This is a genomic window from Nonomuraea sp. KM90, from assembly GCF_052246675.1.
In the GTDB taxonomy this organism is placed as follows: domain Bacteria; phylum Actinomycetota; class Actinomycetes; order Streptosporangiales; family Streptosporangiaceae; genus Nonomuraea.
Genome location: NZ_JBQQCB010000101.1, coordinates 1 through 40,419, shown reverse-complemented (window position 1 = coordinate 40,419; position 40,419 = coordinate 1). Strand labels below are relative to the sequence as shown.

The following is a 40,419-nucleotide window of genomic DNA, read 5'->3' as shown; positions in this document are numbered from 1 at the left end:
CCCACGTGTCGCGCTTATTAGCCGAACCGGGAGCCACCCACCAATGATCGAGCCGATTGTTGAACCCCAGCCCGAAGAACGTCAGCTCACCGTTGTACACCACCGCGCTCGAGGACTCCCTCACCGCTGGCGGGGCGTCGTCGCGGATGTTGTTGTAACGGATCGGTGTGTAGCCGCTGGCGTACGCTGCCGACCAGACTCGTTCAGCGGTCGGGGAGCCGTCGGGCCCGGCCTGTTCGCGGACGACGGGCCTGGTACGGGCGGCGTCATCCCATCTGACGAAGAGCGCCATGTGGGAGTCGGCGTCGTTCAGCGCGTCTCCGGGTTGGAGGTCCGCCCTGGCGATCGTGTGCGAGACGAGGTGGATGTCGAAGGTCGTGTACGAGCGGCTCAGACCCCAAGCCATGGAGACGAAGCCGGAGCAGTCGGTCCGGTAGCTGCCGTACTGGTTGCTGTGGCAGGCTGCCTGGCTGTACGGCACACGAGCGTCGATCCAGCTCTTGGCGCGTACCAGCGCCTGGCTCCGGGTCATCGGCTGATTGGTGTATACGCCGCAGTTGTAAAGAACGCCTACGTCGCCTTTGTCCTGGCCTGAACCCGACGGAGTCGGAGTGGGCGATGTGATCGCGTCTTCGGGCGGTGCACCGATCGTGTGGATCGAGCCACGGGCAGCGTTTGTGGGCGCGGCAATCGCCATCGATGGAAGGGCCACGAGCGCGGCGAAGGCGGTCGAGAGCAGGACGGCGATGGCTAAGGCCGGCCTGCGTCGCTTGATGGGTGATGGCTTGGCGTGCGTGAGCAGCGCCTGTGATTCGGTCATGCCAATAAGGCTCAACGGGTGCGCTTCAACATCACTTCAGCCCGGCTTCAACCTCCGGGACCTGCGATGGGTCCATAGCACGCCGCCACCGCGCCAGACGCGAACGCCCAGTAGCGATCACCGTAGGACCAGTGCCACCATTCCGTGGGGTAATTGACGAGGTTCACCGCGGTGAGCGCTTCGCTCAGGATGCGCCTGTTCCGCGCGGCCTCGGGCAAGAGGGAAGGGGCGGCGGTGTAGCATGCGCCATTGCTGTCTTCGGGGCTGGCGTTGACCTCGCTCCCCATCGGCAGTTCGATGCCGGTGTCAGTGACGAGGGTCAGATCAACTGCCGCGCCGGCTACGTGTGGAGCGGCCTCGGGCGGGGCGATGTATCGGCTCGCCTGCCGCCAGAGATGGTCCTGCGTCCAGTCGGGGTGAATGGCAGCCAATTCTGCCCGGTATTCGTCGAAGTAGCGGTGCTGCAGGGTCTTGGGACGGTGTCCCTCCACGATAAGCAGCCGCAGTCCTCTGGGTAGCAGGCTCTGCGCCGTCACCACCCGATCAGCGACGCTGCGCCGCAGGTGAGCGTAGGCGCCCTGAGTGTCCGCGAGCCGCTCGTCCAGGCGCAGAACGTTCAGCAGACGCAGGTCGACCAACGGCTCCCCGCACTCCACCACTGGCACATCGACGACCTGGGGATCCGACATCAAAACAATCTCCGACATGCTGCCAGCCCTCACACATCCCATCACGATGGGATCCCCGCCGAGAGGTCACTACCTGTGCCATCCGTGAGTGCTGTACGGATCGGCGATGCCTGCTCGGCCAGCGTCCCTGGCCGGGAATTATTCGAGTAATAGCTTCAGGATGGCTTCAATCTGACTGTAGCGGCGTTCTCGACAGTTCTTGGTATTCGCGGCAGCCGTACGTGCGGAATGACTCGACCGCCTCCGCCAGCATGGCCTGCGCGCGGATCATGTCGCCCAATGCCCTGTGCACGGACGCCATGTCCCTCATTACCCGTGCCCTCCACAGGGGGAGGTTCAGTGCCTCGCACTGGCGCAGGGAGTCTTCGAGCCAGTTCCGCGCGTCATGAAGCCGCCCCTCCGCGAGGTCGAGTTCGCCGATCGTCCGCAGGGTGAGGGCGGTGCCGAACCGGTCGTCCAAGGTCCGGCATGTGGTCAGTGCCTCTTCCAACGCCCGCCGTGCCTCGGCGTGGCGGCTCATGCGGATCCAGGTCTTGGCGCAGGCCCGCAGAGCGTACGCCACCATCAGCCGATCGCCGAGCTTGCGGAAGATCGCCAAAGCCTGGCCACCCGCGTCGTCGGCGTCATCGAGCTCGCCCTGGGCACGGTGGTAGAGGGCCATCGTCCTCAAGGTCATCCCTTCGCCCCTGCGGCTGGCGACCTTCCGATACAGCCACAGGGCTTCTCCCAGTTCCCGCCAGGCGGCGCGGTAGTCGCCCTGCTCCAGATGAACTGAACCGGCCGCTCGCTTGACGTGCCCCAGCGCCTCATCATCGGCCAGGTCTCGCCACACTTCCTCGGCCGAGCCCAGGAAGTGCAACGCCTCGGGCATGTAGCCCTGCTCGCGGCAGGCCATACCCAGCCCGGCGAGGGCAGCGGCCTCCCCATGGCGATGCCCCGCGATCCGGAAAATCGACAATGCCTGGCTGAAGTACTCCTTCGCCTCGGCGAACCTGTCCTGCTCATAGCGGAGTTGCCCTAGTTCAGTAAGAAGCGCGGCCTCGCCTTGAGCATTGCCCAGTCGCCGGGCAGCGGCCAGCGCGGCGTTGTGGGTACGGCTCCACGCATCGAAGAGGTTGTTGGAGACGAAGATCGAATCGTACAACGCCAAAGCGAGTTGGACCGCCATCTCGTCCAAGCCCATGACCGAGGCCAGCTCCACGCCCTGCACAAGCGCGTTCTGGTCGATCTCGAACCACGCAGGTGGGTCGGCCAGCATGGGCCTTGCCACGAACGGATCCATGGCGCAGGCCAGCGAGTAGTCGATGCGCAAGGGGACGGCCCCAGACGGGGCGCCCGAAGTGATCTCCCGCAAGAGCCACAGCCACCTGCTGAGTACCCTGATGACCGCCGCCTGCCGGATCGGCGCGGCCTCCTCCGACTCGGCCTGCTCCCGGGCAAAGAGGCGGACCAGGTCATGTAGGCGATAGCGAACGTGGCCGACCCCGTCGATCCCTTCCGCTTCCGCCAAGTGGGCGTCCACAAGACGTTCAAGCACCTGTTCGCCCGCTTCGGGAGTCATTTCGAGCAGCACCGCAGCCACCCATGCTGGGAAATTCGGCAATCCCAGCACACCGAGCAGGCGCAGCGCCCTCTTGTCCTGATCGTCCAGCAGCCGATAGCCGAGCCAGATGCTCGCCCGCACCTCCTGGTCGCCAATCGCCAATTCGTCGAGCCTGCGGCGCTCATCGCCAAGTCGGTCGGCCAGCAACGTCACCGACCACGCTTGCCTCGTCGCAAGCCGGGCTCCGGCAATGCGGATCGCGAGCGGCAAATGGCCGCACTGGTGCACGATGCTCGCCGCCGCGGCCGGCTCGGCCTTGATCCGCTCTGGCCCCGCGACCCGTCCCAGCAGTTCCAGGGACTCGACGGGCGTGAGAACATTGAGCTCGATCAGCGCCATTCCGGCCAAGCCGGCGAGCCGGTTACGTGAGGTGATGAGCACCCCGCATCCGGAGCTGCCCGGCAGCATGGGACGGACCTGGTGTTCGGCTCGCGCGTCATCCAGCACGATGAGCATCCGTTGCCCGGCGAGTATGCTGCGGTAGTCGGCGACCCGCCCTTCGAGCGTGTCCGGGGGTGCGGCTCCCAGCTGGCGCAAGATTCGCCCGAGCACCTCCATGGGGGAGACCGGCGTTTCGGAGGTCCCGCGCAGCTCAACGTAGAGCTGCCCGTCAGGGTAGTGGCTCGTGATCTGTTGGGCGACATGTGCGGCCAGCGCCGACTTCCCGCTCCCTCCCGGACCTGAGATGACGCAGATAGGCAAAGGCGAGCCGGACAACAGGGCTCCGGTTACCGAGGCGATCTCATCGACCCGGCCGGTGAAGTCAGGCACCCCCGCAGGTATCTGCGCGGGAACGATGTGGTGACCGGCTGGCGCTGCCAGCCCGGCGGGCGCTGTGTCCGCGGTCCAGCCGAGAGCCCCCTTATCCCCTCGAAGGATCATTTCGTGGACAGTCTGTAGCTCCGTGCCGGGTTCGATGCCGAGTTCGGTCACCAGCACCTCTCGGGCCTCACGGTAGACGGCTAGCGCATCCGCCTGGCGGCCGAGCCGATAGAGGGCGACCATGAGGTCGCGCCGGAGCCGTTCACGAGTGGGATGGCGGACTACGAGAGCGGTGAGTTCGCCGACGAGCTGCTCGTGCCAGCCCAGCGCAAGCTCCGCGGTAATCCGTTGTTCCGTGACCGTCACCCGAAGCCCATCCAGCCGAGCTGCCTCCGATCGCAGGTAAGAGTCTTGGACACCGCTGAGTGCGGGACCGCGCCATAGTGCCAGGGCCGCGCGAAACGCCTCCGCCGCTGCCTCATGCAGTTCTGAGGCGGCGGCCAGACGCCCTTTCGCGGCCAACTGCTCGAACTCGATACGGTCCAGCGCGCCAGCCGGAGCACGAATCAGATAGCCGGCCGGATGGGAGACAATGAGATCTTCACCGCCCACCTCATGGAGTGCGCGGCGCAGTCCCGAGATGTAGGTGTGGATGATGGACCTGGCTGTTTCCGGCGGATTCTCTCCCCACACGGCGTCAACCAGTTGCTCGGTCGTCACAGCGTGGTTGGCGTCGGTGAGCAATGCGGCGAGAAGCGTGAGGGGTTTTCCCGTGGCGAGTGGCACGCGCTTACCGTGTGCCCAAACCTCGACTGGGCCCAGGACCCGAAATTCCATAAGCATCCCCGCCACGCAGAGTCGCTTGATGATATGAACCGTTATGACTTCGATCAAGAACGACGGTCTTCAAGGGAGCTGTGCTCTGCGGCGGTCCGGCTGAATGAGCACACTCGTATGGTTCAGCACCATCGAGGGTTCACATAGGCCGAAAGGAGCCAATCTCCGATTGATCGCTGCCAAATCTCGGGACAGGGTCACGGGCTTGCCGAGGATCGTGCTTGCAGTCCAAGATCATTGCCAGACTGACGTCACGCTCAGTAGCGTATTGGCTGACATTCGCCGCTCTCGGGCTTCCGGCCGCTGAGAGTAGCTTGATCATATACTAGACTGCTGCTTCTGCCTGCACGGAAGCGCTGTATTACCGTATAGCTGGTGTCACGCGCCTGAAATTCGCGGCAATATTCAGCGAGGAATCCGAGGCCTCTTCGATGGGCGTCCCCTCGTAGCCACCGATGGCCCTTCCTTCCGCGACGCCCGTGGCGGGCGTGGGATGACGATCAAGGCCGCGCCTTCATCGTGGACCTCTACGTTCCCGGGTTCAACCCTTGGCTGACCCGAAAATTCGACATTCACGTGGGCAGGCGGCAGCGAACCTCGAGCGGTGATAGGTGAGAGCGGCTGGCGGTGGGTTGTGGTCAAGCTGTCTCGGATTCGATGAGGACGGCCTTGCCGTTGCGGATGACGATCTTCTGGCCGGTCAGGGCCTGGAGCTGGCTGGCTAGGCTGCGGGCGCGGCGGTCTTTGTTGATGCGGGTGTCGTAGTAGTCGGCGCCCAGGTCGCAGAAGTGGGCCTGGGGGTCGGACAGCAGCTGGTAGACGATGGTGAGCACGGAGTTCCCGGCGGCGACCAGGGCCTTGGATTTGCCGCGGCGGCGGGCGATGCGGCGGTAGCGCTCGCCGAGGAAGGTGTCGGTCTTGCTGACGGAGAAGACGATGCGGCCGAGTGTGCCGGCTAACCAGCGGTTGCCCTTGCCGCGGCCCTTGCCCTTCTTGCGGCCTGCCGACTCGTGCGTCTGGGGGCAGAACTTGGCCCAGGACACCAGGTGCGCGGCGGTGGGGAAGCGGCTCATCTCGACACCGATCTCGGCGATCAGTTCCTGGGCGGCCACCGGGCCCACTCCAGTGATCTCATCGAGTTGGGCCGCCTGATCTGAGAAGGGGCTTATGACCTGCTCGATCTCGGCATCCAGCAGGCTGGCCTGTTCGGTCAGCCGATCGATGTTGGCCAGCATGATGCGCAGCAGCACCGCGTGGTGATCGGTGAAGAACCCGCGCAGCGCCTCCTCCAGCAGGTGGATCTTGCCGGGCATGCTGCCCCGCGCCATGCCGGCCAGCACTTTGGGATCACGCTGCCCGTCGATCAACGCCTGCAGCATCTGCCGGCCGGACACCCCGAAGATGTCGCTGATCACCGATGACAGCTTGACCTGGGCGTCCTCCAGCAGCTTCTCGGCCCGCTGCATCTCCCGGGTGCGGTCTTCGATCAGCGAGCGCCGGTAGCGGGTCAGATCCCGCAGCTTGCGGATCGGCGCGGGCTGCACCAGCGAGGGCCGGCACATGCCCCGCTCGGCCACCTTGGCCAGCCATACCGCATCGGCCCGGTCGGTCTTGGCCCGGCCCGGTACGTTTTTCACCTGGCGGGCGTTGACCAGCCAGCAGTCGAATCCCTCGGCCTCCAGCAGCCAGAACACCCCCTTCCAGTAATCAGAGAGTACTTTCCATCACCACCCGGGACACGCTCTGACAGCGCAGCCAGTCGGCCAGCTCGAGCAACGCCGCCGTGGTGGTGGCGTACGCGCGGACTTCCTGCAACCGCCGGCCGGGCCGGTCCTCGTGCGGCACCCGCACGCACGCCTCCAGCCCTGCCTTGCCCAGGTCCAGGGCCGCGACCCGCTCCACGTACAGGTCCTGCTCATCGACCTCTTGCACGATGTTGCCTCCCCTCCCATCGATGGGTATGGTGCCTGCGGGTCACCCGCAGGAGCCAGCGGGGACGAAAAGAGGCGGACCCTCGTGCTCATGGCGACACTGCGCGGCCCCTGAAGCGGCTCCCAGCGATCAAACTAATTAACGGCCTCACCCGCGCCATAGACGAACCGACGTCGGCGGGCAACCCGCACCCATTTTCCTGCCTGAGCGGCGTCCCGAGCAGGGACGAGGGAACTAATTAGCGGCCTCTGGCGGCCATCTTCGCACCTGAGGACAGGGGACCTCCGGATCCGGCTTGCCTGCTCCCACGAAGGGCCCGCGCCCGCAATAACCCGACCAGCAAATATGGCCCGAACGCTGGGCAACACCCCACGACCGCGAAACGGCGTTCCGGTGGGCACGCCGTCGCACGTCCCAAACCCGGTTGATTTCACCTCGGGCCGTTGGGACGAAGCGGTGTTCAAGGGCGGACGATCTGGGCCATACGGGCAACCGCCTCTTCGATCACGGCGGGCGAGCAGGCGTAGTTGAGGCGTGCGTGCCCCTGGCCGGGCCCGCCGAAGTTCGGGCCGGAGCTGAGCGCGACCCTGGCCCGGTCGAGGAAGGTCGCGGCGGGGTCGGGGCCGAAGCCCAGAGGCGAGCAGTCGAGCCATGCCAGGTATGTGGCCTGCGGTTCGGGAAACGTGACCGATGACAGCTGCTTGGCGAGAAGGTCCCTGAGCAGCGCGGCATTGGTCGCCAGTTGGTCAGTGAGGCGATCCAGCCAGTCGTCGCCGTCGGTGAAGGCGGCGATGGAGGCGATGACGCCCAGGTGGCCGACTCCCCAGGGGAGTTCGTGCGGAAGCTGGTCGTACATTGCCTGGTGGCGTTCGGTGACGATTAGCGCGGACTTGAGGCCGGCCAGGTTGAACGCCTTGGAGGCGCTGGTGAGCGTGATGCCGGTCTCGGTGGCTGCCTCGCTGACGGTGAGGTAGGGGTGGAACGTGTGTCCGGGGTGGGTCAGCGGGCCGTGGACCTCATCGGAGATGACGGTGGCGCCGTGCCGCTGGGCGATCTCGGCAAGCGCGCGAAGTTCGTCCGGGTCGTGAACTCGTCCGAGGGGATTGTGCGGGTGACACAAGAGCACGACACCCACTCCACCTTCGAGCGCGCGGTCGATCCCGTCCAAATCGAGCCGGCCGCCGCGCTGTCGTTCGAGAAGCGGGACAGGCACCGGTTCGGCGCCTGCCTCTCGTATCCAGGCGTAGAACGGCGGATAGACCGGCGGCATGACCACGACGCCGTCACCAGGGCGTACCAGACGTCGCAGCACTTCGGTCGTGCCCACCGCGAGATCCGCGCAAGTGCGGACGCTGCGCGCCTCGACGCGCCAGCGCCAGCGACGCCACGCGAAGTCACGAAAGGCGTCGACCAATTCGGTGCTGTCGCCGACGTACCCGGTGTCCGACCGTTCCACGGCCGCGTGCAACGCCGCCGCCACACTGGGCGCCAGGCGGACATCCATTTCGGCGACCGGCAGTGGCAGGACGTCGGGCGCGTGGAGCGTCCACTTTGCGCTCCGGCGGCGCCGAAGCTCCTCAAGCGGGATATCGAAGATCGAGTCCATTTGGCAGATTATGACATATATGCCCTTACTCGGTAAACATCGGACATACCCTGTAGGGGTCTTGTCGGGCGATGGCACCGGAAGCGCCGCCTCGACTACGCCAATGACCGCTCCCTCCGCGCCTACCCCACTCGCCCGGCGACATCGCCGTAAGTGCATCGAGGACGACCCAAAGATCATCCCGATTTGGTCCTCATAACGGCGTTCATACCGTGACCCCTAAACGCAACGGCGTTTAGGGGTCACGAGCCTGTGTCCGAACCTCTGATCTTGGATATGTCCGGATCGATCCCCAAGGGACCATGGGGAAGATCGCGCTCGGAGCGTCGGGGGTGACAGCTGTCAACGGCCAAGTGCGTGTCGCCGCTGGTGGCCAGGTTGAGGTCTCCATCCCGGTGAAGTTGACTACTTCTTGGTGAGGCGTCTGCCTGTCCGGTTTCGTGCCTGTTTCATGCGGAAGGACTCGCCTTCGGTGACCACGACGACGCTGTGGTGCAGGAGGCGATCGAGCAGGCTGACGGCGGTGGTGTGTTCGGGTAGGAAGCGGCCCCATTGGTCGAAGGGCCAGTGGGATCCGATGCCGAGGGCGCGGCGTTCGTAGGCGGCTGCCACGAACCGGAACAGCAGCTGGGCGCCGGTGTCGTCGAGCGGGGCGAACCCTACTTCGTCGATGATGACGAGGTCAGCGCGCAGCAGGTTCTCGATGACGCGGCCGACGGAGTTGTCGGCCATGCCCCGGTAGAGCGTCTCGACCAGCTCTGCCGCGGTGAAGTAGCGCACCTTGTGCCCGGCTTGGACGGCGGCGACGCCGAAGGCGATCAGGCTGTGGCTCTTGCCTGTGCCGGCCGGGCCGACGGCGCAGTAGTTCTCGCTCGCGCGGATCCACTCCAGCGAGGCGAGGTAATCGAAGGTCGCGCGGGGGATGGAGGAGGCACCGACGTCGAACTCCTCGATGGTCTTGATCACTGGGAAGGCGGCGGCCTTCATCCGGGTGCGGACGTTGGACTCATCCCGCGCGGCCAGTTCGGCGTCGATGAGGGTGCGCAGGAACTCCTCGGGGTTCCAGCGCTGGGTGCGGGCGGTGAGCAGCAGTTCGGGCGCCAGACGGCGCATGGTGGCCAGCTTCAGGCGGCGCAGGCCGCTATCGAGGTCGGCGGGCAGTGCGGGGGCGGTGGGCGCGGTCACGACACCTCTCCGATCTTGTCGAGGGTGTAGGCGTCCAGTGGTCGGACCGGCACGTGGGGCAGGTTGAGCACCAGCGCGTCTCCGGCGGGCGTGGGCTGCGGGGTTCCGGCGCCGGCGGCCAGGATCGAGCGCACGTCCTCGGCTCGCCAGCGGCGGAAGCGCCCTGCTCGCTCCAGCGCCGCCACCAGGGCGGCATCGCCGTGCGCCGCTTGCAGCGCGGCCAGCTCGACCAGGTCGGCGGCCAGGCGGGTGTTGCCCGAGGCGGCCGAGCCGGTCAGCCAGACCTCGGCGACCGGGCCGAGCGCCAGGAAGGCCTTCTCGGCCTCGGTGCGCGGTCGGGCGGCCCGCCGCGGCGCGGGCCTCGGGCCGCCGTAGTGCTCATCGCAGATCGAGGCTTCGCCGGGCGCGACCGGCGCGTGGTCGGCGACGATCTCGCCTGTGGCCAGGTCGGTCACCAGCAGCCGCCCCTCGGCCTCGATCACGGCGACGCGGGCGCCGATCAGCCGGGTGGGCACCGAGTAGCGAGCCGAACCGAACCGCACGCACGACAGCTTGTCCACCTTGCGGGTGATAGGCGGCTTGCCGATCGCGGGCCGCAGCGACGGCAGCGCGTTCATCACCTCCCGCTCGGCGGCCAGCCGTTCGGCCGGGACGGCGCAGATCTCCGAGTGCACGACCGTGTTGACCTCGGCGCACCAGGCCCGGGCGGCCACGTTGGCCACCCCGAGGTCGTCGAACGGCGCCTGCGGGACGACCAGATCCCGCTTGGCGTAGCCGACCAGGTTCTCCACGATCCCCTTCGATTCGGGGTCGCCCGCCTCGCACCAGTCGGGCCGGAAGCCGAGTGCGTCGCGAAGCGCACGTAGTCCGCGGTCGGGATGACCTTGTTGGCCACCACGCCGCCCTTCAGGCAGCCCATCCGGTCGGCCAGCACCACCTTAGGCACCCCGCCGAGCTCTTCGAAGCACTCGGCCAGGAAGACCAGGGTGGTCTCGGCGCGCTCGTTGTCGGCGAAGCGGACGAACCGGAAACGCGACCAGGCCAGCACCGCGCAGAACACGTGCAGCCCGTCACCGGCATCACCCCAGTCGATGACCAGCATCTCGCCCGGCGTCCAGATGGCCGGGCGCCGCCCACGCGGGTTCTGCCGCCGCCAGGCCTGCTTCGCCTGCGCGACCAGCCGCCGGAAGTTCCGCGCCGACCCGCCGTACCCGGCAGCCTGCGCCAAGGGCAGCAGCCGCTTGGCCGAGATCTTCCCGTGCGTCGCGCGGATCTTGTCCCGGACCAACTCGGCGACCACGTCGTAATTGTGTTCGCGCTGCTTACGGGGCGGCGCCTTGTCCCCGGCCAGCGCCTTCTCGATGATGCGTTTGACGGTCTTGTGCGTGGTGCCGCACATCTCCGCGGCCCCGCGATAGGTGCCTACCTCCCGGTAGGCGGCGATGATGTCCATGACTTCCCCCGAAGATTTCATGGCCCGGCAGACTCCCTGAGCGGTGATCATGTGACTGGCTGACACCGTCACGATCACCGCTCAGGGGCATGCCCCTCCCCACGACACACCGGCAAGCACACGCGGAAGTGGGGACTTAAAACTGGCCACCAGCGGTGACCTCAACCCGGCCACCTGCGGCTACTTTTGCACGGCCACGGACAACAGCGCAGCTGCTGTGTTCCGCCGCTCGCGACTGGGGCTGAGCCACGCGGGCTCTTCGAACTTGACCGGGGTTTGAGGTCCCGTCGGGCCCTGGGGTCTTGAGAGCGCTCGTGGCTCACGATGATCCTTCTTGTTGCGACGCAAGAAGATCACCACAGAGAAGACTCGAGCAGGGTCAACGATACGGCGCTGCTGCTCGGCCTGGATGGGGTGGCCGTGACGAAGGTCGTCGCCGCAGATGACGGGCCGGTGGTGCACCCGGGCACCGCGGATGAGCGGGTCAGGGTCTGCCCGCAGTGCGGGGTCGCCGCGGTCCGGATGAAGGAATGGGTGACCACCCGGCCGCGGGACCTGCCGGTGGCGGGTCGGCGGTGTGCGCTGCGCTGGCGTAAGCGCCGCTGGTGCTGTGACCAGGAGTCCTGTCCGCGTCAGACGTTCACCGAGCAGGTGCCGCAGATCGTCCGGCGGGCCAGCCCGAAGGCGCAGGGGAAAACACCGCCGGAGAGCCCTGGAGCGCCCGGCCTGTCACGACTCCGGGGTACGAGCCCAGCGGGGGCTCACCGCGGCCACCACCGAGCCGGCCAGCAGTAGCGCGAGACCGGTGACGAGGAGACGACGATGGCCGAACTGGTCACTGAGTCGCCCCGTCACCGGCGTCGCCACCGCGCAGGCGAGCATGAAGGCGGTCAAGAACCAGGTGGCACCCATTGCGGACACGTCGAGTTCACGGGCGAACACCGTCAGCGCGGCGAGCACGATCGTCGGCGCGATCGCCACGCCGCAGGCCGCGAGCAGCAACACCGGCGGTCCGACGCGCGCCGCCCTGCCGAAGCTTGCGTACGACGAACATGACCGCAGCGGTCAGGCCGACCACCACCCACATCAGCTCTCCTCCTCGGCATCCGACGCCAGCACGGCCAACTGCTGACGGGCCCACGCGAGCGCGGCGGCCGGGTCGTGTGTGGCGGTTGTCGGGCAACCCCACAGCTTCGCGCCGGCCCTGATCGCCTTGGCGTTGGCCTGCTGCGCCTCGACCGAGACGACGAAGGCGAGACCGGCACACCGGTCGCGCAGGCCCGGGCGCAGGGTCTTGATCAGCCGCACCCGCTCGCCAACGCCGGCCAGCTTGCGCGGCCTGCCCTCGGGCATCATGAGCACAGCCGCGAAGGGTTCGCGACGCTCCAGGGCGGCTGTCAGGACGTCGCCCACCCGGCGGGTGCCGCCTGCGGGGGCGACGGCTGATACGTCAAGGATGACCAACGGCCATTGTGTGAGCGCGGTGTCGGTGATTTGACTCACTTCTGCCCTCCTCGAAGAGTAAGTAAGGCAAGCCTAACTTATTTATGACCATTGGTCACTAAGTAGGGACGGGCGGATCATAGACTGGGGTCGTGGAGGCGAAGACACCCAAGCTCGGCCGCCCCTCGCGACTCAGCCGTGAGCAGATCGTGGATGCGGCGCTCGGCTGCGACCTGCGAACTGTGACCATGCGCGACATCGCAGAGCGACTCGGTGTCTCCCACTCGGCCCTCTACCGCTGGGTGGGCAATCGCGACGAGCTCCTCGACCTCGTCAGCGAGGTCGTCATCGAGTGCATCCTCCCGACGGCCGACCCCACCGCCGACACCTGGCGGGAGTGGCTGTCGGACCTCGCTTGGAGGATGCACGATCAGTTTCTTGCCGCACCCGGCTACGCAGCCCACGTGGCGATGCCACATCGCCACAACCGGCACGCCTTCGGTCAACTGCGCGACCGCGTCGTCTCGACGTTCAAGCTCGCTGGCGTCTCCGACGACATGGCCAAGCAGAGTTGGCACATCTTCGGGTTGGGTATCGTGCAGTGGCTCGGGGCCCAGCAAATGGGGCACGACATCGGCCCGGACGCACCCCGCTTCGACCTCTTCCTTGACGTACTGCTACGCGGGCTGCCGGCACAGGAGCCCAGTCCGTAGTCGTCCGACCAAGACCACGTGGAAGTCCTACCCGACAGCCAATCCCTTGGAAGTCATCTAGTCGAATTGGGGTCACTTGACGATCAAGGTCGCACCAGTGCGGGTCGTCGTAGTGGAAACCCATTCGAGCAACGGTTACGTGGCTGGCGGGCTGATCTGGCCGGGCAAGGTGTCCGTCCCACCGTCAATGGCGTGCCTGGGAGAGGGCACCACAGGGGGCGTCGTCGTGCCCCTGTAGGTGGTCGACAGATAGCCCAAGCGATTCAGCAAGCACGCAGCCAACCCTTGCTGGGACCCCGGAGCCGCAGCCTGACCGGCGTCCTGCCATGGCAAAAAGCTTTACGGGAGCCTTTGCCCCATGGCGGACGGGAGGTCTTTCGACGCCGGTCCAACGGTCCGACCGCAGGGCGCCCTGTGGTCGGGGGCCCACACCTCGTCCGACAACCCCCGTCGTTGCTGACCGTCAGGCGCAAGCCGTGGCGCCCTGCCGTGAGGGCGAGGAGACCGTACGGCCCGCATCTCCCTCCCCGCCTGATCGAGCACGTCGCGGATCACGCCCTGGACGATCCCTCCCGACACCGCCGGAGATCTCCTTATCCGGCAGCGCCCGTACCGCCTGGGCGGACACGGTTCGTATGGCCTGCCGAAGTTCCTCCCCCGACATGTTTTCTTCCTTACTTTCAGGTGGCTTCCTTGCCACCGTGGGCGGTGTCGGGTCACCGTGGACCATTGAAATTCAACAAAAATATTACGTATGCGATAAACAGCACCACAGCGACCCATAACGCGCTGAGGGTAATTAGCAGGATTCGACGCAAAGGATATCCAGGGCGTAGGAAGTTGGTCGACTGGTTCTCGTTCTCGGCCCAGGTTGACAGGCTCAACGTCCGCCGCCTTCAGAGCAACGAACCGGAGAAGCTCCACGTGGCGACTCTCTGGACGGCTGAGTTACCGCGGCCATGGGTAGCCTTATTCAGTGCAGGCGGCCACACGGTCAGGGAATTTCGAACCACCAGCGCCCGCTGTCGTCCACGTAGCATGGACCCGTGCCTCGTGCCACCGCAGCTACCGCCTCCCTCCAGTAATTGCAGGTGGCCCGGTCGGGGTAGGGGCCATATCGTGCCTCCGCGGTGCTTGCGGCAGCCATGGTTCTTGTAGTGCCGGCGGCGCTAGCGGGCGCCACAGGACGTAGCTCCGCGGAAGCGGCGACCCCACCAATAGTGGGCGTCTCGGAAGTGCGACGTAGCATGTGATTCGATTCTCTTACTCGTGCGATGCCGGGACTCGGCCGACACATCCGCAGGATCTTTAAGATCAGTGATCGGTCTCAGATTGCCACTATCCAAAATTTCGAGAGTGACGTTTAGCAGGAATGGCAGGGAAGTGGGGATCTTTGGCGCTTAAGCAGTCGTTTCTAGCAAATGAGGGTTGCAGTGACGACCTGCGGAGCCATCCTCTACTGATCGCCCCGTCGCCGTCGTCTCGCCCGTTAGTCAGGGGCGGACCAGAAGAGGGCAGGGGTGAAGGTGGAGGTCCCCCACCGGAAAGAACGACCTACACACCCTTGCCCTCTGGCCGCCAGCGGCACCGGTGAGCCTGATCGTCCCGTCACCGTCGCCCAGGACAAGCCCGAACAGACCATTGTTGTTGGCGATCATCTGGTAAAGCCGAGGCCTTCGCCGGAGGCTTGCTTGGAGGACACTCCGTGGGTCCGGAACCGAGTGGCCTGGCGGAATGCCGTAGGCACGGGGGGCGAACGTGAGCGAGCTCGGTCGGCCACGGTGCGGCTGATTCTGTGCGGCAGTGCGGGCATCGGGACGGCGCTGATAGCTCACCGTCGCCAGTGAGTCGGTCGCCTACTCGGTGCGCTTGGGCTCGGCCATCGCCCAGCCGACGGTCCGCCGGGAGGACACATCCAGCAGCACGGTCTGGTAGACAAAGCCCGGCCACGTCGGCACGTACGTGATGGGGCGACCTAGATGCGGTTCGGCTCATCGGCGGTGGACTGGCGTTTGACCAGGTCGGACGCGGAGACGGCAGGTTGGTGGCTGATGGTGGTGCGGCAGCCCATAGGCCTGCTCACCCCAGGCCAGCCCGGCCGCACGGATCAGCCGGGTCACCCACTTGCGGCTTACCCGCTCCCCGGAGAACTCGCGCAGATCGGCGTGGATGCGCTGCGCCCCGTAGATCTCATCGGAGCCCGACGATGCCGGCGAATCTTCTGGGTCGGCTCGGCGTCGCGCCGGACCCGCGTCGACCAGCCCTGTCGCTACCGGGCGTCCCAGGTTTGGTAGTCCTGGCGGGGGGTCGGTGTCGGGCCGGGATCGGTGCCGGGCCGGGACTCGGCGGCGTCGACCATCACGGTGCGCAAGGGTTGATAGAGCGTGAGCACCGACCACATCTGCTGCTCCAGACCGGCAGGGTCGCCTGAGCGCAGGATGCGTCCTTGCATGGTGGGGCGGAGCGCGTAGGTGCCGGTGAAGGTGGTGCCATCAGTGCAGGTCACCGTCACGCGGGCCTCGATGATGCGGATCCGCAGGGTGCCGCTCACCGACAGATAGGAGCCGTCGGTGAGCGTGGCCAGGACGGGGGTGCGCCGATTGCTGCGCAGCCGGCCGAGTACCTGGGCGCCGGTGGCGCTGACCTGGGTGAGGAAGGCGTTGCTGTCGAAGCCCTTGTCCCATAACACGAGCATGTCGGGAGTCAGCAGGTGCAGCAGGCGCCGGGCATAGCCGCTCCCGCCTTCGCCGGTGGGGGCGAAGACCGTGCCGATCAGGGCCCGGGTTCCGGTCTTCCACCAGCGTCATCAGCTCCCCCAAATGCCCGGGAGCGAACAGTCGCCCGGCTGCCCAGCGGGGCGAAGAGCCCGTCTCGACAGCGCGGGAAACAGCAGAGCTGGCATACTCGGCAAGCAGCGGAGATCCAGTTCCTCGACGGCTGGCGGTGGAAGATCATCGTTCTACTGGATCTCCGGCCTCATGTCCTGAGAACTCGCATGCTTGACAGCACCACGACGACCTTAACTACCTGGCCTGGGGCAACCCGGCAAGCCGGTGTCAATGGGCCGTTGAAGCATGCTTGACCGACGCGGGCAATGTCCCCCCGCAAGCCCTTGCCGGCCCATCGGGGCATTCGCTGGCGCGTCTAATTTGTTCGTCAGCATCGACGGTGCTGAAGTGCGGGTCAGACCAGGGTGCTCCAGTATTGCCAGAACCTTGCGCCGATCATCGTCGCGACGACGACGTACCAGATCGTCAAGGCTACCGTGTGAAATCCGGTGAGCGCCTGGCCCGCGCGGTGAACGGGTGCTGGCATGGGCAGATTGTGCATGGTTATGTTGTGCAGGGTGACGTACCAGAAGATCGGGATCGTGACCATCCAGACGACCATGCAGTACGGGCACAGAGCACCGATGGTGTAAAGGCTCTGAAAGATCAGCCAATGCACGAAGACGACACCGCCGGTGGCACCTGCCTGCAGACCGAGCCAAAGCCACTTGCCGAATCGAGCCCCGCCCAGCAGAGCAGCGCCCGTAGTGGCGACTATGGCGAACCCGGCGATGCCCAGAAGTGGATTCGGGAAACCGAAGACTTCCGCCTGCGGGGTTCGCATGATGGATCCGCAGGCAAGGATCGGGTCGATGCTGCAACTGGGCTCGTAGGCCGGGTCCTTAAGTAGCGCGATCTTCTCGATGGCCAGCACGAAGGCGGCGATGAAGCCAACGCCGCCTCCCACCAACAGGAGCCACGGTAGCAAACGGGGGAATGGCAGGGCGGGGCCGAGGGCTTCTGTGGTCAGGGCCGGATTCGCGAGCTCATTCGGCGAGTGCCGCATCGATAGCCACCTTGAACTCCTCAAGAGACTGAGGCTGGATTTTCTTGCCGTTGAGGAAGAACGTTGGGGTTCCCTGCACACCAACCGCTTCGCCGTCGGCGGCGTCCTTTTCGACTCGGCTGAGCGTGTCGGGATCGTCGTAGGCCGTGGCCCAACGGTTCATGTCCAGGCCGAGACTCGCGGCGTATCTGCGGAAGATGTCGTCGGCCGGTCCTTGCTTTCGCGCCCACTCGTCCTGCCGCTGGTACATCAGCTGATACATCGCCTCAAACCTGTCCTGCCGGGCGGCAGCCTCCACGGCGCGGGCAGCGCGGGCGGCGTTGTAGTGGCTGGCGAGAGGGAAGTAGCGCACCACGAAGGTGATCTTCCCTGCGTAGAGCGTGCGCAGTTCTTCCATTATGGGGACATACGACTTACAGGCTCCGCACTCGAAATCCAGGAACTCCACCAACGTGACCTTGCCGTCCCGGGCGGTCTGCAATCGGTGACTGTCGGCTCGGACGAACCTTGACTCTCCGGGTGTGAGGGCGGGTGTCACGGTGTTGGGGCGTACCGCGTTGACGGTGAACAGGACGGTCAGTACCACGAGAAAGACGCCAAGCGCGGCAAGAGAGATCGTGATGTTCTTCTTACGGGTGGCTTGCCTGCGGTCATCGGCCCTCATGGCTTCGATGCGCGCGCGCCGGGATGTGGTCCGGGGTGGCTGTGGTGACATGTGCTCCTGTTCTCATCTGTCCTTGGCGCGTGGACCGCGCTGTCTGGACCTTGGGGAGGGCCGCCGTAGCAACGACGTTGGCGGGCCCTCGAAGCGTGCGGTGCCTTAACGGCGGGGGCCAGCCAGGGTTTACGCCACCCGCGGATGGCGTAGCCGTCCATGGGGGGCTGTCTAGCCGAGCGCTGATCCTGAACCCGGGCACGGCTTGCGCACGGACGATGTGGCAAGGTAGGCCGACGGGGAGCACTTGCCGAGTACCGGCGATCGCTTTTCGTGACCTTTAAGACACCGAATGTCGAACGTCCTATCGCTGGCCACCGGGGGTCTACCGCTGGTTACCAAATGACACTGACAGTTTGGTTGATCAAACTGGGCGAAGGCGCATGCCCGGCTGAGGCCTTTCTACTCGTTTAGCTTTGCCACCGCCCCGACGATGTCAGAGTTGTCGGACTGAAGATGGCCTGCCCACCCTGCGTTCTCAAGCGGATAGTGGTTCATGAGGATCAGCGTCTCGTCGGTGTTGGCCAGGCCGCGGTATGCCTCAGCAATCGCATGGTGGATCTTGTCGGCCATCTCCCTCTTCGTATCGAGGCTGGACAACTCGGGTGCCTCGAGGAAGCACACCGGGCGGATCGGCTCTGCATTCAGGCGGCCGTCCTGAGCGACCTGGTCCGGCGAGTATTCGCGGAGCCAGATCCGGATGTCGGGAATGTGGTAGGCCGCATCGATGGCCTCGGTGATCTCCTTCATCATTTTCAGCTTGGACACATACCGGATGCCGGTGGGAGCCTCGATGAAAAATTGGGGCATGAGTATCCCCTACTTTCGCCAAATTGTCATATATACCGACCATCGGATCGTGTCAACACCACATCTAGAAGAACAAGTAGGAATTCTGCCAATTCTCACCGGGTTTCCGCGACCACCCGGAAGGGCGGTCGCCACCCGTACGTCACCCGCCCCCGTACATCACGTCCACGTCCCAGCGGGCGAAGCCCAGGGACTCGTACAGACCGATCGCCGCCGTGTTGGCCTCGTCCACGTACAGCATCGCCTGGGCGAGGCCGCGCGAGCGCAGATGGTGCAGGCCGGCCAGGGTGAGCGCCTTGCCCAGGCCGGTGCCCTGCTGCGAGGGGTCGATGCCGACGACGTAGACCTCGCCGAGCGGTTCGTGCCCGTGGTCGGAGGAGCCGTGGATCTTCGTCCAGTGGAAGCCGACGAGCCGGTCGTCGCGGAAGGCCAGGAAGAAGCCCTCGGGGTCGAACCAGGGCTCCTGCTCGCGCCGGAGCAGGTCGTCCACCGTCCAGGCGCCCTGCTCGGGGTGGTGGGCGAAGGCGGCGGCGTTGACCTTGAGCCAGCCCTCCTCGTCCCGCCCGGGCACGAACGTACGCAGGCTCACGCCCTCCGGCAACGTGTAGGGCGCCAGGGGCGCGAACAGGGAGCGGCGCATCTGCCAGAGGGAGCGCACCCGCTCGAAGCCGAAGGACGCGGCCAGGGCCCCGGCGCCCGCGTGGTCGCCGTGCGCCCACAGCCGGGGCCTACCGGCCGTCTGGTCCATGACCGCGCGCAGCAGGCTCGCGCCGTGGCCGCGGCGGCGGTGGGCCGGATGGATGACCAGTTCGACGCTCGGGCCCTCGACCTCGTCCGTCGGATCGACGTGCGCGTAGCCCGCCAGGGTCGTTCCCGCGTACCGCAACAAAGAGCGGACTTGCGGGTCCCCGCCGTACCGCAGGTGCAGCATCACGTGCTCGTTGAGCGGACGGACGCCGTCGGCCTCCGTCGCCGCCGCCACCAGGCCGAGCACCTCGTCGACCGCTCGGTCGTCCAGCCGTTCCCTGATCTCCACGCGCGAGTTCACCGGACCTCCTCGGTCGGCCCCGTGCACGAAATCCCGCGTCTGCTCACTCATACTCCTGCCTCGCACCGGCACTCACTACCGAGCACTCATGAAATACGGTCCCCGCCGTACCGCTGCACCCCACCGCACGTGCCCTGCTTCACAAACCCCGTTTCGTCCACGACCAGCACGTCATCGGGATCGAGCCGGTCGGCGGCGAAGAGAGGGACGTCATCCCCGCACCGCATCAGCGCCCCGCCGGGCCGAGCACAGCAACCGCTGCAGAGCCTGCGGGCCAGCGGCGTGCTCGGCCGGATTGCGGCAGCCTTTGCGTCGATATCGGCCAGCGCGCGGACAGAGGCGGCAGCGGGGACAATGGGGCGAATCGGGTGGCGATCATGCCGTCATCTCGTTGAACATGGCCACCAAGCCATCAGGGGCCACGCCGGGGCTCACGAGCCATCACACGACCTATGGTTGTCCTCAGAACCCCGAATGATCACGCGGCCGTCGTCGCCATGTGGACCGACCCCTCAAATTGTGAAGTGACGCTGAAGTACCAGCCGCCGTTTTGGACAGCCGATGTCTCCCTCAACTTCACGGAGTCGTCCCTGCCCCTGCGTGGGGGAGACTGCGGCCTCAACTTCGATCGGCACGTCAGCTTGATCCATAGCCATAGTGATCGAGTCGCACAGCTCGCCCTTCCACCGCCCCTACAGCGGGCCAGCGAGGGCCTATCACCCGACCGGGGACTTGGCCCGCCCCCGCCTCGGCCAGGTTCCTGATCGCGTTCGCCGCCGGGGGGGTCGGCGCCTGCCGTCGCATGACTGCTCGATCTTCAGCGGAAGGGCAGCGGGGGGACCCGTTTCCTGCACCAGCGGCTTGTCGGTCCCCACGACTGTGGTCCCCGAGCTTTGCCCGGATCCCACTGTTTCCTACACATGACGAATACCACTATTGGATCCTGTCAACACTCGATCCAAGGGATCAAGCGGGCATCCTGCCAATTGTCGCCGGATTAGGGACATGACGGGGCTTGATGGCACGCTACGGCGTCAGGATTGGTATGGCCGATCTGATGTCTACTCGGTCAGAGGTGAGACGTTACGTGTGAAGACGATTGCAGGCTGGGTCTCCAGACCGACATCGACTGAAGCAGCTCGGCCACTACAGAGATTGAAATGTCAGGGTTCATAGCGGTGGGTGGAGGCGCTGGCGCGCCTAGTCTGGACGGGGCAGGGCTTCTCATGGGGACGGGGCCGCTCTGGGGGGCAGCGACTCAAGCGACTGAAACTGGGCGTTTGTGCCGGGCTGGGGCCCGCATCTTCGCTTGGGTCGCTGTTGCTGAAGCTTCAGCGGGCGCCGGCACGGCGACTGAAGCGACTCAAGCGACTGGCACTGTTGGTTGCCTGTCCGGAGGGGGCCCGGCCGCAGGAGTCGGGGGCGCCCGGGACCATGAACGCGCGCGCCCGGCTGACCTGGCCTTTTACGCACACGGATCCCAGGAGTGCCGACCGGCAGACTGGCTACATGGGGCGGGCCGTCCCCCCGGCCGCATTGGCGGTTTTTCGCGCGCGCATAGCGGCGCGTCGGTCGCTTTAGTCGCTGCGGTTCTGGTGCTGAACGGGGCCGGGCTGGTGCGTAGGCCCGCTGTCCGACAGCGGTGCGCGCGGCGCCTGTACGGAATCAGCACGAGCTGGGCGTTGACGGCATGGTCAGTCGCTGATGGCGTGCACTGGCCGAACACGCTGGTCAGCCGCATGAAACGTCCCGGAGAAGCGACCGAAGCGACCCGAGGGGGAACATATGGCTCTTCATAAGAAGACGTTGACTCTGGTCGCCATAAGCACGAGCGACAGTCGCTTCAGTCGCTGTGAGGTCTCCAGTCAGATCCAGCAGTGCTTGACCAGTCCTCGGCAGAGGTCCTCAGAACACGTGGTTCACTCCACGCCACGCGGCCACGATGGTCTGTGTCCGCCTTTTAGTCCGCTAATCTGTGGTGCCATGCTCGAGGCTCGGTCGCTTCAGTCGCTCGGTTTTCGTGCGGCCATTCGACTATTGAGCCAGTCGTCCTCTCAGCTACTGGCAGGCCCCCTGTACCCGCGACGAGAAGGGGCGCAGTGACTTTCCCCATCCCTCTCGCCGAGGCGGGCCCTTCCCAGGGGCACCCGCCTCGGTCGCTCGCCATCGCACGCTGGTGCGCGGGCAATGCCTGGCCCGTTCACCCGTTGGCCCCCGGACGCAAAACGCCTGCCCGTAACTGTGCGGCCTGCCAGAAACCGGCCCATCAGGCCAACGGCTGTCCCTGTCTCACTCAGGGACGTTGGTGCCATGGTTTTCACGCGGCCACTCTCGACGATGAGCTCATCACCCGCTGGTGGAAGGCTCACCCCGCTTTGGGTGTCGGGGTCGCCTGCGGCGCGGGACGTCTAGTAGTGATCGACATTGACGCCCACCCAGTGCCGTTGCCGCCTCGCAACCGCCTGCTGCCGGGCATCCCCATCCATGATCAAGTCGATTTGACTGGCCTTGCCACCGGCTTTGACTCCCTAGCGTTGCTCGCCGCACTACGGGGCGCCGACAGCCCGGCCGAGGACGTCGCTACTCTGCGCGTGCATACCCCCTCCGGCGGCCTGCACGTGTGGTACCAAGCCGATCCGGCCCACACCTTCCTGTGCTCGACCGGCTCAAGCGCCGGCCGAGCACTGGCGTGGCAGGTCGACATACGCGCCCACGGTGGCTACATCATCGCCCCAGGCACCCGGACCCAGGACGGCGTCTACAGGGTCGTCGGCGACTGCCGCGTGCCTGCACCGTTGCCGTCGTGGCTGGCCCAGGAGTTGGCCCGCACCGGGCACACGCCGAGCCCCCACTCGATCCCTGCCCCCGGCGCGCGTCCCCTGGTGCCGCCACGAGGCCACCAGGCCGTCGTGCAGGCAGGCGGCGATCCCCCGGCGATGCGCATCCTGAGGCCTCTTCTTGCCAACGTGGAAGCGTGCGCCGCTACGCCTGAGGGCGCGGCGTTCAGCGCTAAGCTCAACCGCGCCGCCTATACCGCAGGAGGTCTGGTGGCTGGTGGATACCTCGCTCGCGGCGAAGCCGAGCAACACCTCACCAGCGCGGCCGACTACGCCCGCCCCGGCCAAGAAGTCCGTTCCGCTCGGACCATCGCCAGCGGTCTGGCTCGAGGCGCCACCCGGCCTCTCCACCCACAAGGATGCTCATGACCCCCTCTTCGCGTCCTGGGGGCTTCGATGCGAAGGCCGCTGCCCAGCAGATGCTGGACCTGGCCGAGATTCCCGTCCCTGAGCCCGCTCGGGTTCCGGTGCGGGGACCGGAACCCGTTCCCGACTACGTCAGCAGCGACGGCCTGCTACCCGAGTCGCTGACCGACCGCGGGAATGCCAAATTGTTCGTGCATTTGTACGGCCGCGACTTCAAACACATTCCCGGACTCGGCTGGTACCGCTGGGCAGAGTACCGCTGGGTGCTTGACGAGAGCGACGCCGTGCTGTGGGCCGCCGGGGAAATGGCCGAACGGCTCGCCCACTTCGACCCCCGCAACCGCCATGCGGCTGCTGATCTGCGCCGGCACAAAAAGCGTGCCCTGTCCACCGCAGGGATGCATGCCATGCTGCTGCAGGCCAAGGCAGCGCCGGGGATGGCGCTCAGCGCCACCGTGCTTGACGCCGACCCCTACGTACTCTGCACGCCTGCGGGCGTTGTGGACCTGCGCACCGGACTGCTCTCACCGCCTAACCCGGAAAAGCACCTCAACTCACGATCCGCCACGCTCGCCCCCGTAGCGAGTCCAATCCCCCGGTGGGAACGATTCCTCGCAGACACCTTCGGACAGGACGCCGAGGGAAGGCAGACCGTGGACTTCCTGCACCTGCTGCTGGGATATTCCATCTCCGGCGACGTCGGTGCCCAGGTGCTGCCTTTCCTGTTCGGAGCCGGAAAGAACGGTAAGTCCGTTCTGCTCGAGGTGATGCTGCAACTGCTCGGCGACTACGCCGACGCGGCCCCGCCAGGCTTCCTCATGGCCAAGTCGTTCGATGGTCACCCCACTGACCTTGCTGAACTGCACGGCCGGCGCATCATCGTATGTTCGGAGCTCAAGCCCGGCGACAGATTCGACGAGGCGCGCGTCAAGCTTCTAACGGGTGGTGACAAGATCAAGGCCCGGAGGATGAGACAGGACTTCTTCAGCTTCGATCCCACCCACCACCTGTGGTTGCTCGGCAACCACAGGCCTGAGGTCAGCACGGGCGGCTTCGCCTTTTGGCGACGGCTTCGCCTGATCCCGTTCGAGCGTGTCGTCGCCGAAGAGCATAAGATTGACAATCTGGCGCGCATTCTCGTGGACGAGGAGGGACCGGGGATTCTTGCATGGCTGGTTGACGGCGCTCGCCGTTATCTGTCGGGCGAAAAGGACTTGTCAGGCCCGAATCGGGTACGTCTAGCAACCGACGCCTACGAAGCAACGGAGGATGTGGTGGGGCGATTCATCGCTGACGCGTGCGTACTCGACCCCAGTAGGCGCGCGGAGCAGACCAGCTTGTACAACGCGTACACTCGCTGGTGCGGAGCTGAAGGTGCCACGCCGGTCTCGGCGCGCAGCTTCGCTGCCCGCATCCGAGACACCCTCAAGATGGCCTCACCCAGGGATATGGTTCTGTCCAACTCGCGCAAGTTTTATCCAGGGATCGGCTTGAGCTCCGATTTTGACGGTGAGGATCCGCAACGATGACGCTGATCAAGGAGGCCGCGCTCATTCACGAGGTCGACCTTGTCTGGCTGGAAGACATTGACGGCCTCGACTACGTACGCCAGAGTCTGGATCGGCTGCCGAACCGTCGCGGCAGGCCCGCCTATCATCGTGACGGCCGTATGGTGGGCTATGCGATCCTCGGCCGTACTGCGAAAGCCGCTGCGGCCTCGGGCACGTTTCACCGTCGCGTCTTCTGGCTAGCCCCCCACGATCGCGACACGCTGCCCGACGGCGAGTACAGCACGGGCGCGCCCCTCGAGTCGGTTGACCCTCGAACGCTCGGTCCGGGAAGGCCCGGACACAAGACTGAGCGCTCCGAAGGCGGTCCCCCCTCCCCTGCCATGCTGGCCCTCGGCATCACGTTGCCTAAGGCCTGAACTGCTTGTTTCTGCGACGATCGTTGAAGTCGCAAGGGCTACAGAGTGCGGCCTTGCCCCCGTGGGGTCCTGCTCATGTTGTTTCGTCGAGACATGACATCTCGTTGAATGCCCCAGGCCGTGTAGACCTCGATCAGGGTGAGGGGCGTAGAAATGGCCGGCCGAGGGTGGCCGTCCAGATCGTCCACCTTCCCCACCCTGGCTCCTGGAGCGAGCCGCATTACAAGCACTGAACCCAGGCGACGACAGTGGAGTAGCCGCCGGATTCGGTGCGAACCCGGACGGTGGCCAACTCAACGTGCTGCCCCTGAGTGCCAGGCTTGATGCAAGGCGGGGTGCCGCCACTGTGCCGCTGTCCTTCACGGTCAATCCACTCCACGTCGCTGACCACGTACCCGTGGCCCTCGTCTCGGGGGAGTCCAGTAGCTCCATCAGGATGAAAGGCGATCTGCGACGCGTCGGCGGTTACACCTACGACTGTGCCGCGTTCGAGCGTGGGCGTCTTGCTGCCATAAGGAAGGAAGTAGACGAGCACGGCGCCGATGAAACCGGCGAGAACGATCATGCCGGCCAGAAGCGGAATTCGAAGACATACCTGTCTGGACAGCAGCGAAACGGCGGACCGAGCGGTGGACATCCTTGGACATTAGCGAAGGCGCTACGCAAGCCCAAGTGAGCCAGCTCATGCCGACTCCTAGGCGCAGGTGTCCACTGAACCCGAGACCGGTCACCGCCGTCTCCTTAACCCTGGGGAGCGGCGCCGACCAGCACGAGGCCGTCATCGCCGAGGACCTGCTGGCCGACGGACCCGGCCCGCCACCATCTCAGCGCCGCCGGGCACAGGCTGATCATCATGCCCGCGACCCTGTGCCGGGCCATCGCCGGCGGCTTCAGCACCGATGGGGCTGCTGGCACCGTCACCTGCCCCGCCGGGCACACCGTCACTCTTGGCTAGGAATGTCCTGAAGATCTTGGTGGGTGGGTCGGCATGAGCTGGCTCACCCTCTTGTTTATAGGGCGATTGGACGAGTGTCCAGATGCCGTTGGTGTGGGTGAGACCGAGGTTGACCAGGCGGCGGAGGTTGAGGGCGGCGGCGCGGTAGTGTAGCCAGCGGTCGTTGGCGGCGGTGCCGCGGTAGCGCAGGCGGCGGTTGCCGCGGGCGACCCGCCAGGCCACGGCGCGCTCCACCATGGGCCGCCAGCGCCGGTAGTCATCCTGCCAGTCGGGGTCGGTGGCGGCTTGGTGGCGGGCGGCGGCCTGTAGATCGTGGTGCGGGCGGATGGTCACCACGCGGCCGGTCTTGGCGGTGGTGCACCGATCATGCAGCGGGCAAGCGACGCACAGCCCGGTAAAGGTGGCGCGGCGCTGCTGGTAGCGGCCCCCGGTGTCGGCGTACGGGCTCATGTGCAGAGTCAGGTACAGGTAAACGGGTTCTGTCGCTGATCTTGTGACGGGGCTCGCTATGCCCAGTGCAGGATGCGCTGGCGGAGAAGATCGAAGTTCGCTCGTCCGTAGCCCTGGCGCTTGATCAGCTTGACTCGGCAGTTGTGTCCTTCGGCCTGGCCGGAGCTCCAGTGCACGGACAGGCCGGCCGTCACGGCGTCTTGGTCGTAGCGGAGCCCGTCGGCGAACTGCCGGAGCGCGGGCAGGTCGTCTTGCTGGACATCGTGTATCCATGCGGGCAGCCGGTCGCCGCGCAGGTGGCGGTTCATGGTGGCGAAGGCTCGGACGTGGCTGACGGCGGCGTCGAGTTCGGGGCCGGCTGCGCGGATCTGCTTGAGGTCGAGCAGGTCGTCGGGATGTAGGTTGTCGGGGTTGGTCATGATCCATTTGGTGGCCTTGCGGGGCCGGGGAACAGCCCGGGCCGCAGGCGCGGGCACCGCCCCTTGTTTGAGCAGGCGAACGTAAAGGCCGACGGTGCTGGAGCTGCCGCGATAGCCCTGGGCATGGATCTCCCGGAATAGTTGCAGGGCGTTGCCGCAGCCGTCGGTGACCCGCTGGAACAGGTAGGGCTTGTAGTCATCGAGCAGCGACACCCGGTGGACGGCCTTGGCCAGGAGTTCGTCCAGGCTGGAGGCTCGGGCGTAGCGGCGGACCGAGTAGTAGTCCAGGTTCAGGTCGCGGCTGATCCGCTTCAGCGAGCGGCCCTGGGCCACCAGGTCCTGGACCGCGCGATACCGTTCGGTGGTGCGGGCCACCAGCTTGCGGTCACGGCCGCGAACATCGAGGTGCTGGTCCGGCATCGTTGCTGCCGGGGTCTGGGGTTCTTGCTCGTCGCGGGGAAGGTCGGCGTATGCGGACTTGATGCAGCCGTAGTGGGTGCTGACGGTCTTCTCCACCGCTTCGGCGAGGTTGTGGAGCAGATGCCAGCGATCTGCGACTTGCCGAGCTTGCGGTGCTCCGATGCTGGCGGCCTCGGCGTAGGCACGAGCCCGGTCCCGGCACAGAAACTCGATTTCCGGGTGCCGAGACAACCATTCGGCCAGAGGGCCCGCTTCCCGGCCACGCAGCACGTCGATCGGTCGCCTGGTCTCCAAATCCACGATGATCGTCCCGTAGTGATCGCGTTTGCGGAGGGCGAAGTCGTCGACCGCGACCACCCGGACCAAGCCGACCGGTAGTTCGGGCAGTGCACGGACCATCCTCAGCAGTGTGTCCTTGGCCACGGGAAGACCGAGCTTGCCTGCCAGCCGGGCCCCAGGCCGAGCGGCCAGTGACACCGAGATCGACGCGAGCATCCCTCGCAACAGCGGCGTGTACCGGGCGTGCGGGCTGGTCAGCCCGGCGACCTGCTCGGCGAACGTCACCGTGCCGCACTCGGCATTCACACATTTGAACCGGCGCACCACCAGCGCGAGCACCGCTCGCACCCCGCCGACCGAGGCATCGGCGAGACGCCTCACGTACCGACCATGCACCCTGCCGGACACCGCGCCGCAGCGCGGACATGCCCCCTCGGAGACGCGGACCCGGGCATGGAAGGTAACCAGGCCTACCGCCCGATCCACGAGCTCGACCACAACGCCTGCCAGGTGGGGCAGAAGACCTTCAACACATCCTTGGGAACACTCCGAACATGATCAACTACCGGACCGTTCCACGTCTCCGATGTCACAAGATCAGCGACAGAACCCAAATACTCGTACGCACCTCTGCACACTGATGAGTACGCCGACACCCGGTCGCGGCGAGCGGGACAGTATGCTCGGCCGGACAGGTGACCGTGCCTGTGCCGGTGTCGATGGCGAAGTCATCCAGGGTGAACCCGCCGATCATGGCGGGCTGGAGCGCGGGCGGCTTGACGAGCAGCCGGTGCCCGGCATCGGTGAGGGCGGCCGCAGCTCGGCGGCGGCGTAGGCGGCATCGGCCAGGATCTGCAGCCGGAGTTCCGCAGTTCCTGGTGGTGCTGGTGACACGGTTATGGGTAACAGGCCAGGTAAGCGGCGTTCGCGGTGGTGGCACAAGGAAGTCCGATCCGTGTCACTAGGAACACCGCTCGACACCTTGATCCTTAACGTCGTCCGAGGCCAGGGTGGTGCGTGTCACCAGTGGCGACACGAACTGCGGAACCCGGGTGCAGCGGTCCGCGTTCGGCGGTGAGCAGGCCGGGCGCGACGGTGGTCTCGTGGTGGGCGGCTCCGGCCCCCGGGGCGCAGGGCGACGGCGGTGAACAGACCGGTCTCCGGCTCGACGGCCAGGTGGGCCTTGTAGCCGTCGTCACGCTGTTGCCGGCTTTTGTGGATGTGGCGGGCCTCGGGATCGACGGTGGAGATGATCCGATCGGGGGCGGTGCGGCGGGGGATCCGCCACCGCCCGTCAGTTCTCACTCAGGGACGTTGGCGGGCTCGATGTCCTGGCCGGCGATGAGAGCCAGCAGGCCGATCGCGTGCTCGGCCTGCTCGTACGGCTCCTGGCCGCTCAGCTGGCCGAGCAGGGTGAGCACGTCGATGACCAGGCCGCTGACCAGCGCGGCCTTGGCCTCTTCGTCATCCCAGGCGATCTTCGGTTTGCCCGGGTCGGTGTAGTCATGAGCGTGACAGTGCGCCGCTACCGGCGCGCTCGCGCCGGGCACTTGACGGGCCACCCGGCGGATCGCGGCGATCAGCTGAGTGATGGTGTCCTGGGTGGCCACCGCATCCAGCAGCACCGCCGAATCCAGCGCCCGCCGCGTCCGGCCGACCAGCACCCCGGTCTGCTCCACCACAGTGCGCACGGTCTCAAAGATCCGGTCCGGATCCGGCGAACGGGCCAGCCGACGCCGGAAATACGTCAACAGCGACGGATCGAACCCCTGGTCATACAGGCCGCCAACGGGGAGATTCGGGACGAGGCTGCGGGCGTGCTGAGTCTGCGCCCCCCAGGTCGAGGCCACGACCGATTCGGTGTTCAAGATCGGCTCTATCACCAAGATCTGGACAGCCACGCTGATCCAGCACCTGGTCGACGATGGTGTGCTGGATCTCGACCGTCCTGTCCGCGACTACCTGCCCGGCTTTCGGCTGCGCGATCCAGCCGCCACCGACTTCCTGACCGCCCGCCGCCTGCTCACCCACACCGGCGCATCTTACCGAAGTACGCATTGGCGTTGGCTGGTTCCATGTCCCACAACGGCCGCCCGAACCAGGCTCGCGCCTGCTCCGGGTGCATCACATCCGAGCTGATCGTCCCGTCTGACAATCCCGCCGCGGCGCGAGCGAGCACGAATCCGGCCAGGGCGTCAGTCTCCAGCGCATCCAGATCGTCCGGGGTCGCCGGGGCCCGCGCCACACGAAGATCCCGCGCCGCTGCCAGAGCCAACTCCGGCCCCCTCATCTTCGCTATCCCCGCAAGACGAACAATGAGGACGATAGACCTTCAGAATCTCTGAAGTCTCATCAATGCCGGAAGAACCAGGAATCCCAGAAAGCAAGCCCAGCTCCTGCGGCTATGGACCGGCTCCACCGGTAAGGAACTCTGGGGTTGTTTGTCACACCGTGGGACGGCTCAGCGGGCGGTGGGTGACGGTCGCCATCGTGTCCGTGCCGGGTGGCGAGCTTTGAGAGTACGGCGCGCGGGAGCATGTCGCGCGCACCTCCACCCACCGCTATGAACCCTGACTACCAGCCGACACCGTCCAGGTGCTGCACCCGAGCGTCCATGGAGAACTCGGAAACGCCACCGTCATAGAAATCAATGGGCAGCGCGGGAAGGTCGAGCCCGTCCCACCGGGCGATGAACGCGATCATGCGCTCGAGCAGGGGTTCCGGCGCCTCCGCGCAGTGCTCGCGGAGGTATTCGGCGGACGTGGACGGGCCGCTTGCCGTGCAGTGCTGCCGGAGAAACTGCTGCGCCTCGGGGGGATAAACCGCTCGAATCATCAAGAATCATCCCGCCATTATGGCTCTCCACTCGGTCGTCCTTCCGCTCCCGAAGGTGTCTCCCGCTGTGACCTGCATCGCACCTTGGCCGGGAATCTGCAACATTATTTGGCCGGATGTCACTCGTAGTGACGGGCCCCTGAGCCAGATCACGTTAGGTGGAACCTGACTGCAGTTGTGCCGTTCCGGCGGCTGGCGTACGTATGGCGCCGCACCTTCTGCTGCGGCGCCATACTCACTCATGCGGGGTATTTCTCGGTCAGCCTTTCGGGCATCCGGCCATCTTCTTCTTCATGTGCGCGGTCAGCTCGGGAGTGAACTTCACCCGGTCCGGCTGCGCCCAGACGAGCACCTGCCCCGGAGCTGTCGGCACCGCGTCACTGACGAACCAGTTGCCCGGCACCTGCTGGGCGCGGTCAGACCTCTTGCCGACCCTGAACTCCTCGATCGAGCCGTCCCGCTCGGCCAGCACGGCCCGTACCTCGTTCACGGTCATGCCGCGGAACGGTACGCAATGCAGCAGCTCACCAGTGGCGTCGGCGTCACCGGCCGATTCGTACCGCTCTCCGGGCCGGGCCGGGCGGGCGAACCATATATGCGCGCTGCCCTTGAAATCCCCGGGAATGCGGAACGAGACCGCGCATCGGCCGCCGGGGGACTCGCACTCCACCGACTCCTCCTCGATGTGGGCTCTCTCCGAGTTCTCCCCGCCCGTGACATGGCCGACCGTGCTCGGTGAGCCTGGGGCGATCGACAGGCGGATGTCGAGCCCGCGGGCCTTGAACTCGGATGCGAAGCGCTTTGGGTCGGCGTAGAGGTCCTTGACGGTGACGATCCAGTCGTCGCCCGAACGCTGGAACGCCAGCGCGGCGGCTGGTGCGATGCCGCTCGGTGCGTCGGTGGGGATGAACGCCACCCCCATCACGGCCGCGGCCGCCAGCATCGCGGCGACGGGGATCACCACCGGCCAGCGCACCCTGCGACGTGCCTTGACCGGCATCGCGACGATCTTGTGGAACAACTCCTGAGCGTCCTGCCCCTGTTTCGGCGCGTGGGGCGCGGGGTCGATGGCGGCCACGAGCCGGTCGATCTTGCTCACAGGCTTTCTCCTCTCAGGTCCGCGACCGCCTGGTCTTCTACGGTCAGCCCCAGCGCTTTGGCCAGCCGCCTGCGTGCGCGATGCAGCCTGATCCGGGCCGCCGTCGCCGTGCAGCCGAGCACTTTGCCGATCTCCGGACCGGTCAGGCCTTCCCAGCAGGCCAGCGCGAGCACCTCGCGGTCACGGGCGGGAAGATCGTCGAACGCCTCCCGCACATGGTCGAGCCCGTCCGGCCCTGACAGCCGCGCGGCGGACGACTCGTCCTTGAGCCGTTCTGCCAGCCCGGCCCTGCGGGACTGGCCGCGCCGCTGGTTGGCCAGGACGCGACGGGCGACGCCGTACAGCCACAGGCGGGCGGCCTCGCCCTCGGGCACGTCGTCAATGCGCCGCCACGCGGTGAGGAATGTCTCGGACATCACGTCCGCCGTGTCCTCGGGCGAGTCTGTACGGCGGGCGGCGTACTGGTGGATGGCCGGGTAGTGCGCGTTGTAGATCGCTTCTAAGCGGCCTCGCGCTCCCGGGGGATGGGTCACAGATGACTCTCCTCGTACCAAGGTGTCGGACATCTCGATACATGTCCGGCACCTTTTCCAAGTGTTTCACCCCGCCGTTCCGAGGGGCCCTTCCCCGTTCGGTTGCAAGTGGCGTGACCCATCGGTGCCAACAAACCTGATCGGGAGGATCCCCACAGACCAGTTCACGATGGCCCACTGGTGCCAACGCACGTGATCTGGCTTAGCCCCTGCTCGTCTCGAATCCATGCTTTCGAGACGAGGCCCCGACACCCGCAGCAGAGACATCCCCGCAGGTCGGCCAGTCTCATAAGCTGGTCCCGAAAGTGGTTCTCATAACCCTTGTTACGGCGTCAGCTTTCGATACCGTGAGGTTCGTGGACTACGGCTACGCCCGGGTCAGCACCACCGCTCAGGATCTCACCCGGCAGCTCGACACGCTCAAGGCCGCAGGCATTCCCGAGGAGCTCATCTGGTCTGATCGGCGTAGCGGGGCCACGATGGCTCGCGACGGCCTGGAGGACCTGCTGCGCCGCGTGCCGCCCCACGCTGGTCACCGGAGCACCGTTGTGACCTTGGATCGGTTGGGGCGCAACATGCGCGAGTGCCTCAATCTGGCCCACGAGCTGACCGAGCGCGGGATCGGCCTGCGCACACTCAAGGACCAGATCCCGGTGGACACCAGCGTGCCTGGTGCCAGCCTCCGACATGGCTATCGCTCTGCTGGCGATGTTCGCGCAGATGGAGCGGATCTACATGCTGGAGCGGGCGGCCAGCGCCCGGGCGGCCAAGGGAGCCCAGGAACACCGCTCGACACCTTGATCCTTAACGTCGTCCGAGGCCAGGGTGGTGCGTGTCACCAGTGGCGACACGAACTGCGGAACCCGGGCGTGAGGAGGCCCAGGCTGCGCTGCTCGCCGGCGATCTGCCCGAGGATGAGGAAGCACAACCAGAGGTCGGTTGACCACTCCCCGGCTGGCCCGGTCCCGGTTACCGTGAAGCCATGACCGGGCCCGGCGCGGGGGTGGATCCATCGCCGCCGCTGGCGCATTTGACGGTGACCGCGCGAGAGGAAGCCGTGCGGCGATTCGGGATCTTGCAGCCTCACCTGGAAGACGCCGCCGCTTTGTCCGAGGTCGCCCACACGGGCAAGATCTCGGTACGGACGGCCCGGCGGTGGGCGGCGCGCTACCGCCGGGGAGGCGTGGCCGCTCTGGCTCCCCGCCCCCGCGAGGACATCGGCCGCCGGCGCATGCCCGAGCAGCTGCAACGGGTGATTGAGGCCCTGGCCCTGCGCACGCCGCGGCTCAGCGCGGCCGCGGTGCACCGCCGGGTCCAGGAGCTGGCTCCCGGGCACGGCTGGCCGGTCCCCAGCTATCGCACGGTGGTCAACGTCATCGCGGCCCTCGATCCGGCGCTCAAGTGCCTGGCCCACGAGGGGCGCAAGCGCTACGCCGACGTCTTCGAGCTGATCGGCCGCCGAGAGGTGGACGCGCCGAACGCCAGCTGGCAGGCCGACCACACCGAGCTGGACTTCTACGTTCTGACCGAGGACGGCACCCCGGCCAGGCCCTGGCTGACGCTGCTCATCGACGAATACTCCCGGGCGATCGCCGCCCACCGGCTGTCCAACTTGCCCCTCGGTTCGAAAGGCTCTCGGCCTCGGCGTTCAAAGGCTCACCTGCCCACGTCAGCGCCCTTTCGGGCCCGGACGCTATGTCCGGCATCCGGCCGGTTCCCCGCAACTGGCCGCCTGAAGGAGCAGCCATGCCGTCGCAGGTCCCGTTGCCTTTCGGCCACCGACATCCGCTTCTTGGGCATCCTGTCCCGCCGAGGAGTTCCGCCCCTCTTGCGATCGGCCTACCAGACCACCACGGCGGCCTGGACCTCGACGGGGTTTCCACGTTGCGCGCACACGAGATACGACCGGGGAGGATGCCCTTCTAAACCCCGAGGCCAGCGGTGTTCACACGCCCAGATCAGTGGCACTGGACGCCGCTTGCCGCCTCTTCCAGCGGCCAGGCCCTGTCACCCTGGTCCTCATCCCGTCGCCCAGGGCTCTCTCTGACGAGGCCTCATCGAAGGGTTCACTCGCGTTCACCCGTCCGGTCTTCCCCTTGCCCGGTTGCTCCCCCAGACGGAACAGGGGCCCTTGGGCGTCTTCCCCGAGCTTCACACCCCGGTGAGCAAGACCCACCGACGCACGTCGGGGCGGGGACCAATCTCGAACACTGATCAGGAACTACGCATCCGGCATAACCGGTCTCCAATCTGCGAGTTCACTCGATATGCGCGACTTCGTGTCGCACCACTGAAAAAGAGCTACACCCGAAGGAATCTGTCGGTCAGCTCCACCCGGGAGGCGATCTTCAGTTTCGGCAGCAGCCGCGCCAGCACCTCGCGCCGGGTCTTGGCCGTCTCCGTCAGTTCGCCGAAGCCGTGGGAGTGCCAATAGCGTTCGTGGCCGATTAGCGCCTGGTCGTCGCGGGCGACTGAGGCCACGCCCACGGCGAGGTCGGCCTCGCGGAGGATCTCCGACAGCACCAGCGGCGGCAGATCGGCCATCGACGCCGGTTGCCCGTCGCGGTGGAAGGTGATGCTCTGGGTGGCGCACAGCATGGTGGTCTCGGTCCCGGGGGCGGAGACGATGTGCATGGCGCAGCGGGCCTGCCAGCCCGCCAGGTCGCGCACCACTTCGCCCTGGTCGCCGCCGTTCTCGTAGTCCCAGTTGCCGATGGACCGGCCGGTCCAGCCGCGCTGGCCCAGCAGGGTCCGGGCCTGGCCATAGCGCAGAAGGTGACCGGCGAAACGGTTGGAGAAGGTGCCGGTCCGCTCCTCGGCGGGGGTCAGCAGGTAGAGCTCGCGGAAGACCTGCTTGAACGGCTGGCGTACACCACTCTCGAGAAGATGGTCGCGCCACGCCGCCACCTCGTCGACGGTCGCGTGGATCGGGTGCCACAGGCCTGCCACGGCGTCGGGGGCGGGGCGGTGGCCGGCCAGTTCCCAGCCGTTGGCGGTCTTGACCGGCAGGGCCGCCGGCGATCTGCCAGACCAGGGTGCGGGCGTAGGGGCCGGTGACGGGATGGTCGAGGAAGTACTCGCTCACCTCGCGCCAGTGCCACGTCCGTTCCTGGACGATCGCCTGTTCCAAGCGGGACCGCTCGGCCGCCTGCGCCAGCTTGAGCTCCTTCAGGATGGCCCGCAGATCGGACAGCTCCGCGCGCAGATCCTTCGGCAGCGCCTTGACGGTCTTGCCGGCGGCGTTCACGTAGCGCAGGGCGGGCACGTCGGCGCACAACCTGACCCGGTAGTCGCCGATCTTCTCCTCGCGGACGCCGTCGGCGTCCAGGCCGAAGGTGGGGACCGTCCGGTCGAGCAGCTGCTCGCGGGTCAGCCCGTTCTCGACGGCCACCGCGTCGAGGGCGAGGCTCAGATTCCTCTGTACGGACCTCGCCGCGCACCTTGGCCTGGATTCTGGACAGCGGGACGATCACGTCGAGGCCACCCCTGCGGGCCAGGACGCCGACGGCGGCGTTGGTGACGGGCTCGCAGCGGCATGTGGAGCCCATCCCGTTGCTGCCGGTGCCGCAGGTCATCGCGACGTCGGTGACGAGTGAGGTCACCCAGCGCTCGTCGATGACCTGGCAGGTCCACAGGATGCCGCGCACCACGACGATGGTGTCAAGACCTTGTCCCGCCACTCCTCGTCGTCATAGCGGACGACCCAGTCTCCGCCCCGGTAGGCCACCAGCCGCGTGAGCAGCTCACGGACCAGGGTGACCGCGCCGGGGGCGAGCATCCGCGCGGCGTTCCTCAGCCACCGGGCGCTGGGCTTGGCCGAGCGGGCGGTGTTCCAGTGGCGGAACAGCGGCAGCACCTCGACCAGGCGCGAGCCGTACTCCTCGGCCAGCATGCGGGCGAAGTGGTCGGTGTCCCCCATCTCGGTCCGGACCACCCCGGCCGGGCCGTGCTCAGCGGGTTCGGTGAGCAGCTCGGTCACCTGCTCGGCCAGGAGCGCCCGCGCGTCCTTCAGCCACGGTCCTGACGTCAGCCAGCGCAGCAGGTCCCGGCTGGCCGTTCCAGATGAAGTTGGCAGATGGGGCAGGGTCTGACCTGCGGCACGACACCTCGATCCGGACGGTTTGGAGGGGAGCCGTTCAGGTTTTCCTGTCAGTCCGGAGAGGAGGCCTATGAGGGGGCAACCGTCCACAAACGATCTTTCGGCCATGAAGACCGAGTAGCGGTGCTCAGTCTCGGTGCCTGCCTACGCAGGTGTCTTGGGCAGCGCCACCAGCTATCGACCACGACTCGTGGCCGGCAGTGGTCCGGCGGAGTGGTCACTGATGACGCTGGTGATCGCCGTTCAGGGCGCGATGGCAGATCTCCATCAACTCCGGACGATTGCGAGCCAGCTCGCCCAGTGCGAACAGGATGACCGCCGCGAGAATGAGCACCACCGAAGTTCCGGAATAGACGGCGAAGGGCAGGCAACTACCCGTGAAGCCGAGTCTCTCGACGACCAGCGAGGAAGCATGGAACGGGAGGAGTGGCGCAGTGGCGGCGACGGTTAAGCAGAGCGCCGCAAGCCAGGTGAGTCGTGCCGGGTTGCGCCCGAGAGACGGCTGCCCTTGGAGGAACGATCGAAAAAGCCGATACAGCAGGACTCCAGCTGCAAACGCGCAGATACCCATCAGAAGGTCATCGCCGTGTGAGGCGACCTGCTCGGCGATGGTGGAGTTCGCTGCCAGCAGCGTGCCATCCCCTATTCTGTACAAGGCGCCTGCCACTGAGATGTCCGAGCCGCTCGACACCTCAAGAGGAAGCTTGTGGGGTATGTCCGCGCAATGCACGGCTACCACTCCGTGTGCCTGCCTACCGCCTGTGATCGCAGACGCCAGCCCCCAGATCGCCGCAACGATTCCCGCTAGCAGCGAGAGGCCGGCGAACCATCCCACAAGCGTGCGACTCACGCGATCTCCCCGCCCATCGCATCCATCCCGTTCGCCCGCGAACACGACCTCGTCAAGGTCGAGCCGCTTCGCGTGGTGGTGCACTGGCGGCCTCGCGTCGGCCGGCGACGTAGATGGTGATCACAAAGACGACCAGGGCTGCACATAGCATGCCGATTGCTTGCGTGACGCCGGTAAAGGATGACTCGCCCCACCACGACCACATCGCTATAGCGAGAACGAGCCTCAGCGCGACGGGGAGGAAGACGGAGGCGAGAAGCACGATGCTTCTGCGCCCCAGCGGGGATCGTGCGACCATTCCGCAAACGAGTGCTGTCAGGCCGAGCGGAACCAACTCCCACCACAGGACCGTCTTGGCCTCCAACAGCCGTATGACTGTGGTGGCCCCGAGAAAGACGGCGAACCAGATCAGGATTCTGCGTCGGCCGACCAGTTGTACTCCGCGTAGTGGATGGGCGGTTACCGTCAGCAGCACGGCCACGGCCACGTACGGGAGCAGGACGAGCCCGAGAGGGAGAAGGTCACTGAAACCCCAACCCCAGTCGTACGTCGGGATGATCATTTTCGTGCCGAGCCAGATGGTCCACGCCCAAGCCAGGCCGGCCGCGATCCGTCTGTGATCACGCCAGGCGAACACCGTGACCCCGACGTAGACCAGCAGCCCGAGTGTCTGCTCCACGACACTGCCCGTCGACAGCACCCCTGGCTCCGGCCCTCGCTGGATATACCTCCCAATGTCCCAGACAGCCGCGGGGAACTGCTGGATCAGCAGGACCAGCGGTCCGAGGACGGCAGCGACGCGGGCGGCATCGTGCCACCACATCAGAGATTGCGGACTGACGGGCCGGCGTAAGCGAATGGCGCCAGCTCCACCGATCAGGTCGGCCACGTCCTGCGGATGCGGACGGCGGCGGCCAGGCTCCGCCGCCGCCATGAGCACGCCGAGCATCTCCTCCTCGTGCCTGGCTCGATGATCGCGAGGGTAGAGGCGGAGAAGGCGGCGGTAGTGGCGCTCCAGGTCACTCACGCGGTCCCTCCGATGTGGTGGGTACGCAGCCGGCTGACCGCCGTTCGGGCGTTGCGCTGCAGTCGCGCCGCCTCCGCGGCCAGGCGCCGGCCGCCCTCCTCGGTGAGCCGGTAGTAGCGGCGAAGCCGCCCGTCGACGATCTCCTCCCGGTCTTCGGCGATCAACCCCTCGGCCTGCAGCCGGTCCAGGGCGGCGTACAGGGTGCCGGCCCTCAGCCGGATCTCACCGTGGGAGATGCGCTCGACGTCGGCGATGATGCCGTAGCCATGCTGGGGCTCGTGTGCCAGCGAGGTCAGGATGAGAAACGAAGGCTCCTGCAAGGCGCGTAACTTAGACACAGGATCTTTATATACCGATAGTCGGCATATTGGAAGTGTAGAAGGTGGCTCCAACGCCCTCGGCGAAGCCGCGTAGCAACACCTCCACGCCAGTGTCATCCTGAAGCAGTTCCACACCGCTGACCGTCTAGGGAACGGCTTTGCACCGGTCCGTGGTGCGTTGAGTTTGCCAGATCGCGCCGGCGAAGCGTTCCATCGGGGCGCTCCACTCCCTAATCACGACAGGGTGGACCGTGCGATGGTGCAGGATCACTTGACCGGGGCGCCGCTTGCGGGAGAACCACAAAACGGCCTTGTCGTGCCGCTCGCGGTTGGCCCGGGTGACAGTCGTGTTCAGGTGGCCGGGCCGGCGATGCCCCGGTGCGGCGGCGAATGTGGTCGGGGCGGGCTGGGCGGGCGCCAGCAGTCTGGCTCGATCCAGTGAGCGATCGGGTCGCGTTCGCCGCGCGGCTGGTAGAAGGGGTCGCAGAGCCGCCAGCCGATCTCTGTGGTGAAGCGGCTGAGCTGCTCATCGTCTCCGGCGGCCAGGCGGCGCCAGGCCGGCGAGCCGAGGAGGGCCGCGATGCTGATCGCCTCGGGATAGATGGCGGCGAACAGCCTGGACGCGCTGAAGGTCTCCTGCTCGGTGTTCTTCGGAATGAAGACGAACGCGCGGACGTTCCAGACAGCCTGGTTGAGAGCCATGCCGGGGTTGTCGTCGGGGTCCTGATCCCACAGATGGGCACAGACCATGAAGGCGGTCAGGACGGCGTCGTAGGCGGCAGCCCAGCCGTGGCGGCGGATCAGGCGAAGGTGCCGCCGTTGGGCGGCGACGATGTCCGGGAAGATCTCCAGTGTGGCCCGGGATGGTTGATGTCGGGCGGTCCGATCCAGTACTGATGCCGGATGCAGACGTAGCGGTGGTGCGGGAAGATCCGAAACGCCGGGCCGCCGGGGTGGCGGGCGTCGCAGCGGGGGCAGCCGATCTGCGGGATGTGACGGAACGCTTCCCAGATTGGGGGCGGATCGCGGAGCTCGAGCAACGCGCCGGCCAGATGGCCGGGCGGGCGGCGGGTGAGCGCGGACGGCTGGTGGATGTCGATGGTTCGCCGAGCCGGGCAGTCGGTCGGCGCTGCGAGCATGACGAAATGATCGCGACCCCTGGCGACTATGCCTGGTTCTCCTACGAGCGCTTCCCCGAGCTGGCGGAGGCCTACTGCTTCACCTACGTCCGCGGCCTGGTACCCGAACGCCTGGTGGTCCGGCTCGGTGGCCGACTTTCCGGGCCAGGCAACTTAAGCCACCCCATTGACCCGCTAACTGCCGGCCAGATTGCCCACCGAGTACGGAGTTCAAGGCTGCTGTGAAAACCGATGGCAGATGGTATCCACCTGCGTCAACAGATCTAGTCGCCGCTCCCTCCACCGGGTCCGCGCGGCGGCAGCCAGCGGCATCAACCAGGCCACCAACTCCGACTCCTCTTCCGCCGCGGTCACCTCCAGAACTATCGGGAGCAGTGCCGCAGCTACCAATGCCGTCCGCGGAGCCGTCCAGAAGCGGCCCACTGGGCCCGCCCGGTTCCACCGCTGCCTAGCCGCCTCTGCGGCCAGCGCGCCCTGACCATCCAGAGTCACATTCAAAAGGGGTAGAACCTCCGGCACCCTTCCAGCCGGATCAGGATCGCCGTTGCTTTCAAGGCCGCGAACCATTGACCGGCACTCACCACCTGGCCTGCGATCAGCGCAGGCCGGCGGCGCATCGCCACCTCGAGCACGAGTTGTTGCTGATCAGCGAGTTTGTTACTCACCGCGCTCGTGCTGATCTGCGGGATCGGCTGATCACATACGGCCCCGCTGAGGAGCGCGCCGCATCGCAACGGGGCCGGCATCCGTGAGCGAGACAGACGTGCAGGCTGGCCGGCCGGGCCCGTCGAACGGGAACGCGGCATCTCGGGCAGAGATCCACTAGCAGCGTCCTATGCATGGGACAAGCCGCGGCCCAGCTCAGCTTCCACCAGACCAGCCACGCTCCCTCCGACGCCGCCAGACACGTCGGACATGCCAGGCTGCCGAAGAACTGCGCCCACTCCCGGCTCTCTGCCCGGCGGACTGACTCCTTGTCACCCACGCGAACACCTGCCAGGTCCAGGACCGAGCCGTCGAACATCTCCAGGTGCATCCCACGCACTGTCTCGGAGCTCACGCCTGTCGCAGCCTCGATCGCTCTGTACGTCTTCGGTGTCGCAACGACGCCGTACGCCAGTGAACGGACGTCACTTGACGCGTGTACATCGAGCCCTAACGCCTCGGCCATCGTCCACGGTGGACGTCCGTTCCGCAGGGCCATCCGATCAACCCACGACGCGAACGACTCGCCGTACGCCGGTGCCACCACCAGCGCCAGCCGTCAGGGCCAGACCGTCATCATTTCTGTCCTGTCGCAATGGAGCTGGCGAGTCGCATGCTCCTGAGGAGCATGTTGTCATTTCGGGTGAGACCGCGGAGTGGCGCGGCTGAGTAACCTGCCGAGGCATCGTTGGGGGTTCGGTCTGGCGTC

37 protein-coding genes and 4 pseudogenes are annotated in these 40,419 nt (G+C 66.5%); 9 read left to right on the top strand and 32 right to left on the bottom strand.

What is annotated here, in order from left to right:
* From ACTWPW_RS49005 to istA, 8 genes and pseudogenes are all read right to left on the bottom strand, one after another.
* Positions 1–820, bottom strand: an 820-nt coding sequence (locus ACTWPW_RS49005; protein ID WP_443172847.1) for a hypothetical protein, incomplete at its 3' end; no start/stop codon positions are given.
* Between the two features lie 47 nt (positions 821–867).
* Positions 868–1,527: a M15 family metallopeptidase gene (locus ACTWPW_RS49000; protein WP_443172846.1), complete on the bottom strand. Its 660-nt coding sequence runs from the start codon at positions 1,525–1,527 to the stop codon at positions 868–870.
* A gap of 148 nt (positions 1,528–1,675) precedes the next feature.
* Entirely contained in the window at positions 1,676–4,660 is a 2,985-nt protein-coding gene (locus ACTWPW_RS48995) for a BTAD domain-containing putative transcriptional regulator (protein ID WP_443172845.1), read from the bottom strand.
* Between the two features lie 689 nt (positions 4,661–5,349).
* Positions 5,350–6,408: pseudogene (locus tag ACTWPW_RS48990) on the bottom strand (IS110 family transposase); the annotation flags it as partial.
* A 10-nt stretch (positions 6,409–6,418) separates the two neighbouring features.
* Positions 6,419–6,643 carry a hypothetical protein gene (locus tag ACTWPW_RS48985; protein ID WP_443172844.1) on the bottom strand — a complete coding sequence of 75 codons (225 nt, stop codon included), beginning with the start codon at positions 6,641–6,643 and terminating at the stop codon, positions 6,419–6,421.
* A 460-nt stretch (positions 6,644–7,103) separates the two neighbouring features.
* The gene (locus ACTWPW_RS48980; protein WP_443172843.1) at positions 7,104–8,249 is read right to left on the bottom strand and encodes a MalY/PatB family protein; all 1,146 of its coding nucleotides are present in this window, start codon (positions 8,247–8,249) and stop codon (positions 7,104–7,106) included.
* Positions 8,250–8,654: 405 nt separating this feature from the next.
* Positions 8,655–9,434: an IS21-like element helper ATPase IstB gene (istB, locus tag ACTWPW_RS48975; RefSeq protein ID WP_443172842.1), complete on the bottom strand. Its 780-nt coding sequence runs from the start codon at positions 9,432–9,434 to the stop codon at positions 8,655–8,657.
* A pseudogene (istA, locus tag ACTWPW_RS48970) lies at positions 9,431–10,908 on the bottom strand (IS21 family transposase). Before istA ends, istB begins: the two are co-directional and overlap by 4 nt.
* 303 nt (positions 10,909–11,211) lie before the next feature.
* On the opposite strand from istA, the gene ACTWPW_RS48965 reads away from it, so the two are divergent.
* Positions 11,212–11,682 (top strand): transposase family protein, encoded by a 471-nt coding sequence (locus ACTWPW_RS48965; RefSeq protein ID WP_443172841.1) that lies wholly within the window; start codon positions 11,212–11,214, stop codon positions 11,680–11,682.
* Here the strand turns inward: ACTWPW_RS48965 and ACTWPW_RS48960 are convergent.
* Complete coding sequence (locus tag ACTWPW_RS48960) at positions 11,617–11,892, bottom strand: MFS transporter (RefSeq protein WP_443172840.1); 276 nt, start codon at positions 11,890–11,892, stop codon at positions 11,617–11,619. The genes ACTWPW_RS48965 and ACTWPW_RS48960 overlap by 66 nt on opposite strands.
* 81 nt (positions 11,893–11,973) lie before the next feature.
* Positions 11,974–12,390 (bottom strand): hypothetical protein, encoded by a 417-nt coding sequence (locus ACTWPW_RS48955; protein WP_443172839.1) that lies wholly within the window; start codon positions 12,388–12,390, stop codon positions 11,974–11,976.
* Positions 12,391–12,482: 92 nt separating this feature from the next.
* Between ACTWPW_RS48955 and ACTWPW_RS48950 the strand changes: the two genes are divergently transcribed.
* On the top strand, positions 12,483–13,043 hold the full coding sequence (locus ACTWPW_RS48950; protein WP_443172838.1) for a TetR/AcrR family transcriptional regulator: 561 nt from the start codon (positions 12,483–12,485) through the stop codon (positions 13,041–13,043).
* 1,991 nt (positions 13,044–15,034) lie between these two features.
* Here the strand turns inward: ACTWPW_RS48950 and ACTWPW_RS48945 are convergent.
* From ACTWPW_RS48945 to mshD, 6 genes are all read right to left on the bottom strand, one after another.
* Positions 15,035–15,232 carry an IS3 family transposase gene (locus ACTWPW_RS48945; RefSeq protein WP_443172850.1) on the bottom strand — a complete coding sequence of 66 codons (198 nt, stop codon included), beginning with the start codon at positions 15,230–15,232 and terminating at the stop codon, positions 15,035–15,037.
* 80 nt (positions 15,233–15,312) lie between these two features.
* Positions 15,313–15,738, bottom strand: a complete 426-nt coding sequence (locus ACTWPW_RS48940; protein WP_443172837.1) for a hypothetical protein — start codon at positions 15,736–15,738, stop codon at positions 15,313–15,315.
* Between the two features lie 488 nt (positions 15,739–16,226).
* Positions 16,227–16,877, bottom strand: a complete 651-nt coding sequence (locus tag ACTWPW_RS48935; RefSeq protein ID WP_443172836.1) for a vitamin K epoxide reductase family protein — start codon at positions 16,875–16,877, stop codon at positions 16,227–16,229.
* Entirely contained in the window at positions 16,858–17,541 is a 684-nt protein-coding gene (locus tag ACTWPW_RS48930) for a DsbA family protein (RefSeq protein WP_443172835.1), read from the bottom strand. The genes ACTWPW_RS48935 and ACTWPW_RS48930 overlap by 20 nt, the downstream gene beginning before the upstream one ends.
* Positions 17,542–17,994: 453 nt before the next feature.
* On the bottom strand, positions 17,995–18,402 hold the full coding sequence (locus tag ACTWPW_RS48925; RefSeq protein WP_443172834.1) for a hypothetical protein: 408 nt from the start codon (positions 18,400–18,402) through the stop codon (positions 17,995–17,997).
* A gap of 142 nt (positions 18,403–18,544) precedes the next feature.
* Complete coding sequence (gene mshD, locus ACTWPW_RS48920) at positions 18,545–19,450, bottom strand: mycothiol synthase (RefSeq protein ID WP_443172833.1); 906 nt, start codon at positions 19,448–19,450, stop codon at positions 18,545–18,547.
* A gap of 2,099 nt (positions 19,451–21,549) precedes the next feature.
* On the opposite strand from mshD, the gene ACTWPW_RS48915 reads away from it, so the two are divergent.
* From ACTWPW_RS48915 to ACTWPW_RS48905, 3 genes are read left to right on the top strand one after another with little or no spacing between them, the layout of a single operon-like run.
* Positions 21,550–22,656: a bifunctional DNA primase/polymerase gene (locus ACTWPW_RS48915; protein WP_443172832.1), complete on the top strand. Its 1,107-nt coding sequence runs from the start codon at positions 21,550–21,552 to the stop codon at positions 22,654–22,656.
* Entirely contained in the window at positions 22,653–24,182 is a 1,530-nt protein-coding gene (locus ACTWPW_RS48910; protein WP_443172831.1) for a DNA primase family protein, read from the top strand. Before ACTWPW_RS48915 ends, ACTWPW_RS48910 begins: the two co-directional genes overlap by 4 nt.
* Positions 24,179–24,580: a DUF6009 family protein gene (locus ACTWPW_RS48905; protein ID WP_443172830.1), complete on the top strand. Its 402-nt coding sequence runs from the start codon at positions 24,179–24,181 to the stop codon at positions 24,578–24,580. Before ACTWPW_RS48910 ends, ACTWPW_RS48905 begins: the two co-directional genes overlap by 4 nt.
* Before the next feature lie 220 nt (positions 24,581–24,800).
* Here ACTWPW_RS48905 and ACTWPW_RS48900 read toward each other — a convergent pair whose 3' ends face one another.
* From ACTWPW_RS48900 to ACTWPW_RS48885, 4 genes are all read right to left on the bottom strand, one after another.
* A complete protein-coding gene (locus tag ACTWPW_RS48900) occupies positions 24,801–25,217 on the bottom strand; it encodes a hypothetical protein (protein WP_443172829.1) in 417 nt (138 codons plus the stop codon).
* Positions 25,218–25,358: 141 nt separating this feature from the next.
* The gene (locus tag ACTWPW_RS48895) at positions 25,359–25,985 is read right to left on the bottom strand and encodes a transposase (protein ID WP_443172828.1); all 627 of its coding nucleotides are present in this window, start codon (positions 25,983–25,985) and stop codon (positions 25,359–25,361) included.
* 56 nt (positions 25,986–26,041) lie between these two features.
* Positions 26,042–27,589 carry an ISL3 family transposase gene (locus ACTWPW_RS48890; RefSeq protein ID WP_443172849.1) on the bottom strand — a complete coding sequence of 516 codons (1,548 nt, stop codon included), beginning with the start codon at positions 27,587–27,589 and terminating at the stop codon, positions 26,042–26,044.
* Positions 27,590–28,404: 815 nt separating this feature from the next.
* Positions 28,405–28,971, bottom strand: a complete 567-nt coding sequence (locus ACTWPW_RS48885; protein ID WP_443172827.1) for a hypothetical protein — start codon at positions 28,969–28,971, stop codon at positions 28,405–28,407.
* Here ACTWPW_RS48885 and ACTWPW_RS48880 point away from each other — a divergent pair.
* Complete coding sequence (locus ACTWPW_RS48880) at positions 28,964–29,242, top strand: serine hydrolase (protein WP_443172826.1); 279 nt, start codon at positions 28,964–28,966, stop codon at positions 29,240–29,242. The two genes, ACTWPW_RS48885 and ACTWPW_RS48880, sit on opposite strands and share 8 nt — an antisense overlap.
* Positions 29,243–29,677: 435 nt before the next feature.
* Here the strand turns inward: ACTWPW_RS48880 and ACTWPW_RS48875 are convergent, their stop codons facing one another.
* From ACTWPW_RS48875 to ACTWPW_RS48865, 3 genes are all read right to left on the bottom strand, one after another.
* Complete coding sequence (locus ACTWPW_RS48875) at positions 29,678–29,938, bottom strand: hypothetical protein (protein ID WP_443172825.1); 261 nt, start codon at positions 29,936–29,938, stop codon at positions 29,678–29,680.
* 259 nt (positions 29,939–30,197) lie between these two features.
* Positions 30,198–31,037 (bottom strand): hypothetical protein, encoded by an 840-nt coding sequence (locus ACTWPW_RS48870; protein WP_443172824.1) that lies wholly within the window; start codon positions 31,035–31,037, stop codon positions 30,198–30,200.
* Positions 31,034–31,570 carry an RNA polymerase sigma factor gene (locus ACTWPW_RS48865; protein ID WP_443172823.1) on the bottom strand — a complete coding sequence of 179 codons (537 nt, stop codon included), beginning with the start codon at positions 31,568–31,570 and terminating at the stop codon, positions 31,034–31,036. Before ACTWPW_RS48865 ends, ACTWPW_RS48870 begins: the two co-directional genes overlap by 4 nt.
* 305 nt (positions 31,571–31,875) lie before the next feature.
* Between ACTWPW_RS48865 and ACTWPW_RS48860 the strand changes: the two are divergent.
* Positions 31,876–32,232 (top strand): annotated as a pseudogene (locus tag ACTWPW_RS48860) (recombinase family protein); the annotation flags it as partial.
* Positions 32,233–32,552: 320 nt separating this feature from the next.
* Positions 32,553–33,617 (top strand): helix-turn-helix domain-containing protein, encoded by a 1,065-nt coding sequence (locus ACTWPW_RS48855; RefSeq protein WP_443172822.1) that lies wholly within the window; start codon positions 32,553–32,555, stop codon positions 33,615–33,617.
* Between the two features lie 254 nt (positions 33,618–33,871).
* On the opposite strand, the gene ACTWPW_RS48850 is transcribed toward ACTWPW_RS48855, so the two are convergent.
* From ACTWPW_RS48850 to ACTWPW_RS48820, 7 genes and pseudogenes are all read right to left on the bottom strand, one after another.
* A complete protein-coding gene (locus ACTWPW_RS48850) occupies positions 33,872–34,549 on the bottom strand; it encodes a DUF4132 domain-containing protein (protein ID WP_443172848.1) in 678 nt (225 codons plus the stop codon).
* A 40-nt stretch (positions 34,550–34,589) separates the two neighbouring features.
* A pseudogene (locus ACTWPW_RS48845) lies at positions 34,590–34,817 on the bottom strand (DUF4132 domain-containing protein); the annotation flags it as partial.
* Between the two features lie 351 nt (positions 34,818–35,168).
* Positions 35,169–35,549: a hypothetical protein gene (locus ACTWPW_RS48840; RefSeq protein ID WP_443172821.1), complete on the bottom strand. Its 381-nt coding sequence runs from the start codon at positions 35,547–35,549 to the stop codon at positions 35,169–35,171.
* Between the two features lie 337 nt (positions 35,550–35,886).
* On the bottom strand, positions 35,887–36,519 hold the full coding sequence (locus ACTWPW_RS48835) for a hypothetical protein (protein WP_443172820.1): 633 nt from the start codon (positions 36,517–36,519) through the stop codon (positions 35,887–35,889).
* A 52-nt stretch (positions 36,520–36,571) separates the two neighbouring features.
* Positions 36,572–37,546 (bottom strand): hypothetical protein, encoded by a 975-nt coding sequence (locus tag ACTWPW_RS48830; protein WP_443172819.1) that lies wholly within the window; start codon positions 37,544–37,546, stop codon positions 36,572–36,574.
* A complete protein-coding gene (locus ACTWPW_RS48825) occupies positions 37,543–37,866 on the bottom strand; it encodes a PadR family transcriptional regulator (protein WP_443172818.1) in 324 nt (107 codons plus the stop codon). Before ACTWPW_RS48825 ends, ACTWPW_RS48830 begins: the two co-directional genes overlap by 4 nt.
* 351 nt (positions 37,867–38,217) lie before the next feature.
* The gene (locus tag ACTWPW_RS48820; RefSeq protein ID WP_443172817.1) at positions 38,218–38,568 is read right to left on the bottom strand and encodes a hypothetical protein; all 351 of its coding nucleotides are present in this window, start codon (positions 38,566–38,568) and stop codon (positions 38,218–38,220) included.
* A gap of 161 nt (positions 38,569–38,729) precedes the next feature.
* On the opposite strand from ACTWPW_RS48820, the gene ACTWPW_RS48815 reads away from it, so the two are divergent.
* Entirely contained in the window at positions 38,730–39,230 is a 501-nt protein-coding gene (locus tag ACTWPW_RS48815; protein ID WP_443172816.1) for a DUF6461 domain-containing protein, read from the top strand.
* A gap of 269 nt (positions 39,231–39,499) precedes the next feature.
* Here the strand turns inward: ACTWPW_RS48815 and ACTWPW_RS48810 are convergent, their stop codons facing one another.
* Together ACTWPW_RS48810 and ACTWPW_RS48805 are read right to left on the bottom strand one after the other, a co-directional pair.
* Entirely contained in the window at positions 39,500–39,670 is a 171-nt protein-coding gene (locus tag ACTWPW_RS48810; protein WP_443172815.1) for a hypothetical protein, read from the bottom strand.
* On the bottom strand, positions 39,667–40,254 hold the full coding sequence (locus ACTWPW_RS48805) for a TniQ family protein (RefSeq protein WP_443172814.1): 588 nt from the start codon (positions 40,252–40,254) through the stop codon (positions 39,667–39,669). Before ACTWPW_RS48805 ends, ACTWPW_RS48810 begins: the two co-directional genes overlap by 4 nt.
* Positions 40,255–40,419 lie beyond the last annotated feature (165 nt).

Coding starts and splice junctions, on each gene's coding strand:
- ACTWPW_RS49000 (WP_443172846.1), bottom strand. CDS start 1,527: ATGTCGGAGATTGTTTTGATGTCGGATCCCCAGGTCGTCGATGTGCCA.
- ACTWPW_RS48980 (WP_443172843.1), bottom strand. CDS start 8,249: ATGGACTCGATCTTCGATATCCCGCTTGAGGAGCTTCGGCGCCGCCGG.
- ACTWPW_RS48965 (WP_443172841.1), top strand. CDS start 11,212: ATGATCCTTCTTGTTGCGACGCAAGAAGATCACCACAGAGAAGACTCG.
- ACTWPW_RS48940 (WP_443172837.1), bottom strand. CDS start 15,738: ATGCTCGTGTTATGGGACAAGGGCTTCGACAGCAACGCCTTCCTCACC.
- ACTWPW_RS48935 (WP_443172836.1), bottom strand. CDS start 16,877: ATGCGGCACTCGCCGAATGAGCTCGCGAATCCGGCCCTGACCACAGAA.
- ACTWPW_RS48930 (WP_443172835.1), bottom strand. CDS start 17,541: ATGAGGGCCGATGACCGCAGGCAAGCCACCCGTAAGAAGAACATCACG.
- ACTWPW_RS48925 (WP_443172834.1), bottom strand. CDS start 18,402: ATGCCCCAATTTTTCATCGAGGCTCCCACCGGCATCCGGTATGTGTCC.
- ACTWPW_RS48910 (WP_443172831.1), top strand. CDS start 22,653: ATGACCCCCTCTTCGCGTCCTGGGGGCTTCGATGCGAAGGCCGCTGCC.
- ACTWPW_RS48905 (WP_443172830.1), top strand. CDS start 24,179: ATGACGCTGATCAAGGAGGCCGCGCTCATTCACGAGGTCGACCTTGTC.
- ACTWPW_RS48900 (WP_443172829.1), bottom strand. CDS start 25,217: ATGTCCACCGCTCGGTCCGCCGTTTCGCTGCTGTCCAGACAGGTATGT.
- ACTWPW_RS48895 (WP_443172828.1), bottom strand. CDS start 25,985: ATGAGCCCGTACGCCGACACCGGGGGCCGCTACCAGCAGCGCCGCGCC.
- ACTWPW_RS48875 (WP_443172825.1), bottom strand. CDS start 29,938: ATGATTCGAGCGGTTTATCCCCCCGAGGCGCAGCAGTTTCTCCGGCAG.
- ACTWPW_RS48855 (WP_443172822.1), top strand. CDS start 32,553: ATGACCGGGCCCGGCGCGGGGGTGGATCCATCGCCGCCGCTGGCGCAT.
- ACTWPW_RS48820 (WP_443172817.1), bottom strand. CDS start 38,568: ATGGCTCTCAACCAGGCTGTCTGGAACGTCCGCGCGTTCGTCTTCATT.
- ACTWPW_RS48815 (WP_443172816.1), top strand. CDS start 38,730: ATGGTTGATGTCGGGCGGTCCGATCCAGTACTGATGCCGGATGCAGAC.